The 57671-nt window shown below is 71.0% G+C and carries 44 protein-coding genes and 1 pseudogene (1 of these 45 running past the window's edge); 32 read left to right on the plus strand and 13 right to left on the minus strand.

The window, feature by feature from the left end; genetic code table 11:
• Nucleotides 1-869: 869 nt before the first annotated feature.
• The 3 genes from panD to ACZ69M_RS46840 are packed head-to-tail and all read left to right on the plus strand — an operon-like array spanning nucleotide 870 to nucleotide 2356.
• A complete protein-coding gene (panD, locus tag ACZ69M_RS46830; protein ID WP_470059825.1) occupies nucleotides 870-1289 on the plus strand; it encodes an aspartate 1-decarboxylase in 420 nt (139 codons plus the stop codon).
• 60 nt (nucleotides 1290-1349) lie between these two features.
• The gene (locus tag ACZ69M_RS46835; RefSeq protein WP_470059826.1) at nucleotides 1350-1694 is read left to right on the plus strand and encodes a GNAT family N-acetyltransferase; all 345 of its coding nucleotides are present in this window, start codon (nucleotides 1350-1352) and stop codon (nucleotides 1692-1694) included.
• Nucleotides 1694-2356 (plus strand): aspartate/glutamate racemase family protein, encoded by a 663-nt coding sequence (locus ACZ69M_RS46840; RefSeq protein ID WP_470059827.1) that lies wholly within the window; start codon nucleotides 1694-1696, stop codon nucleotides 2354-2356. The genes ACZ69M_RS46835 and ACZ69M_RS46840 overlap by 1 nt, the downstream gene beginning before the upstream one ends.
• Before the next feature lie 567 nt (nucleotides 2357-2923).
• On the opposite strand, the gene gndA is transcribed toward ACZ69M_RS46840, so the two are convergent.
• Nucleotides 2924-4363, minus strand: coding sequence for an NADP-dependent phosphogluconate dehydrogenase (gndA, locus tag ACZ69M_RS46845; protein ID WP_470059828.1), 1440 nt, complete (start codon nucleotides 4361-4363; stop codon nucleotides 2924-2926).
• Nucleotides 4364-4645: 282 nt separating this feature from the next.
• Here gndA and ACZ69M_RS46850 point away from each other — a divergent pair, with 282 nt between their 5' ends.
• Entirely contained in the window at nucleotides 4646-5860 is a 1215-nt protein-coding gene (locus ACZ69M_RS46850) for a transglycosylase family protein (protein ID WP_470059829.1), read from the plus strand.
• A gap of 663 nt (nucleotides 5861-6523) precedes the next feature.
• Here the strand turns inward: ACZ69M_RS46850 and ACZ69M_RS46855 are convergent.
• A pseudogene (locus ACZ69M_RS46855) lies at nucleotides 6524-7379 on the minus strand (DMT family transporter); the annotation flags it as partial.
• Nucleotides 7380-7607: 228 nt separating this feature from the next.
• Between ACZ69M_RS46855 and ACZ69M_RS46860 the strand changes: the two are divergent.
• The 6 genes from ACZ69M_RS46860 to ACZ69M_RS46885 all read left to right on the plus strand — a co-directional run bounded on the left by ACZ69M_RS46860 (nucleotide 7608) and on the right by ACZ69M_RS46885 (nucleotide 16960).
• The gene (locus ACZ69M_RS46860; protein WP_470059830.1) at nucleotides 7608-8351 is read left to right on the plus strand and encodes a (2Fe-2S)-binding protein; all 744 of its coding nucleotides are present in this window, start codon (nucleotides 7608-7610) and stop codon (nucleotides 8349-8351) included.
• Between the two features lie 81 nt (nucleotides 8352-8432).
• Nucleotides 8433-9584: a glycogen synthase gene (gene glgA / locus ACZ69M_RS46865; protein ID WP_382139283.1), complete on the plus strand. Its 1152-nt coding sequence runs from the start codon at nucleotides 8433-8435 to the stop codon at nucleotides 9582-9584.
• Between the two features lie 81 nt (nucleotides 9585-9665).
• Nucleotides 9666-10886: a glucose-1-phosphate adenylyltransferase gene (glgC, locus tag ACZ69M_RS46870; protein WP_054234963.1), complete on the plus strand. Its 1221-nt coding sequence runs from the start codon at nucleotides 9666-9668 to the stop codon at nucleotides 10884-10886.
• Between the two features lie 225 nt (nucleotides 10887-11111).
• Nucleotides 11112-13718 carry a PA14 domain-containing protein gene (locus ACZ69M_RS46875; protein WP_470059831.1) on the plus strand — a complete coding sequence of 869 codons (2607 nt, stop codon included), beginning with the start codon at nucleotides 11112-11114 and terminating at the stop codon, nucleotides 13716-13718.
• A 262-nt stretch (nucleotides 13719-13980) separates the two neighbouring features.
• Nucleotides 13981-15312: a wax ester/triacylglycerol synthase family O-acyltransferase gene (locus ACZ69M_RS46880; RefSeq protein WP_470059832.1), complete on the plus strand. Its 1332-nt coding sequence runs from the start codon at nucleotides 13981-13983 to the stop codon at nucleotides 15310-15312.
• A gap of 124 nt (nucleotides 15313-15436) precedes the next feature.
• Nucleotides 15437-16960: an SDR family NAD(P)-dependent oxidoreductase gene (locus ACZ69M_RS46885; RefSeq protein WP_470059833.1), complete on the plus strand. Its 1524-nt coding sequence runs from the start codon at nucleotides 15437-15439 to the stop codon at nucleotides 16958-16960.
• Nucleotides 16961-16992: 32 nt separating this feature from the next.
• Here the strand turns inward: ACZ69M_RS46885 and ACZ69M_RS46890 are convergent, their stop codons facing one another.
• From ACZ69M_RS46890 to ACZ69M_RS46905, 4 genes are all read right to left on the minus strand, one after another.
• The gene (locus ACZ69M_RS46890) at nucleotides 16993-18609 is read right to left on the minus strand and encodes a serine hydrolase (protein WP_470059834.1); all 1617 of its coding nucleotides are present in this window, start codon (nucleotides 18607-18609) and stop codon (nucleotides 16993-16995) included.
• Nucleotides 18610-18717: 108 nt separating this feature from the next.
• Complete coding sequence (locus tag ACZ69M_RS46895) at nucleotides 18718-19518, minus strand: SDR family oxidoreductase (RefSeq protein ID WP_470059835.1); 801 nt, start codon at nucleotides 19516-19518, stop codon at nucleotides 18718-18720.
• 25 nt (nucleotides 19519-19543) lie between these two features.
• Nucleotides 19544-19999 (minus strand): hypothetical protein, encoded by a 456-nt coding sequence (locus ACZ69M_RS46900; RefSeq protein ID WP_403698205.1) that lies wholly within the window; start codon nucleotides 19997-19999, stop codon nucleotides 19544-19546.
• 105 nt (nucleotides 20000-20104) lie between these two features.
• Nucleotides 20105-21349, minus strand: coding sequence for a permease (locus ACZ69M_RS46905; protein WP_470059836.1), 1245 nt, complete (start codon nucleotides 21347-21349; stop codon nucleotides 20105-20107).
• A 566-nt stretch (nucleotides 21350-21915) separates the two neighbouring features.
• Between ACZ69M_RS46905 and ACZ69M_RS46910 the strand changes: the two genes are divergently transcribed.
• On the plus strand, nucleotides 21916-22089 hold the full coding sequence (locus ACZ69M_RS46910; protein ID WP_470059837.1) for a hypothetical protein: 174 nt from the start codon (nucleotides 21916-21918) through the stop codon (nucleotides 22087-22089).
• Between the two features lie 59 nt (nucleotides 22090-22148).
• Complete coding sequence (locus ACZ69M_RS46915) at nucleotides 22149-22631, plus strand: GNAT family N-acetyltransferase (RefSeq protein WP_470059838.1); 483 nt, start codon at nucleotides 22149-22151, stop codon at nucleotides 22629-22631.
• 33 nt (nucleotides 22632-22664) lie between these two features.
• Here the strand turns inward: ACZ69M_RS46915 and ACZ69M_RS46920 are convergent, their stop codons facing one another.
• Nucleotides 22665-24008, minus strand: coding sequence for an amidase (locus ACZ69M_RS46920; RefSeq protein ID WP_470059839.1), 1344 nt, complete (start codon nucleotides 24006-24008; stop codon nucleotides 22665-22667).
• Nucleotides 24009-24260: 252 nt separating this feature from the next.
• Here ACZ69M_RS46920 and ACZ69M_RS46925 point away from each other — a divergent pair, with 252 nt between their 5' ends.
• The 3 genes from ACZ69M_RS46925 to ACZ69M_RS46935 all read left to right on the plus strand — a co-directional run bounded on the left by ACZ69M_RS46925 (nucleotide 24261) and on the right by ACZ69M_RS46935 (nucleotide 30041).
• The gene (locus ACZ69M_RS46925) at nucleotides 24261-26600 is read left to right on the plus strand and encodes an alpha-L-fucosidase (protein ID WP_470059840.1); all 2340 of its coding nucleotides are present in this window, start codon (nucleotides 24261-24263) and stop codon (nucleotides 26598-26600) included.
• A gap of 73 nt (nucleotides 26601-26673) precedes the next feature.
• Complete coding sequence (locus ACZ69M_RS46930) at nucleotides 26674-28488, plus strand: family 20 glycosylhydrolase (RefSeq protein WP_470059884.1); 1815 nt, start codon at nucleotides 26674-26676, stop codon at nucleotides 28486-28488.
• A gap of 20 nt (nucleotides 28489-28508) precedes the next feature.
• Complete coding sequence (locus tag ACZ69M_RS46935) at nucleotides 28509-30041, plus strand: alpha-L-fucosidase (protein WP_470059841.1); 1533 nt, start codon at nucleotides 28509-28511, stop codon at nucleotides 30039-30041.
• A 73-nt stretch (nucleotides 30042-30114) separates the two neighbouring features.
• Here ACZ69M_RS46935 and ACZ69M_RS46940 read toward each other — a convergent pair whose 3' ends face one another.
• Entirely contained in the window at nucleotides 30115-31158 is a 1044-nt protein-coding gene (locus tag ACZ69M_RS46940; RefSeq protein WP_470059842.1) for a LacI family DNA-binding transcriptional regulator, read from the minus strand.
• Nucleotides 31159-31378: 220 nt separating this feature from the next.
• Here ACZ69M_RS46940 and ACZ69M_RS46945 point away from each other — a divergent pair, with 220 nt between their 5' ends.
• Genes ACZ69M_RS46945 through ACZ69M_RS46970 form a run of 6 tightly spaced genes read left to right on the plus strand, consistent with a single transcriptional unit; the run spans nucleotide 31379 to nucleotide 40905 of the window.
• A complete protein-coding gene (locus tag ACZ69M_RS46945; protein WP_470059843.1) occupies nucleotides 31379-32671 on the plus strand; it encodes an ABC transporter substrate-binding protein in 1293 nt (430 codons plus the stop codon).
• Nucleotides 32672-32679: 8 nt separating this feature from the next.
• Nucleotides 32680-33576, plus strand: coding sequence for a carbohydrate ABC transporter permease (locus ACZ69M_RS46950; protein ID WP_470059844.1), 897 nt, complete (start codon nucleotides 32680-32682; stop codon nucleotides 33574-33576).
• A 44-nt stretch (nucleotides 33577-33620) separates the two neighbouring features.
• Nucleotides 33621-34538: a carbohydrate ABC transporter permease gene (locus ACZ69M_RS46955; protein ID WP_470059885.1), complete on the plus strand. Its 918-nt coding sequence runs from the start codon at nucleotides 33621-33623 to the stop codon at nucleotides 34536-34538.
• Between the two features lie 37 nt (nucleotides 34539-34575).
• Nucleotides 34576-35835, plus strand: a complete 1260-nt coding sequence (locus ACZ69M_RS46960) for a glycoside hydrolase 5 family protein (protein ID WP_470059845.1) — start codon at nucleotides 34576-34578, stop codon at nucleotides 35833-35835.
• Entirely contained in the window at nucleotides 35832-37844 is a 2013-nt protein-coding gene (locus tag ACZ69M_RS46965; RefSeq protein ID WP_470059846.1) for an endo-beta-N-acetylglucosaminidase, read from the plus strand. Before ACZ69M_RS46960 ends, ACZ69M_RS46965 begins: the two co-directional genes overlap by 4 nt.
• Nucleotides 37845-37887: 43 nt before the next feature.
• The gene (locus ACZ69M_RS46970) at nucleotides 37888-40905 is read left to right on the plus strand and encodes an alpha-mannosidase (RefSeq protein ID WP_470059847.1); all 3018 of its coding nucleotides are present in this window, start codon (nucleotides 37888-37890) and stop codon (nucleotides 40903-40905) included.
• A gap of 40 nt (nucleotides 40906-40945) precedes the next feature.
• Here ACZ69M_RS46970 and ACZ69M_RS46975 read toward each other — a convergent pair whose 3' ends face one another.
• Nucleotides 40946-41647, minus strand: a complete 702-nt coding sequence (locus tag ACZ69M_RS46975; RefSeq protein ID WP_054234945.1) for a FadR/GntR family transcriptional regulator — start codon at nucleotides 41645-41647, stop codon at nucleotides 40946-40948.
• A 200-nt stretch (nucleotides 41648-41847) separates the two neighbouring features.
• Here ACZ69M_RS46975 and ACZ69M_RS46980 point away from each other — a divergent pair, with 200 nt between their 5' ends.
• From ACZ69M_RS46980 to ACZ69M_RS47015, 8 genes are all read left to right on the plus strand, one after another.
• Nucleotides 41848-42915, plus strand: coding sequence for a sugar ABC transporter substrate-binding protein (locus ACZ69M_RS46980; RefSeq protein ID WP_101402330.1), 1068 nt, complete (start codon nucleotides 41848-41850; stop codon nucleotides 42913-42915).
• A complete protein-coding gene (locus ACZ69M_RS46985; RefSeq protein WP_470059848.1) occupies nucleotides 42912-44405 on the plus strand; it encodes a sugar ABC transporter ATP-binding protein in 1494 nt (497 codons plus the stop codon). The genes ACZ69M_RS46980 and ACZ69M_RS46985 overlap by 4 nt, the downstream gene beginning before the upstream one ends.
• A complete protein-coding gene (locus ACZ69M_RS46990) occupies nucleotides 44398-45432 on the plus strand; it encodes an ABC transporter permease (protein WP_470059849.1) in 1035 nt (344 codons plus the stop codon). The genes ACZ69M_RS46985 and ACZ69M_RS46990 overlap by 8 nt, the downstream gene beginning before the upstream one ends.
• An 86-nt stretch (nucleotides 45433-45518) precedes the next feature.
• Nucleotides 45519-46889 carry an L-fuconate dehydratase gene (locus ACZ69M_RS46995; RefSeq protein ID WP_470059850.1) on the plus strand — a complete coding sequence of 457 codons (1371 nt, stop codon included), beginning with the start codon at nucleotides 45519-45521 and terminating at the stop codon, nucleotides 46887-46889.
• Nucleotides 46886-47644, plus strand: a complete 759-nt coding sequence (locus ACZ69M_RS47000) for an SDR family NAD(P)-dependent oxidoreductase (protein ID WP_470059851.1) — start codon at nucleotides 46886-46888, stop codon at nucleotides 47642-47644. Before ACZ69M_RS46995 ends, ACZ69M_RS47000 begins: the two co-directional genes overlap by 4 nt.
• Nucleotides 47641-48654, plus strand: coding sequence for an aldo/keto reductase (locus ACZ69M_RS47005; protein WP_470059852.1), 1014 nt, complete (start codon nucleotides 47641-47643; stop codon nucleotides 48652-48654). The genes ACZ69M_RS47000 and ACZ69M_RS47005 overlap by 4 nt, the downstream gene beginning before the upstream one ends.
• Nucleotides 48651-48965: an L-rhamnose mutarotase gene (locus ACZ69M_RS47010; protein ID WP_470059853.1), complete on the plus strand. Its 315-nt coding sequence runs from the start codon at nucleotides 48651-48653 to the stop codon at nucleotides 48963-48965. Before ACZ69M_RS47005 ends, ACZ69M_RS47010 begins: the two co-directional genes overlap by 4 nt.
• On the plus strand, nucleotides 48962-49801 hold the full coding sequence (locus tag ACZ69M_RS47015; protein ID WP_470059854.1) for an amidohydrolase family protein: 840 nt from the start codon (nucleotides 48962-48964) through the stop codon (nucleotides 49799-49801). The genes ACZ69M_RS47010 and ACZ69M_RS47015 overlap by 4 nt, the downstream gene beginning before the upstream one ends.
• Here the strand turns inward: ACZ69M_RS47015 and ACZ69M_RS47020 are convergent.
• Nucleotides 49789-51210, minus strand: a complete 1422-nt coding sequence (locus ACZ69M_RS47020; RefSeq protein ID WP_470059855.1) for a lipase maturation factor family protein — start codon at nucleotides 51208-51210, stop codon at nucleotides 49789-49791. The two genes, ACZ69M_RS47015 and ACZ69M_RS47020, sit on opposite strands and share 13 nt — an antisense overlap.
• Before the next feature lie 176 nt (nucleotides 51211-51386).
• Here ACZ69M_RS47020 and ACZ69M_RS47025 point away from each other — a divergent pair, with 176 nt between their 5' ends.
• From ACZ69M_RS47025 to ACZ69M_RS47035, 3 genes are all read left to right on the plus strand, one after another.
• Nucleotides 51387-52634 (plus strand): DUF6777 domain-containing protein, encoded by a 1248-nt coding sequence (locus tag ACZ69M_RS47025; protein WP_470059856.1) that lies wholly within the window; start codon nucleotides 51387-51389, stop codon nucleotides 52632-52634.
• 101 nt (nucleotides 52635-52735) lie between these two features.
• Nucleotides 52736-54811: a SpoIIE family protein phosphatase gene (locus tag ACZ69M_RS47030; RefSeq protein WP_470059857.1), complete on the plus strand. Its 2076-nt coding sequence runs from the start codon at nucleotides 52736-52738 to the stop codon at nucleotides 54809-54811.
• A gap of 88 nt (nucleotides 54812-54899) precedes the next feature.
• The gene (locus ACZ69M_RS47035) at nucleotides 54900-55760 is read left to right on the plus strand and encodes an Fpg/Nei family DNA glycosylase (protein WP_470059858.1); all 861 of its coding nucleotides are present in this window, start codon (nucleotides 54900-54902) and stop codon (nucleotides 55758-55760) included.
• A 28-nt stretch (nucleotides 55761-55788) separates the two neighbouring features.
• Here ACZ69M_RS47035 and ACZ69M_RS47040 read toward each other — a convergent pair whose 3' ends face one another.
• The 3 genes from ACZ69M_RS47040 to ACZ69M_RS47050 all read right to left on the minus strand — a co-directional run.
• Nucleotides 55789-56445, minus strand: a complete 657-nt coding sequence (locus ACZ69M_RS47040) for an anti-sigma factor family protein (RefSeq protein WP_470059859.1) — start codon at nucleotides 56443-56445, stop codon at nucleotides 55789-55791.
• A gap of 236 nt (nucleotides 56446-56681) precedes the next feature.
• A complete protein-coding gene (locus ACZ69M_RS47045) occupies nucleotides 56682-57197 on the minus strand; it encodes a hypothetical protein (protein ID WP_470059860.1) in 516 nt (171 codons plus the stop codon).
• Nucleotides 57198-57349: 152 nt separating this feature from the next.
• Nucleotides 57350-57671, minus strand: the 3' portion of a protein-coding gene (locus ACZ69M_RS47050; protein WP_060899753.1) for a sigma-70 family RNA polymerase sigma factor. The gene runs 218 nt beyond the window's last position; the window shows 322 of its 540 coding nt (coding positions 219-540); its start codon lies off the right edge, out of view — the gene reads right to left on this strand; the stop codon is at nucleotides 57350-57352.

The following is a 57671-nucleotide window of genomic DNA, read 5'->3' on the forward strand; positions in this document are numbered from 1 at the left end:
ACCTCGTCCTTGCCGGATAGGGAGGAGGGGCACATCGCCTTGGGCCGCAGCCGCAGCTGCATCGATCTCAAGATCAGTTACGGGACAGCCCTTAGCCGCGAACCCGATCAACTTGCGGTCGGTGATACGACTCCAGACCTGCTCGGCGCGTGGATGTCTCGTCGATTGCGAGCGGACCCATCGCACCGACACAGCGCCGTCGAGCGGGGCAAGGGTGGTTGGCCCTCTTCGCCCCAGACAGGTCGCTCTGCCCGGTACGGCACGCCGGACCCGCCCTGCCCAGCCCTAGGGCCTGTCGTTTGGATCAGGCCTGGGCCGCGGGGTCTGGCACGCCGGCACTGATCAAGCCCCGTCGCCCGAAACGACCTGATCCAAACGACAGGCCCTAGCCGTAGCGGACCGCCGTGGCCCCGAGCTTGCCGACCCGCAGATCGCGGCATCGGCTCGCGCTCTGCTCTGGTCGGATTTCAGACGTCGCCGGCACCCGCCCTGTGCCACCGCCAAGAGTCACCGGACGAGCTATCGCCATAGCCATGAGAATCGCCGGTTCTGCCCACTGGTGTTCCGGGGCTGTGCAGCCGACCGCCTTCGTCCCTGACTGCCACCCAGAGCGCCGGAGTGACGGTGATCACGGACGCCCTCCGGGCGGTGCTGCGTAGGCTGGTGCCGTTGTCGCGGTGGGACCCGGGAGAGCGGGCGAAGCCCTCCCGCAATCGCCTGACGACGTGTCAGGAAAGTCGGCAAGTGGTCAGCGTGAGTCCTGGAAAACCTTGGGAACGCTGCCCGGGCATGCGACTCGTTGTAGGGTTGGGAAACCGCCCTTGACCTGCAAAAACGCAGGCAGGGAGCCTAAGTCCAGGAGTACCTCGATGATGCGTACCATGTTCAAGTCCAAGATCCACCGTGCCACCGTCACCCAGGCCGACCTGCACTACGTCGGATCGGTCACGATCGACGCCGATCTGCTCGACGCCGCGGATCTGCTGCCGGGTGAGCTCGTGCACATCGTCGACATCACCAACGGCGCCCGCCTGGAGACGTACGTCATCGAGGGCGAGCGCGGTTCCGGGGTCGTCGGGATCAACGGGGCGGCGGCCCATCTCGTGCACCCCGGAGATCTGGTGATCATCATCAGTTACGCTCAGGTCTCCGACGCCGAGGCGCGGGCACTGCGGCCGAGGGTCGTGCACGTGGACCACGACAACCGGATCGTGGCCCTCGGCGCCGATCCGTCCGAGCCGGTGCCGGGCTCGGACCAGGAGCGCAGCCCGCAGGCGGTCACCGTCTGAACCCCGGGCCCGGGGCAGCGGCTGAGCAAGCAGATGACCTGAGGACGCGAGGAGTTGCCCATGAGCGACATAGAGATCCGCGACGACCGAGCGGGCGGCCGCCTCGAGGCGATCGCCGGGGACGAAGTGGTCGGTCACATCGAGTACTTCGTCCTTGAGGCCCCCGCACGCGCCCTCGTCCCCGTGCACACCATCGTGGAACCCGCGCACGAGGGGAAGGGCATCGCGGGCTCCCTCGCCCGTGAGCTGTACGGCATCGCCGCGCGCGAGGGCATCGTGGTCGCGCCCCTGTGCCCGTACGTCGTGAAGTGGGCGGCGCGCCACCCCGAGGAGGCCCCGGCGGCCGACCCGGAGCTGCTCGGAGCGGCGATGGAGTGGCTCGAGGCGCACCCCGGGCGCTTCTGATGAACCGATCGGGTCCGCTCGCCCTGCTGCACACCTCGCCCCTGCACATCCCCGTCTTCGACGCGCTGCGCGACGAGGACCACCAGGGGCTGGAACTGCGGCACATGGTGGACGAGGAACTGCTGGCCCGGGCCCGGCGCGAGGGTCCGGCCGCGGTGGCCGGCGAGGTGCGGGCTGCCCTCGACCGGGCCGTCGTCGACGGGGCGCGTGCCGTGCTGTGCACCTGCTCGACCATCGGCGCCGTCGCCGAGGAGGCGGGCGCCGCGGTACCCGTGCTCCGGGTGGACCGTCCGATGGCCGCCGCCGCGGTCGCCGCGGGCCCCCGCGTGATGGTCGTCGCGACGTCGGAGAGCACCTTGGAGCCGACGGTCGCCCTCGTCGAGGAGGAGGCCCGCACCGCCGGGCGCTCCGTACAGGTCCGTACGTTGCTGGTCGACGGGGCCTGGGCCCGTTTCGAGGCGGGCGACACCGACGGATACGTCCGCAGCGTGGCGGCGGCCGCCGACTCGGTCACCGACGCCGACGCGATCGTCCTCGCCCAGGCGTCCATGACCCCGGCCCAGCGTCTGACCACGACCGCGGTCCCGGTATTGTCCAGCCCCCGCCCCGGGCTCGCGGCCGGTGCGGACGCGGTGCGCCACGGATGGACGCTCCACCAGTAGATATGCCATGGGTGGGCGCGCCACCGGTGCAACGGCCGGGTCCCTCTGGTCCAACTGGTCCGCGCGCCCCGCGCGACGGGGTGACTGGGGGAGCGGTGGCCGGGTACGCGTGGGACAAGTCCAGGGCCGACGTATCGACTGGCTGGAGGACACCATGACGCATCCGAACCCCGATCCGGTGCAACCGGGTCCCACGCCGGGGCCGGGCCCCGACCGCCCGCAGCCCTTCCCGGACCCCCACCCCTTCCCGGACCCGACCCCGGATCCGGGCCCTCACCCCCCACCGAAGCCCACCCCTCCACCGACCCCGGTGCCGACCCCACCGGGCCCCGAGCCGACCCCACCGAGCCCCGGCCCGGTGCCGCCCAGCCCGGGCCCGGTGCCGCCGGGCCCCGAGCCGGTACCGAACCCCGATCCGGGACCCCCGCTCACGTGAACAGCCGAGCGGACTGGTGAACGGGTGAACGGCAGAGGCCGTCACGCCCCGGGTTCCAGGGAGGTGACGGCCTCGGTGGCGCGGAGTACCCGTACGCCCGGTACCCGTATGCCCGTTACCCCTACGTCTGCCTACGCCTCGACCTCCGACCTGTCGCCGCCCCACAGCGTGTGGAACGAGCCCTCCCGGTCGACGCGCCGGTAGGTGTGCGCCCCGAAGAAGTCCCGCTGCCCCTGCGTCAGGGCGGCGGGCAGCCGGTCGGCGCGCAGCGCGTCGTAGTACGCGAGGGCCGCGGAGAAGCCGGGTGCGGGCACGCCCTGGCGCGTGGCGGCCACCAGGACCTCACGCCAGTCGTCCTGCGCCGCCGCGATCTCCTGCGCGAACGTCTCGTCGGACAGCAGGCTCGGCAGATCGGGCCGGGCGTCGTACGCGGCGCGGATCCGGTCCAGGAACACCGCCCGGATGATGCAGCCGCCGCGCCAGATCGCGGAGACGGCACCGAGGTCGATGTCCCAGTCGTACTGGTCGCTGCCCGCGCTGATCTCGTGGAAGCCCTGCGTGTACGACACGATCTTCGAGGCGTACAGCGCCTGCTCCACCCGGTCCGCGAAGGCCGCCGCCTCGGACGCCCCGAGCGGCTTCGCCTTGGGGCCCGCGAGCTCGCGGGAGGCGGCGCGCAGGTCGGCGTGCCCGGACAGCGAGCGGGCGAAGACCGCCTCCGCGATGCCGGACACCGGAACGCCCAGGTCCAGCGCGATCTGCACGGTCCAGCGGCCCGTGCCCTTCTGCTCCGCGCGGTCCTGGACCACGTCCACGAACGGCTTGCCCGTCGCCGCGTCCACGTGCGACAGTACCTCCGCCGTGATCTCGATCAGGTAGGAGTCGAGCCGGCCGGTGTTCCAGGTGCGGAAGATGTCGGCGATCTGCGCGGGGGAGTACCCGGCGACATCGCGCAGCAGCTGGTAGGCCTCGCCGATCAGCTGCATGTCGGCGTACTCGATGCCGTTGTGCACCATCTTCACGAAGTGCCCGGCGCCGTCCGGACCGCAGTGGGTCACGCAGGGAGAGCCGTCCGGCGCCTTCGCGGAGATCTTCTCCAGCATCGGACCGAGCGACGCGTACGACTCCTTCGAGCCGCCCGGCATGATGCTCGGCCCGTTCAGCGCGCCCTCCTCGCCGCCGGACACGCCCGTGCCGACGAAGTGGATGCCCTGGGCCCGCAGGTCGTGCTCCCTGCGCCGGGTGTCCTCGAAGTGCGCGTTGCCACCGTCGATGATCATGTCGCCGGGCTCAAGGAGCGGGGCGAACTCCTGGATCACCGCGTCGGTCGGCTCACCGGCCTTCACCATGATCATCAGGCGTCGCGGCCGCTCCAGTGCCTCGACGAACTCCTTCGCGGTCTCCGTCGCCACGAAGTCGCCCTCGTGGCCGAATTCCTCCACCAGCGCGTGCGTCCGGGCCGCGGTCCTGTTGTGCAGGGCGACCGTGTAGCCGTTGCGGGCGAAGTTACGGGCGAGATTGCGCCCCATGACCGCGAGACCCGTGACGCCGATCTGGGCTGAGTTGCTCATACGGTTGGCTCCTAAGAGATCCGGTAAGAGGACTTGGTATTCATCGGTATCAGTCGGTATCAGTCGGTATCGGTACTGCCGGTGATCCTGCCGTTCCCGTTCGTCAGTACTCCTCCGGCCATCCTGACGTGTCGCAGACGTGTACGCAGAAGAACGACCCGCTGCCTCTCCGGGCGAGGGAGCGCCGCCCGGGGCGCACAGCACGGCCGATTGCGCTCTTGTCATGGCCTGTTCGCAGCGCTTACTTTTGCCGCTCCTGACGCATGTCGAGGGGGCTCCCACATGGCCGTACGCGGCCGGCACCGCCGGTATCAGCCGAACAGGATCAACCGCGCCTCACTCACCGTCACGGCGGGCGGCGCCGGAATGGCACTCCCGCTGATCGGCACCGGCGTCGCGCACGCGGCCGACGTGGACACCTGGAACAAGGTCGCCGCCTGCGAGTCCACCGACAACTGGAGCATCAACACCGGCAACGGCTACTACGGCGGACTCCAGTTCACGCAGTCCACCTGGGAGGCGTACGGGGGGCACGTCTACGCCCCGCGCGCGGATCAGGCCACCAAGGACCAGCAGATCGCCATCGCCGAGAGGGTGCTCAAGGGCCAGGGACCCGGTGCCTGGCCGGTCTGCTCGGTGCGCGCCGGTCTCACGCGGGGCGGGGACACCCCCGACATCACCCCGGCCGCCGAGCGGACCGGCACCAGGTCGGACACCTCGCCCCAGACCACCAAGCGCTCCGTGCGCGACGTCCAGCCGCAGACCACACCCCAGTCGCGGGCCGGCACCGCCGAGATGTACACCGTCGTCCACGGAGACACGCTCTCCGGCATCGCGGGATCCCGCCACGTCCAGGGCGGTTGGCAGCGGTTGTACGACGCGAACCGCAGCACCGTCGGCTCCGACCCGGACCTGATCCTGCCGGGCCAGCGGCTGAACCTGCGGGGCAAGGGCCAGACCCCGGCGCACACGGGGAGCACCCCCTCGTCCGCGCCGAAGAAGCAGAAGACCCCCGACAAGACGTCCACGCACAAACCGTCCCCGCACCAGACCTCCTCGCACAAGACGTCCTCGGACACCGCCAAGAAGACCGACACGCTCGTCGCCCCCGTGCACGCCGCGACCGGCACGCCCTACCGCGCCGCCGGTGCGTCCTGGTCGAAGGGCTACCACACGGGCGTCGACTTCCCGGTGCCCACCGGCACCTCCGTGAAGGCGGTCGCCGCGGGCCAGGTCGTCAGCGCGGGCTGGGGCGGTTCGTTCGGCTACCAGGTGGTGATCCGGCACGCCGACGGCCGTTACACCCAGTACGCCCATCTGTCGGCGATCTCGGTGAAGGACGGGCAGAGCGTGGTGGGCGGCCAGCGCCTCGGCCGCTCCGGTTCCACGGGCAACAGCACGGGCCCGCATCTGCACTTCGAGGTGCGGACGGGGCCCGGTTTCGGCACGGACATCGACCCGGTCGCCTACCTGAGGGCGGGCGGCGTCAGGATTTGACGCGCGTGCGGTGATGGTGGTCCAGCAGGGGCGTCGCCACGACGTAGGGCCCGCACAGGGGGCCGAAATAGGCCAGTGCGGGCGGCGTGTCCTCCTCGGACGACTCGGGTGAGTCGGCCGGGTCGGGCGCGCTCTCCGCGGCCCCCACCATCGCCGCAGCCGGTAGGAAGACGTCCTCGCCGCCGCGGTCCACGCCAAGTCCGTTTACGAGCCCCGCGCCGATTCCGTCTCCGAGCCCGCTGTCGAACCCCTCTCCGAGCCCGGCCCCGAGTCCGCTTCCGAGCCCGCTGTCGAAGCCGTTTCCGAGCCCGGCTCCGAGCCCGGTGCCGATTCCGTTCCGGAGCCCGCTGTCGAACCCCTCTCCGAGCCCGGCCCCGAGTCCGCTGCCGAGGCCCGCGTCGAATCCGTTGCCGAGCCCGGTGTCGAACGCCTCCCCGAGCCCCGCGCCGAGTCCGCTTCCGAGCCCCGCGCCGAGTCCGTCTCCGAGCTCGGCGTCGAACGTCTCCTCGAATCCCGCGCCGAACGCCTTGGCGTGGCTCTTGGTCGGCTCGTCCTCGTGGCCCCGTCCTGTGGACTGCTCGGGCAGCGCCGCGAGCAGCAGTGCCTCCAACGCGGAGTCCGGCGTGGCGGCTTCCGGCGCGGGCTCGGTCTCCGCGGCGGTGAGTGGGGCGACCTCCGCGGTGTTCCGGGCGCTGCCGATCTGCTCGGTCGTGAGCAGGATCAGACCGCCCGCCGCGACGACTCCGCAGGCCAGCGCGAGCACGGTGCCCGTCTCGCCGTAGCGGAAGGTCTCGCCGAACATCGTGATGCCGACGGCGGCCGCCACGACGGGGTTGACGACCGTCAGCGTGGCCAGCGGCGCCGCGAGACCGCCGCCCCGGTAGGAGGCCTGCGACAGCAGCATCCCGGCCGTCGCGAAGACACCTATGAGGACGAGGCTCGGCAGGTCGGCGAGCGAGACCTGGTGCGACCAGTCCACCGCGACGGTCTTGGTGAACACCGAGGACATGCTGAAGGCAATGCCGGACCCCACCGCGAGCATCACGCTGCGCACGGCCGGGTGCCGGTGCGCGGCGCGGCCCGCCACCATGAAGGCCGCCACCGCACCGCCCGACACCACGGCGAGGACCGTGATCTGGGTGTCGCTCAGGGACTGCGAGTCGGCCGAGCCGACCAGGGCGAGCAGGACCGCGAGGCCCACCGTGGCCATGATCGCGCCACGCCAGGCGGTCGCCCCGGCCTTGCGGCCGACGAAGACGGCCGCCATGGGGAGCGCGAACACGATGGTCAGCGCGCCCAGCGGCTGCACCAGGCTCAGCGGGCCGTAGGCGAGCGCCACCACGTGCAGCACCCCGCCGACGCCGCTCAGGGCGACCGCCGCCCACCAGCCGGGGCGGCGCAACGGCGCGTACGTCTGGTCGGGAGAGGTCAGCGCGACCTGCTCCTGGACGATCGCGCCGCCCGCGTACGCAACGGCGGAGACGAACGAGAGCAGGACGGACAGCGCGAGCGCGCTCATGAGTCCCTCCTCTGCGTGCGGCGGGGGCGCTGTGCCCGGCGCGGCGAACGATCGGCCTTCATACCCACTACGATGCCTCGCGCATCCGTTCACGTCGTCGTACCTGAGCAGGCAATGAGTAGTACTGCCGATGGAGTACGACTCGCCCCATGTCCTCCCCTGGGTGGGCGACATGAGAGGGAGACCCTCCGGTGAGAACCCCTAGGGGGCTTGGTACTACTGCTGTTCGTGGACCTCGACCCGGAACTCGCGGCGCTCGGCTCGCTCGGCGGCTTCTTCGTACTACGCACCGGCGTACCGCCGGGCGCCCCGCTGCCGACGCTCGCACAGGCGTACGCGTCTCCCCGGGACGATGATCCCAGAGATGTCTGGTCGGATCCTCTGAATTTTCGTGTCCGGAAGGTCGCGGCGAGTCTGCGGGCGCCCGAGCCCCGCATCGCGGTCTCGGTGACGCAGCAGGGCCTCGCGGCCCGTCTGTGGTCGGTCTCGCTCGGTGCCGCCGCGCTGTACGGGCAGCTGCCGGACCTCGACCCGGGGCTGCTGCGGTGGGATCCGGACGGCAGCGCTCCGGACGACCTGTGGCTGTCCGAGGTGCGCGCCCTGCCGGTGGCGGCGATCGGAGAGGTCGTACGGGACGGCCACCTCGCCCCGCTGGCGGCGGCTCTGCGCACCCGACACCGCATGTCGGAGGGTCTGTTGTGGGGGAACGCGGGCTCGGCGCTCGCGGGTGCCTGGCGCCAGCTGCACCGCTGGGCCGAGGCCAACGGCCGTATCGACGTGGCCGATCGGGCCCGCGCCCTCACTGCCGACCTGTTCACGGATCCCGACCTGGCCGAGACCGTCGACCTCCGTACCCTGCGCCGCCGCAGCTGCTGCCTCTACTACCGGCTCCCCGGCGGCGGCCTGTGCGGCGACTGCTGCTTCGACAGCCCGCCGGGCCGGACGCGGGGCGGGGCTCCGGGCCGTCGCTGAGCACCGCGGTCTTCCCCAAGCGTCCCTTCTGGGTGACCATGAAAGGCACCAGCCGGTATCCGGTACGACGGGGGGCTCTGCGTGCGAGTGGGACTGCTGACCCGGGAGTACCCGCCGGACGTGTACGGCGGCGCGGGCGTCCATGTCGAGTTCCTCGCCCGGGAGTTGCGGACCCTCACGGACCTGGACGTGCACTGCTGGGGCGAGGGCGCCGCGGGCGGCGTCGTGCGCCACCGGTCCTGGTCCTCGCTCGACGGCGCCAACGACGCGCTGCGCACCTTCTCCGTGGACCTCGCCATGGCCGCCGCCCTCGAAGGCCGCGAACTCGTCCACTCGCACACCTGGTACGCCAACCTCGCCGGCCACTTCGGCAAGCTCCTGTACGGCATCCCGCACGTCATGACCGCCCACTCCCTGGAGCCGCTGCGCCCCTGGAAGGCCGAGCAGCTCGGCGGCGGCTACGCCTTGTCCAGCTGGGCCGAGCGCACCGCCGTCGAGGCCGCTGACGCCGTCATCGCCGTGTCCGGCGCCATGCGCGAGGACATCCTCACCTGCTACCCCGCCCTGGACCCGGCCAAGGTGCGTGTCGTGCACAACGGCATCGACACCGCCCTCTACCGCCCGGATCACGGCACGGACGTCCTGGAGCGCATCGGCATCGACACCGCCCGCCCCTATGTACTGTTCGTCGGCCGCATCACCCGCCAGAAGGGCGTGCCCCACCTGCTGCGCGCGGTACGGGACCTGGACCCGGCCGTGCAGGTGGTGCTGTGCGCGGGCGCCCCCGACACCCCCGAGATCGACCGGGAGTTCCGTGATCTCTTCCAGGAACTGAGTGCCGTACGCCGGGGCCTGCACTGGATCCCGCAGATGCTGCCCCGCCCGGACGTCGTCCAACTCCTCACGCACGCCGCCGTCTTCGTGTGCCCCTCGGTGTACGAGCCGCTCGGCATCGTCAACCTGGAGGCGATGGCGTGTGGAACGGCCGTGGTGGCGTCGCGGGTCGGGGGGATACCCGAGGTGGTCGAGGACGGCGTGACGGGTGTCCTGGTGCCGGTCGAGGAGAACTTCGAGGCGGGTCTGGCGCTCGCCCTCGACTCCGTGCTCGCCGATCCCCGGGCCGCCCGGCGGATGGGTGAGGCCGGACGGGAGCGCGCGGTGCGGGAGTTCGGATGGGACGCGGTGGCCCGGCGGACCGTCCAGCTTTACGAGGAAGTCCTCAAACCGGGGTAACCATCTGACAGGCGTAGTTCAAGCAGCGGGGCCGGCCCGGCACAGCGGGCGCGGCTCGACCGGGCTCAGAGGGGCGGCGGCATGCGGCGCGGTGGACCTTCGGTACTGGGAATCGTCCTTGCGGGTGGAGAGGGCAAACGGCTCATGCCTCTCACCGCGGACCGCGCGAAACCCGCGGTCACCTTCGGCGGGACGTACCGCCTGGTGGACTTCGTACTCTCCAATCTCGTCAACGCCGACATCCTGCGCATCTGCGTCCTGACGCAGTACAAGTCGCACTCCCTGGACCGCCATGTCACGACGACCTGGCGGATGTCGAGCCTGCTCGGCAACTACGTCACACCGGTCCCGGCCCAGCAGCGGCTCGGCCCGCGCTGGTACCTGGGCAGCGCGGACGCGATCCTGCAGTCCCTCAACCTCGTGCACGACGAACGGCCCGACTACATCGCGGTGTTCGGCGCCGACCACGTCTACCGCATGGACCCCCGGCAGATGCTCGCCCAGCACATCGAGGGCGGCGCGGGTGTGACCGTCGCCGGGATACGGGTGCCGCGCGCCGAGTCGTCCTCCTTCGGGGTCATCAGCCCCGGCTCCGACGGACAGACCGTGGAGGGCTTCCTGGAGAAGCCCGCCGACCCGCCGGGCCTGCCCGACGACCCCGAGTGCGTCTTCGCCTCGATGGGCAACTACATCTTCACCACCAAGGCTCTGGTGGAGGCGCTCCAGCGGGACGCCGAGGACGTGCACTCGGTGCACGACATGGGGGGATCGATTCTGCCCATGCTCACCGACCGCGGCGAGGCACAGCTCTACGACTTCAGCGACAACCACGTGCCCGGCGAGACCACCCGCGACCAGGGCTACTGGCGTGACGTGGGCACCCTCGACGCCTACTACGACGCCCACATGGACCTGATCGCCGAACGCCCCGCCTTCAACCTCTACAACCGCAGCTGGCCCATCTACACCAGTTCCGGACAGCTCTCCCCGGCGAGATTCAACGCCGGAGGCATCGCGAGCGAGTCGATCGTCAGCGCGGGCAGTCTGATCCGGGGCCAGGTCACGCGGTCCGTGCTCTCGCCGGGTGTCGTGGTCGACCCGGGAGCCGTCGTCCAGGGCTCGATCCTGCACGACAACGTCCACATAGGGAGGGGCGCGGTGGTGCGCGGCGCGGTTCTCGACAAGAACGTCGAGGTGCCGCCGGGCGCGACGATCGGAGTCAACCCCGAGCGCGACGCGGATCTCTACACGGTCTCCAAGGGCGGGGTGATCGCGCTGGGCAAGGGTCGGATCGTGCCGTAGCGGCCGACGGTGACCGACAACGGCCCCGGTGCGTCCGTGCCCATCGGGGTCGTTGTCATGTCCCTGGACAGAGAGCGGAACCCCGTGTTGTCATGCCAACTGCCGTTGGTGACAACGTTGTTCCGTCTGAGCAAGAGCCGCGCCACCCGCCCCACGCCCATCCCGGGCCCGCCCGGCAACCGTCCTCACCACCGTCCCCCCACCCGTCCTCAACGAGGAGGATCCGTGCGTTTCGGACGACTCAGAAACCGACTCGCGTTACTGCTCGCCGCGGCCCTCGGCGCCGCGGGACTCGCCTCCGTGCCCGCCGCGGCCGACGATCCCGTCGCGGTCCACGGACTGAAGGGCGACTACTACACCCAGTCCGCCCCCGGAGCCTTCGACTTCCACGAACTCAAGGCCACCGGCTTCGACCCGCGGCTCGACTTCGACGACCTGGAACCCCGACTGCGCTTCGCGACGGGCCAGGACAACGATGTCAGTGTCCGCTGGACCGGCAAACTCGTACCGGAGAAGAGCGGAGCCACCACCTTCTCGATCATCGGCGACAACGGTTTCCGCCTCTGGATCGACGGCAGACCCGTCATCGACCACTGGGTGGACGACTGGGATCGCGAACAGACCTCCGAGCCCATCGATCTGACGGCAGGTCACGCCTACGACTTCAAGCTCGAGTACTTCGAGCACTACGGCGGCTCCAACCTCCATCTGCGCTGGACCGAACCCGGCGGCGCCAAGGTGACGATCCCGCAGTCGGCGTTCCTGCTGCCCGACGGCTACGACTACGACGGCGCCCTCGCGACCACCGTCCAGCCGGACGGCCGCACCCTCAGGCTCGACTTCGCACGGGAACTGTCCGCGCCCCCGGCCGCCGTCGTCGACCACCTCCAGGCCGTGATCGGCGGCGCCAAGTGGCCGCTGGGAGCCGCCGAGTTGGACCCCGCCGACCCCAGATCCCTCCTCGTCACGCTCAAGGAGCCCGTCGTCGGCAACAGGACCGGCACCGCACGCGGCAACGCCGACCTGCGCTATGACGGCACGGGCGGCCTCGCCGCCGCCGGGGACGGCAAGGCGATCGGCGCCTTCTGGAGCAGCGGCCACAACGGCTCCACGTACGAGCTGCGCACGAAGTGGGCCGACCAGGTCGGACCGGACAACGCCCTGCCGGAATACCCCCGCCCCCAGCTCACGCGTGACGCCTGGCGCAACCTCAACGGGCGCTGGCAGTTCGCCGCCGCCACCGCGGGGGAGCAGCCCCCGGTCGGGAAGACGCTCGGCGAGCACATCCTCGTCCCGTACCCCGTGGAGTCCCAGCTGTCCGGCGTCGAACGCCACGAGGACCGCATGTGGTACCGCCGCACCTTCACCGTCCCGGCCGACTGGCACATCGGCTCGGGCCAACGGCTCCTGCTGAACTTCGGTGGCGTCGACTGGCAGTCCGAGGTGTACGTCAACGGGGTCAGGGTCGCCGAACACCGGGGCGGCTACGACAAGTTCGGCGCCGACGTCACCGACGCGCTGAAGCCCGGCCGCACCCAGGAGCTGATCGTCGGCGTGTACGACCCGACCGACGCCGCGTCCGGCGAGAACCCGCCGCTCGGCAAGCAGCGCCTCGACCCCAGCGGAATCTGGTACACCCCGACCTCCGGCATCTGGCAGACGGTGTGGATGGAGCCGGTCGCCCCGGACCACGTCGACTCGCTCAAGCTCACTCCGGACGTCGACGGCGGCCGGCTCACCGTGGAACCGAAGGGCGTGCGCGAGGGGCTGCCGGTCACGGCGACGGCGTACGAGGGAGGGCGGAAGGTCGCCACCGTCACCGGCCGCACCGGACAGCCGCTGACCTTGAAGATCGCCCACCCGCGCCTCTGGTCGCCGGAGGACCCCTTCCTCTACGACCTCAGGGTGAGCGTCGGGCGCGACCGCGTCGGCAGCTACTTCGGGATGCGCTCGATCTCCGTCGAGAAGGTCGACGGCACCCCGCGCACCGTCCTCAACGGCAAGCCCGTCTTCATGATGGCCACGCTCGACCAGGGGTTCTGGCCCGACGGCCTGTACACGGCACCGACGGACGAGGCCCTCGCGTACGACCTGCGCATGCACAAGGAGATGGGCTTCAACGCGGTGCGCAAGCACATCAAGGTGGAGCCCGACCGCTGGTTCTACTGGGCGGACCGGCTCGGCCTGCTGGTCTGGCAGGACATGCCCGCCATGACCGCCGGGGTGAACCCGAGCGCGGCGGCCCGCGCCGAGTACGAGCGCGAGATGAAACTGATGATCGACCAGCACATCAGCAGTCCGTCGGTCGTGATGTGGGTGACCTTCAACGAGGGCTGGGGCCAGTACGACGAGGGGCGCATCGCCGACCAGGCCAAGGCCTGGGATCCGACCCGGCTCGTCAACGGCATGTCGGGGCTGAACCTGGGCGCCGACGGCGGCGCCGGCGACATCATGGACGAACACGGCTATCCGAGCCCCGCGCTCCCACCGGCTCCCGACGGCAGACGCGCGCTCGTCAGCGGCGAGTACGGGGGCCTGGGGCTCGCCGTGCCCGGGCACGCCTGGTCGGTCCAGCAGTCGTACGTGGACGTGGACCCGTCGACGTACACCGACGACTACCTCGCCCGCCTCGCCGAGGTACGAGCACTCGCGTGCCGGGGCGGCAACGGCGCCGTCTACACCCAGATCTCGGACGTGGAAGGGGAGCTGAACGGGCTCCTCACCTACGACCGCAAGGTCGTGAAGCCGGACGTGGGGAGGTTGAGGGCGGCGCACGAGGCGCTGATCGCCGACGCGTCCCGGGCGACCCCCACGGGCTGCCCGGCACCCTGACGCCTCGGGTCCTTCGAGGGACTGCGCGGCCCTTCGGGCGACCCGGCGCTTCCGGTCCTTCGCGTGGCCGCGCGTCGGCGCGCGTGCCGCGGTCCGGATGCTTATCCTGATCCGACCTCACATGCCCCTTGTGTCCCGCCCCTTTCGCGGGGGGCGGGACTTAATCTGCTGTTAACTGAGCGTAGCTTGATCGTACTTGACCGTAATCGCCTGCCGGGGTTTGACTGCTTGCTCACCCTGTCGTCGAAGCGAGAGCAAGCCGTTGACTCCTGATCTCCTCGCACCACTCGACCTGGCGTTCTGGAACATCGAGTCCGCCCAGCACCCGATGCACCTCGGCGCCCTCGGTGTCTTCTCCGCGCACTCGCCGACCGCGGGCGCGCACGCCGCCGAACTGCTCGCGGTCCGCGCGGCCGGGGTGCCCGGGCTGCGCATGCGGATCCGCGATGTCTGGCAGCCCCTCGCCTTCCCGCCCCACTTCGGGAGCGCGGCCCGGGAACCCGCGCCCGACTTCGAACCTCTCGACCACGTCCGGCTGCACGCACCGACCGCGGACTTCCCCGCCGCCGCGGGCCGGCTCATGGAACGCCCGCTCCAGCGCGGCCGGCCCCCGTGGGAGGCACATGTCCTGCCCGGCGAGGACGGCACCTCGTTCGCGGTGTTCTTCAAGTTCCACCACGCGCTGGCCGACGGCCTGCGGGCACTGATGCTCGCCGCCGCCCTCATGGACCCGCTGGACCTGCCCGAGCCCCGCCCGCGCCCCGCCGAGCCGCCCCGCGGACTCCTCCCGGACGTCCGCAAACTGCCCGACCTGGTGCGCGGAACCCTTTCCGACCTGGGCCGCGCCCTCGACATCGGCAGCTCCGTCGCCCGCGCCACCCTCGGCGCCCGCTCCTCGCCCGCCCTCACCTCGCAGCCCACCGGCACCCGCCGGATCGCGGGCGTCGCCCTCGACCTGGACGATGTGCACCGCGTCCGCAAGAGCGTCGGCGGCACCGTCAACGACGTCCTGATCGCCGTCGTCGCGGGCGCCCTGCGCAACTGGCTCGACGAACGCGGCGACAGCAGCGAGGGAGTCGCGCCCCGCGCCCTGATCCCCGTCTCCAGGCGCCGCCCGCGCACCGCGCACCCGCAGGGCAACCGGCTCTCCGGTTACCTGATACGGCTTCCCGTCGACGACCCGGACCCGCTCGGCCGACTCCGTTCGGTGCGTACGGCGATGGACGCCAACAAGGACGCGGGACCCAATCGGGGAGCGGGCGCCGTCGCGCTGCTCGCCGACCATGTGCCGCCGCTCGGTCACCGCCTCGGTGGTCCCGTCGTCGGCCAGGCGGCCCGGCTGCTCTTCGACATCCTGGTCACCAGCGTGCCGCTGCCCAGCCTCGGTCTGATGCTCGGCGGCTGCCCGCTCACCGAGGTCTATCCGCTCGCCCCGCTGGCCCGCGGCCAGGCGCTGGCGGTGGCCGTGTCGACGTACCGCGGACGGGTCCACTACGGGCTCGTCGCCGACGCACAGGCCGTACCGGACCTGAACCGGCTGGCCCGCGCGCTGACCGAGGAGGTGGAGACGCTGATCATCGCCTGCGGCCCCTGAAACGGCCCGTGGGGACCGGTGATCATCTCGGGTTTGGCGCCTTGCCCCCTTGCTCCGTAAAATTCCGCCTTCGAAAGCGAGCGCGGTTCGAGCGCGGCGCGAGACCCGAGGAACGGCACACGCGATGACGGTGACAGAGGACGGCCAGGCGACTCTCGCCGTCGACACGGCTGAGAACGACCGGGCGGCTTCCGCCGTGGACGGGGAGGCGGTCTCCTACGGGCCGGGCATCGACCCGGAGCGGCTGGCCGTCTGCCTCAGCGTGCTCGACGAGCTCGACAAGATCGAGGTCGACCACCCGGACGCCATCGCCGTGCGCCGCGCCACCGCGGGCGTCTACCGCACGGTCAAGCAGCGCCGCCGCCAGGAGCGCAGGGCCGCCAAGACCGCCCACGACAAGGCCGTCACCGAGTCCACCGCGACCGGTTCCGCCCAGCGCATCGACGACGAGACCGAGGGCATCCTGCCCTCGTCCGTCACCGACGCCGGCGAGATCGCGGGGATACTCCAGCGCCCGCGCTCCTGCTACATCTGCAAGAAGCGGTACGTCGAGGTCGACTACTTCTACCACCAGCTCTGCCAGGACTGCGCCGCCGAGAACCGCGCCCGCCGCGACGCCCGCGCCGACCTCACCGGCAAGCGCGCGCTGCTCACCGGCGGCCGGGCCAAGATCGGCATGTACATCGCGCTGCGGCTGCTGCGCGACGGAGCGCACACCACCATCACCACGCGCTTCCCGAACGACGCGATCCGCCGCTTCAAGGCCATGCCCGACAGCGACGAGTGGATCGGCCGCCTGAAGATCGTCGGCATCGACCTGCGCGACCCGGCGCAGGTCGTGGCCCTGGCCGACTCGGTCGCCGCCGAGGGCCCGCTGGACATCCTGATCAACAACGCGGCCCAGACCGTTCGCCGTTCCCCGGGCGCCTACAGCGAGTTGCTCGCCGCCGAGTCCGGCCCGCTGCCCGCCGGTGAGCTGCCGCCCGCCGAGGTCATCGGCACCTTCGGCTCCGGCGCGGTGGCCGCGCTCCCGGTCGCCGGGGGCGGCGCGCTGACCGCGCAGGACGTCACCGACCTGGCCCTGGTGTCCGGCTCGGCCTCGCTGGAGCGGATCGCGGCCGGTACGGCCATCGACGCGGGTGGCCTCGTGCCCGACCTGCACGACACCAACAGCTGGATCCAGTCGGTCGAGGAGGTCACGCCGGTCGAGCTCCTCGAGGTGCAGCTCTGCAACTCGACGGCCCCCTTCATCCTGATCAGCCGGCTGCGCGCGGCGATGGCGGCCTCCGGGGCCGACCGCACGTACATCGTGAACGTGTCCGCCATGGAGGGCGTCTTCAACCGCGGCTACAAGGGTGCGGGCCACCCGCACACCAACATGGCCAAGGCCGCCCTGAACATGCTCACGCGCACCAGCGCGCAGGAGATGTTCGAGAAGGACCGCATCCTGATGACCGCCGTCGACACCGGCTGGATCACCGACGAGCGCCCGCACCCCGACAAGATGCGTCTCGCCGACGCGGGCTTCCACGCCCCGCTCGACCTGATCGACGGTGCGGCCCGGGTGTACGACCCGATCGTGCGCGGCGAGCAGGGCGAGGACCTGTACGGCGTCTTCATGAAGGACTACGCGCCCGGCAAGTGGTGACCGCGCGCCCGGCCACGGGTGAAACCGCGCCCTCAGCTGCGGGTGAAGGTGCCCAGGCCGTCGTGGTCCCAGGCCTCGACGGTCACCCGCGACGCCTTGGAGCCGCCGGACCCCGGTGAACCCGTACCGACCTTGAAGGTCACCCCCGAGAGCCCGGTCGCGTTCTCGCCGACGGTCCGGAAAGCGAAGGTGTCGCCGTCGTAGTGGGTGAGCCGGAAGGTCGTGTGCTTCGGGCCCAGGCTCATGCTGAGCCCGCCGCCTGCTGCCGTGACGGTCAGCGGCCCGTAGTACGCGTTGTCGTACGTGCCCGTGTACCTGTCGGCGGCGCGGGCCACGGCCCCGTTGCGCGGAGGTCTGGAGTAGTCGGTGGGGGAGCGGTCCTGCTGCTCCTGCTGCCGGTACACCCGGTCGACCAGGGGCAGCCAGTCCGTCGTGGGCTTCCCGTACTGGGCGGTGTCGAAGAAGTTCAGCGCGACCGAGTCGGCGAGGCCCACCGGCGCCCCGTTGGTCAGGACGGCGATGCCGAGCTGCTCGCCGGGCAGCATCGTCACATTGGTGTTGGCGCCGAGTTCGAAGGCGCCGGAGTGGCTGAGGCGCAGCCGGCCCTGGTCGTCGTAGCCGACGTTCCAGCCGAGGCCGTAGAAGCCCGCGCGGCCCGCCGGGGCCTGCGGGGGCTGGGCGACGATCTCGGGCAGGTGGGTGCGCTCCAGCGGTGCGGCCGGGATGATCTGCCTGCCGTCCAGCTTCCCGTTCGCCAGTTGCAGTCGCATCCAGGTGGCCATGTCACGGGCCGTGGAGCTCGCGCCGCCCGCGGGCGACTGGGCGTCGGCGTCCCGGACGTACTTCGGCTGCCAGGTGCCGTCCGCGCTCTTCACATGGGTGACGGCCTTGTCCTTGGCCCGGTCGTAGTCGGAGAAGCGGGAGCTGGTGTTCTTCATGCCGGCGGGGCCGTACAGCGTGTCCTGGGAGAGCTTGTCCCAGGTCGTGTCCTTCGCGTTCGCGACCGCCTGGGCCGCGGCGGTGACCCCGTAGTTGGTGTAGGCGTAGCTGGCGCGGAACGGGCCGAGCGGCTCGTATTTCAGGTGGCCCAGGATGTACGTCCGGTCGTAGCCGAGGTCTTCGAGGAGGTCACCGGAGTGGTCGGGCAGTCCGCTGCGGTGCGAGAAGAGGTCGGCGTAGGTGACGTGCGCCGTGACCCAGGGGTCCTTGAGCGCGAAGCCGGGCAGCTGCGCCGCGACGGGGTCGTCCCAGCCGAGCGACTTGGCGCCGACGGCCCCCGCGACGACGGTCGAGGCCAGCGGCTTGGACGAGGACGCGAGCTGGAAGACGGTGTCCGGGTCGACGGCACCGGACCGTCCCGCCTGACGCTCTCCGAAGCCCTTGAGACAGACCACGCGGTCCTTGTGGACGACGGCCACGGCGACGCCGGGGACGCCGGTCTTCTTCATGGCGTCCCGCACGATCCCGTCGAGTCTGCCGACGGCATCGTCCACCCTGGCCCGGGTGAGCTGCGGGGGCGGCTGGGGAGGCGGGGCCGCCGCGACGGCGGCGGGGGTGTGGCCCGCGCCGAGCAGGGAGGTCGCGGCGGCCGCGATCAGCGCCGCGCATCGGTGGTGTCCCGCCCGTCGCCGCACACCCATGGTCACCATTGAACGCGCGCTGTCAGGCTTTGTCCTGCGGAGACGTACGGCGTCCTGCGGGGCTCGGGCGGCAGCCGGGCCCGAACGGGTGGGAGCCGGTGGGAGCCGGCATGGCCGCTACGCGTCGGGCGCACGCGTCCGCAGGCGTTCGTGGACGGTGTCGGCGGGAGAGTGCGCGGACCGGACCCGGGTCCCGCCGTCGACCAGCAGATCGGCGCCCGTGATCCACCCGGCCGCGTCCGAGGCCAGCCAGACCACCGCCCGCGCGATGTCCTCGGGCCGGCCGATCCGGCCCAGCGGGAGCCCCGCGCCGAGCTCGTCCTCGGCGTTCTCCCAGACGAACCGGGCCATCTCGGTGCGGACGAGCCCCGGGGAGACGGAGTTCACCCGCACCTTCGGGGCGAGTTCGCCGGCGAGCTGCTGGGTGAGATGGAGGAGGGCCGCCTTGCTGGTGCCGTACGCCCCCACGTTCGGCCCCACATGCCCGGCGCCCTCCGTGCACACGTTCACGACCGCGCCGCCGTGCTCGCCCATCCAGGCCCGCCAGACACACTGCACCAACCGCAGTGGGGCCTCCACGTTGAGCGTGAACGCCTCGCGCCAGCGGTCCGGATCGGCGTCCATGAGCGGGCCGTACGGCTGGTTGGTCGCGGCGTTGTTCACCACGACGTCGATGCGCCCGAACTCCCGCAGCGCCAGCTCGGTCAGCTCCCGCAGATGCGCCGGATCGGCCACCGAGCCCGCGAGTCCGACGCCGCCGAGCCGTGCGGCGGCCCGGCCCACCGCGTCCGGGTCCCGGGCCGTCACGCACACCCGCGCCCCCGCCCGGGAGAGCTCCTCGGCGACGGCGAGACCGATCCCGCGCGAGGCCCCGGTGACGATGGCGCTCCTGCCCTCAAGCCCGTACGGCGGCGTCATCCGCGTACCGTCTCATGACGGACCGTCAGTCAACAGCCCCGAGTCGCGAGTGCTGCGCCGCCACCAGCTCCAGCACCGTGCGCCAGTCCTCCAGGACCCCGGCGTCGAGACCGGGGACCCTGCCCGACTCGTCCGCGTGGCGCAGGCTCAGCACGTCGTCGGCGTCCGCGTCGTCGGCCCATCCGCCGGCGTGCAGGCCGACGAGCCGGGAGACCCGCTCGCCGAGCAGCGGCCGGACCAGGTCCGCCGCCAGGTCGGCGTGACCGGTCGTGTCGCCGGGCCGCAGGAGGTGCCCTACGGCGTGGACCAGGCCCGCCACCTGGAGTTCCTTGTCCGCGGGACGACTTCGGCGCAGGAGCGCGGCGGTCTGTAGGGCGTGGTCGTGCAGATCCACTCGGCCGCCACAGCGGCCCGGGGTGTCCCGGGCGCCCCGGCAGGCGTGCAGCAGATCCATCAGCTCCTCGACGCTGCGCAGCTCCATGCGTCAGTCCTCCCGAGTCCTCCCGCGGGAAAAGCCGTTTCCGGGCGCCAGCAGATCATGGCTGCCTTGCGAATCGGCCAACGGGATCTGAACTGCGCGCCGTGTTCAGTGGTGCCCGTGGCCTTCGGCCCCCGGAGTCCCGTGCCCGTGGGCTCCCGGCGCAGGTGCGCGGTGGTGGTGGCCCTCCGCGCCCACAGTCCCGTGCCCGTGGCCTTCCGGCTCCGGTGCCCCGCCCATCATCCGCAGCATCGCCGGGCCGCCCGTGCGCAGGAACCGCCACACCAGGGCCGCCGCCAGCAGCAGGAAGACGATGTTGAGCCAGGTCGTGTAGTTCCAGGAGACACCTTCCATGGGGATCGTCGCGTCGGCCTGGTCGGGGATGAGCCCGAGGCCGCCGAAGAGGAACTCCACGACGTATCCGGCGAACACCATGGCGACGTAGAAGGTGACAAGGAGGAAGCCGGTCATCCGGAGTCCGTAGTACTTCCGGTAGATGTTCAGGATCGGCAGGATCAGCAGGTCCGCGAAGATGAACGCGACCACACCGCCGAAGCTGATCCCGCCCTTCCACAGCACGACGGCCAGCGGCACGTTCCCGATGGAGCAGACGAACGAGGCGATCGCCACGAGCGGGCCGATCAGGGGGCCGATCAGCCTCGCGGCGAGCGGATGGCCGTCCAGGAAGAGGGACTGCCAGAACGCGTCGGGCACCCAGGCCGCGATCGCGCCCGCGATCAGCAGACCGATCATCAGGTCGCGCAGGATCGCCGCCCACTCCATGACGAACACGTGTGCGACAGAGGTGTAGCCGGCGCGCGAGAGCAGCCGGCGCGCGAACGAGCCCTCCGTCTGGATCGACATGTCCATGGCGGCATGCCCTTCCATCGATCCGGCGAGCCCGCGCTCCGCCTGCTCCCGGGCCTCACGCAGCAGCCGTTCGCGCAGAAAGATCCGGAAGAGCACGGCCAGCACGACGATCATGATCGGGCCGCCGACGAACTCGGCGACCGTGAACTGCCAGCCCATCAACAGGGCGAGGATCACGCCGAGTTCGACGACCAGATTGGTGGAGGCGATCTCGAACGCCATCGCCGCGGTGAAGTTCGCGCCCTTGCGGAACAGCGAGCGTGCCAGCGCGACGGCCGCGTACGAACAGGACGAGGACGCCGCGCCGAGCCCCGCGGCCAGCGTGAGCGTCCGCGGCCGGTCGTCACCGAGCAGCCGCACGATCGTCGCGCGGCGCACCACGGCCTGGACGACGGCGGAGAGGCCGAATCCCAGGATCAGCGCCCAGGTGATCTCCCAGGTCATCGACCCGGTGATGGACAGTGCGTGCAGGATCGCGTGCATCGGCCTCACTCATTCCCGTCCGGCTTCCCCGATTTACGCGGGACTATACCCCCTAGGGGTATCAGCCGCCGTGTGGTGGGCAGGCGGGTCGTGCCGGTTCAAGGTTCCGCAAAGACTTCGCAGGGCCGCTCCAAAGGGAGGCCGGGGCTCCGCGGGTCGGCCCATCACCCCTGCCTGGACGCCGGGTTGAGTCTTCCCGCCCTGGTCGCGGGAGGTGTGGCGCTGCGCTGAACGGGTGGCGCGCGAGGGGGGATACATCATCAAATAGACCCAGATCGAGGATCGGTGGATGCTGATTGACGCAAGACGGTTACCTCGTGTTATCAGCCCCATCGAGCGGACACCCGCTCATTTGGTTACCCTGTACCGGACGGACAGCCTGCAGGGGTTCCACCCACACCCAAGGTCCGTCCCGGGACAGCCGGTCACCACGGACTGCTCTCACGAGTTACCGGCGCCACCGCGTCCTTAACTGCCTTCGACTCAGACCCGAGGGGATGTCAGGCGACCGGAAGCAGACTGGCCCTGTACGTCCCGAGGGTGACCCGACACATAAGGAGTGCGCGGTGACACCGGAGAAGACGAATCTCGATCAGCGCCCCAAGGACCGCACGGAGCGCGGAGGCCGGCCCGAGAAGAAGCTCGGCAGCCTCGACGTGTGGGCCAGGTCCGCCCCGATCCGCCTGGCGGGGTACGAGGACGACCTCGCCGAGCCCCACATCCTGCCCAGCGTGGACTGACCGCTCGCGGCGGGACTCATCGCGATCGCTGACGGCATGGGCGTGCCAGACTCACGTCCATGCTGATCAGAGAAGCCGCGGCCGACGACTGGCCGCGGATCTGGCCTTTCTGGCACCGGATCGTCGCCGCGGGTGAGACCTACACCTGGGACCCGGGCACCTCCGAGGAGGCGGCCCGGGCCCTGTGGATGGCACCGGGCAAGCATGTGTACGTCGCCGAGGACGCCACCGGAGCGGTCGTCGGCTCGGCCTACGTCACCCCCAACTACGGCGGCCCCGCCGCGCGCGTCGCCAACGCCGGATTCATGGTCGACCCCGACCACGCCGGGCTCGGCATCGGGCGCGCGCTCGCCGAGCACGTCCTCGCCGCGGCGAAGGCCGACGGCTACCGGGGCATGGTCTTCAACGCTGTCGTGGAGACCAATCCCGCCGTCACGCTGTGGACCGCGCTCGGCTTCACGATCCTCGGCACCGTGCCGGACGCCTACGAGCACCCCCGGCACGGGCGGGTGGGACTGCACATCATGTACAAGGCCCTGTGAATCTCCCGCGCACTCCGGGGGGCACCGCGCTCCTCAGTCCAGTGGCGCCGTCCGCCGCCACGGCCGCAGTTCCTCCAACTGACCCGCCAGCTCCAGGAGTTCCAGCTCGGATCCGGGGCGTCCGACCAGCTGTACGGCCGCCGGTGCCCCGCTCGGCAGGGTCCCGAACGGCACCGCCATCGCGGGCCACCCGGTGAGGTTCCACGGCGGCGTCAGCGGCGAGTAGTTGGTGTTGACCAGCACATTGCGCAGCCAGCCCCGCTCGTGCCACGGTGCGGTGGCCGGCCCCCGCCGGGCCAGTGCCGGGGTGAGCAGCACGTCGTGCTCCGCGAAGAACGGCTCCAGACGCCCGCGCAGCTGCTCGCGGCGCTCGCCCGTGCGTACCCCGGCCACGAAGCGGCGCCCCACGGCGGCGTGCACCCGAGTCCGCCGGGTGAGCCGGCGCGGGTCGAGGTCCTCGGCGTCCACCGCGGTGCCCGCCGTCCAGTGCATCAGCGCGGCGGTGCCCAGCCAGTAGGGGTACGGCGGGTCGGCGGGCCGCACCTCGTGGCCCGCCCGGGCCAGCAACTCCCCGGCCTCCCGGGCGGCGTTCGCGTACGGGCGGCCGACACCCACGCCGACCAGCGGACTGCGGACGGAGACGGCCACCTTGCGGACGAGGTTCCCCGAGGGGCGTATCGCCTCGGTGTCCGACAGGACCGCGAACATCAGGCGGGCGTCCTCGACCGTCGTCGCGAGCGGCCCGTTCTCCGACATGCCGAACCAGTCGCCGTGACCGATACCCGCCGGGATCGTGTCAGGGCCCGGCTTGAGGCCGACGATGCCGCAGTTGGCCGCCGGGATGCGCAGCGAACCCATCCCGTCGTTGCCCAGCGCGATCGGCACCATCCCGGCGGCGACCGCGGCCGCGCTGCCTCCCGAGGAGCCGCCCGCCGTCCGCGAGGTGTCCCAGGGGTTGCGGGCCGTGCCGTGGACACCCTCGGAGGTGCCGAAGACACAGAGCTCGGGCACGTTGGTGAGACCCACGACCACGGCGCCCGCCGCGCGCAGCCGCGCCACCGTCGGATGGTCGTGATCGGCGGGGGTGTCCGCGGTCGCGGCGGAGCCGTTGCGGTTCGACTCGCCGCGCACCGCGAGGTTGTCCTTGACGGCCACGGGCACCCCCGCGAGGGGGAGTTCGGCCAGGTCCGCGCGGCCGGCCAGCTCGTCGGCCGCCGCGAGGGCCGCCTCGGCCCGTACGACACGGAAGGCACCCACGCGCGCGTCGAGCCGCTCGATCCGCGCGAGGTGGTCGGCCACCACCTCGCGGGGCGTGGCCCGCTTCTCGCGTACGGCTGCGGCGATCTCGGTGGCGGTCCGGCCGACCCAGCTGGTCACGGGTGCTCCTCGGGGACAGGGGATTACTGGTGAGTACGAGGAGCACTGTGCCCGGCGGCGGGGTGCCGCGTCGAGAGCCGTCGCCCTTGGACATTCGGATCGGTCTTCTTGGACTTTCGCGCTCAGGCTTGTCCGGTATCTCCGCAGAGTCGCCGATCATCCGATCACTTGCTCAACTTTCGCACCTGCCCGCCCCATTGACAGGATCTGGTGGCGCCTCAATCATCAAACATCCGATGAATTGGAGCCGCTATGAGCACGTATCCAAGACGTCAGGTTCTGGGCGCCGCGGCTGGAGTGGCCGTCGCCGCCACTCTTCCCCTCGCGGCCACGGCCGAAGCGCGACCGGCGGTCGAGCAGCACGGCCCGTGGGTTCCCGTCCCCGACCCGATCCCCGTGCCGCTCGACGCGTACACCGACAACGACGGCATCGACACGGCGGCCGCCCCCGGCGGCAGCTTCGACGGCTCGGGGTACACGTTCCCCGGCGAGGAGCTCCCGGCGGGCCCCGTCGAGGTGGACGGCATCGCGTTCGTCTTCCCCTCCGCCGCCGCGGGTGCCCGGAACAACGTGGTGGCCCTCGGCCAGCGCATCGACCTTCCGAGCGGGCGCTATCTCTCGGCCCACTTCCTCACCGCGGGCAGCTACGGCGACGCCGCGGGCCGTGCCACCGTGCACTACGCCGACGGCTCGACGACCACCGCCGGGCTCGGCGGCGCGGACTGGTACGCGACCGGCGGGTCGCTGTCGGCCCCGTATCGCTACCGGCCGGACGGCACGAAGGACGAGCACGGCGTGGGGATCGGCACGGCCGAGGTCTGGATCGACCCGCAGCGCGACGCGGTCGCCCTCACCCTGCCGACCACCAACCCCGCCGAGGCCGGCAAGGCTTCCCTCCACGTGTTCGCCCTCTCCCTCCAACCGGCCGCGCAGGGAAGGGCGTTGGCCCTGCGGGACGCGCACTCCACCTTCTCCCTGCTGGAGTCGAGCGGCGCGCAGAGCGTGGAGGCCACGGTCGTCAACGCGGGCACGGTCGCCGTCCTCGCCGGTGACCGCGTGTCGGTCGGCGTCGACGTGCCGGGCGCCCGCACCGTCGAGCCCGCGCACGTCATCCGCCTCGACCCCGGCGAGCAGGCGCGCGTCCGGGTCGGCATCCGCAACCGCGTGGGCACGGCACCGGGCACCGCGCGGCCCGGAAAGGTGACCGTCACCGGACGCGGTCAGCACGTCACCTCCGCCGGGCGCGAGCTGACCCTCGGCGTGCCCGACTACCAGCCCACCGAGAGCTCTCTCGCCGGGCACCAGGCCCCGTACTGGTTCCACCGCGCCAAGTTCGGCATCTTCATCCACTGGGGTGTCTACTCGGTGCCCGCCTGGTCTCCGGTCGGCAAACAGTACGCCGAGTGGTACTGGAACCACCTGCAGAGCCCGGACAACGCGGTGTACGCCTACCACCGGGACACATACGGCGAGAGCTTCGCCTACGACGACTTCATCCCGATGTTCACGGCGGAGAGGTTCGACCCCCGGGCCTGGGTGGAACTCTTCCGTGACGCGGGAGCCCAGTACCACGTGCTCACCTCCAAGCACCACGAGGGCTTCGCCCTGTGGGACACCAAGGTCTCCGACCGCAACGCCGTGAAGATGGGCCCGAAGCGCGATCTGATCCGCGAACTCTTCGACGCCTCAAAGAAGTTCACGCCCGAGCTGCACCGCGGCCTGTACTTCTCCATGCCCGAGTGGTTCAACCCCGACAACCCGTGGATGGGCCACGCCCCGCGCAACCCGTACACCCTGGAGCCGCTCCCGTACACCGGATACACGGCGGGCAAGGACTATGTGAAGGACTATCAGGCCCCGCAGATGCTGGAACTGATCCACGGCTACGACCCGTCCCTCATCTGGTGCGACATCGGCGGCGCGAACGACAGCCTCCATGTCCTCGCCGAGTACTTCAACCACGGCAAGAACAGAGCCAAGCCGTACGAGGTGACCGTCAACAACCGCTCGGGCATCGGCTTCCACGACTTCACCACCCCCGAGTACACGACGTACGAGAACACCGTCGTCGCGAAGTGGGAGTCGAGCCGGGGACTCGACCCCTTCAGCTACGGCTACAACAAGGCGACGCCCGACGCCGCCTACATGACCGCCGAGGAGGTCGTCCACAGCCTGGTCGACATCGTGTCGAAGAACGGCAACTTCCTGCTGGACATCGGTCCCCGCGCGGACGGCACCATCCCGGAGATCATGCAGACCCGGCTGCGCGAGACCGGCCGCTGGCTCAGGACCAACGGCGAGGCGATCTACGACACCACGTACTGGTCGCGGATGGCGCAGCTCGGCGAGGACCTGCGGTTCACGGTCCGGCAGAACGAGGCGTTCTACATCCACTCGCTGACCGAGCCCGGCGCCACGCTGACCGTCGAGGCGCCGGTGCCGATCCGTGGCGGGGACAAGGTGACGATGCTCGGTCACGACCGGCCGCTGACCTGGAAGGTGAGCGGCGGGTCGCTGGTCGTCGACGTGCCGGAAGCGGCCCGCAGGGCGGGGCAGTACGTGTGGGTGTTCAAGGTGGAATGGCATGACTGACCGACGCGCCGCACGGCCCGCTCGGAGCAGGTGGACCCGGAGGGTCGTCGGCTGCGTGGTGGCGCTGCTGCTGATGCTCGCCACGCCGGTCCCGGCGCTGGCGCGCACAGCGGAGGCACGGACGGCCGCGGTGCCTCCCGTCACGGTCCCCGCCCTCACCAACTGGACACCGGCGCAAGGTAGTTACTCCTTCGGTTCCGGCTCGCGCATCGTCGCACGCGACCCTGCGGCACGCCGGGTCGCGGACACGCTCGCCGACGATCTGCGCGCGGCGGGCCACGGCACCGTTCCCGTCGTACGGCAAGGCGCGCACGCGGGTGACATCGTGATCGGCGTCGACCCCTCCTCGTCGCGGTTCGGCGCGGAGGGCTACGAACTGCGCGCGGGCAAGAGCCTGCTGGTGACCGCCGCCGCCGAGACCGGTGCCTTCTACGGCACCCGCACCCTCCTCCAGCTCCTCGCCCAGAGCGACCGCGTGCCCGCCGGGAGCACGGTCGACGTGCCCCAGTACAAGGAACGCGGTGTCGGCGTCTGCGCCTGCTACGTCCACATCTCCACGGCCTGGCTGGAGAACCTGGTGCGCGACATGGCGTACCACAAGCTCAACCAGCTGCTGCTCGAACTGAAGGTGAAGAGCGACGCCCATCCCGAGGCCAACGCCTGGGGCTACTACACGAAGGACGAGATACGCCGGCTCGTGGCCCTCGGCGAGAAGTACCACGTCGAGATCATCCCGGAGATCAACTCGCCCGGGCACATGGACCCCTGGATCCAGAACCGCCCGGACCTCCAGCTCACCGACACCGACGGCGTGAAGCAGCCCGCCCGGCTCGACATCACACAGGACGGGGCCTTCACGTACTACACGAGCCTGATCGACGAGTACGCGCAGGTGTTCACGTCCGGGTCCTGGCACATGGGCGCCGACGAGTACATGCTCGGCTCCGACTTCGCCAAGTACCCGCAGATCCTCGCCTACGCACGGGCCAGGTACGGCGCGAGCGCCACTCCGCAGGACGCGTTCATCGACTTCGTCAACCGCGTCCAGGCCTACGCGGCGGCCAAGGGCAAGAAGCTGCGCATCTGGAACGACGGTCTCACCGGCGCCAACACCGTGCCCGTCACGGCCGGTACGACGGTCGAGCACTGGCTGAACGTGGCGACGAAACCGAGCCGGCTCATCGCCCAGGGCTATCCGTTGATGAACGCCGCCTACTCCCTCTACCTCGTCCGCGGCGGCTTCCACACCGACACGAAGGCGCTGTACGACCAGAGCTGGGACCCGCGCAGTTTCGAGGGCGAGAAGCTCGCCTCGCGCGAGGGAGTCACCGGGGCGAAGATCAGCCTCTGGCCGGACAACGGGCGCGGGGAGACCGAGAACGAGGTCGCTACGGCCATGGACCCGGCCCTGCGGCACATCGCCCAGGTCACCTGGGGCTCGGCGCACCCCGACCCGACGTACGCCGAGTTCACCGCGCGCGGTGCGGTCGTGGGGCACGCGCCCGGGTGGCGGGACCTGACCCGCGTGCCGGTGGCCGAGGGGACGTACACCTTCCGCGGTGGGGCCGCGACCGCAGATCTCCAGGTCCTGCGGACCGCGGACGGCTATGTGACCCTGCGGTCCACGACGAGCGGCGGCTGTCTGGAGGTGAGCGGCGGAAAGCTCACGCTGAACGTGCCCCTGGACCCCGGTGTCGAGGTGACCGAGTCGCCCTGCGCCGCCGCGGACACCTTGCAGCGCTGGGAGCTGGATCCGGTGCCCGGCGGCGGATACCGGCTCGTCAACGCGATCACACGGATGGCGGTGCACGTGACGGACGCGGGGCGGCTCCTCCAGTACCCGCCGGACCAAGAGCCGCCGTCCGTCTGGCAGTTGACCATCCACTGATGTGAGGAGACCCCACCCCCATGGCCATCTCCAGACGCCTCTTCGTCCTGGCATCCACCGCCCTCGTCGCGTCCACCGGCACATCCGTCGCTCTCGCGGCCCCCGGCGAAGCTGCCTCCCGTATCCCCGTCAGCCCCTCCGACACCGAGGACGACCTGGTCCGCAAGGCCTCCCAAGTCCGGCCCACCGCACGGCAGATCGCCTGGCAGAACCTCGGACGCACCGCCTTCCTGCACTTCGGCGTGAACACCTTCACCGGCCTGGAGTGGGGCACCGGCGACGAGGACCCGGACGTCTTCCAGCCCGTCGGCCTCGACACCGACCAGTGGGCCCGCGCCCTGCGCGACGGCGGCTTCGAGCTCGCCATCCTCACCGTCAAGCACCACGACGGGTTCGTCCTCCACCCGTCGCGCTACACCGACCACTCGGTGGCGTCGAGCAGTTGGCGCGACGGGCGGGGCGACGTGCTGCGCTCCTTCGCCGACTCGATGCGCCGCCACGGGATCAAGGTCGGCGTCTACATCTCACCGGCCGACGAGAACCAGTACCTGCACGGCGTGTACGCCAACGGCAGCGCGCGCATGGAGCGCACCATCCCGACGCTCGTCGACGGCGACGACCGTACGAACCCCAGGACGTTCACGCTGGATGCCACCGACTACGGCGCCCATATGCTCAACCAGCTCTACGAAGTGCTCACCGAGTACGGACCCGTCGACGAGGTGTGGTTCGACGGAGCACAGGGCCGCATTCCGCCCGACAAGGTCGAGAAGTACGACTGGGACAGCTGGTACGCGCTGGTCCGGGCGCTCGCCCCAGACGCCTCGATCGCCGTGTCCGGGCCCGATGTGCGCTGGGTCGGCAACGAGGGCGGGCTCGCCCGCGAGGACGAGTGGAGCGTCGTACCGGTCACGGAGAAGGACAACGGCCGCACGGACTACGCGCTGGCCTACGACGCACCCGACGAGGGCAGCAGGGCCGCGCTGGTGGCGGCCCGGCCGGTGGCCGACTACCTGCAGTGGTGGCCGGCCGAGTGCGATGTCTCCATCCGTGACGGCTGGTTCTACCACCCCGGCCAACAGCCCAAGAGCGTGGACGAGTTGACCGACATCTACTTCCGCTCGGTCGGCCGCAACTCGGTGCTGCTGCTCAACATCCCACCCGACACGCAGGGCTTGCTGCCGGCCGCCGACGTGGTGCGGCTGCGCGAGTTCCGCGAACGCGTGGACCGGGAGCTGCCGGAGAACCTGGGGCGCGGGGCCGTGGTCCGCTCCTCCCCGGGGGTCTTCACCCTCGACCTCGGTACGGAACACGAGGTGGACCGGATCCGGCTCGCCGAGGACATCCGGCACGGCCAGCAGGTGGAGAGCTTCGTGGTCGAGGCGTACGGAGCGGGCGCCTGGAGCCGGGTCGCCGGGGCGGGCACGATCGGAGCGAGCCGGATCCTGCTGCTCCCGGCGCCCGTTCGGGCCCGGCACTGGCGCCTTCGGGTGACGCGGTCACGGCAGACCGCGCGGATCGCGGAGTTCGCGCTGTATCGCTCACGGATCTGACGCGTACGGGAGGTGGATGCCCGCACGGCGTCCACCTCCCCCGTCTCCGGCTCCGCGTCCGTCCTTCACCCTCTCAAGCCCCGCAGGGCCCCGTACTCTCCCGTTCGATCAGCCGCGGCACCGGTACCTGCACCGTCCGGGCCGGACCGCCGTCCAGTAGCGCGGTGAGTTCCTGGGCGGCCGTGCGGCCGAACTGGACGGTGTCGCGGGAGAGGGCGGACAGCCAGGGTTTGACCATGCGGCACAGGGGCGAGTCCTCCCAGGCGACGACCGAGACGTCGCGCGCCACCAGGAAGCCGAGTTCCGTGGCGGCGGCGACGCCGGCGACGGCCATCACGTCGTTGTCGTAGACCAGCGCGGTCGGCGGGGTGCCGCTCTCCAGGACGCGGCGGGTGACGGCGGCGCCCTCCGCGTCCGAGTAGTCCGTGGGGACCGAGCGCACCTCCGTCAGACCCCGCCGCTCGGCCTCCGCGCGCAGGGTGCGGATCCGGCGCTCGGTGTGGGCGAGCCCCGGCAGGCCCGCGATGTGCACGATCCGGCGGTGGCCGAGCGCGTACAGCTCGTCCACCACCGCGGCCATCGCACCCGCGTCGTCCGCCCAGACGGTGGAGATCCCCGGGTGCCCCGCGTCCGGTACACCGCCGATCACCACGGCGGGCAGACCCAGCTCCTCGAGGAGGTCCGGACGCGGATCGTCGGTCCGCGGGTCGACGACCATGACTCCGTCCACGCGGTGCTCGGCCCACCAGCGCCGATAGACCCCGCACTCGTCGGCCACGTCCTCCACCACCTGGAACAGCAGGCCGAGATGACGCTCGGCCAGCACCTCCTGGATGCCGGAGATCAGCTGCAGGAAGAACGAGTCCACGCCCAGGGCGTCGGCGGGACGGGCCACCACGAGACCGACCGTCGCCGCGCCCTCGCCGGACAGCTGGCGCGCCGCCGTACTCGGCCGCCAGCCCAGCTGTTCGGCCACGCGACGGACCCGGTCGCGGGTGATCTCGGAGACCCCGGGCCGGTCGTTGAGCGCGAAGGAGACCGCGCTCTCGGAGACCCCGGCGCGCTGTGCGATGTCCTTCATCGTCGGTCGGCGCGCGGGTGACCGCTTGGCTGGCAACCCTGTTCCCCGTTCTGCTGAGCTGGTGTACTAATGCGCTTGAGCTGAGGCAATCTAAAGCGCATTAGTGATCGATTGCAAGAGGCTGCAGGAACGTCTGTGACCAGCCATGTTGTGGCACTAATGAATTTAGCTGGGCCAAATCCATTGACTTGCCCGGCGAGTTGGCTGCAAGGTCTGCCCCGGCACCGTTACCCCTGCTGCAAGAGGAGCCCCATCCGTGCGCATCTCCCGCAGAGCTCTCGCCGCCGCTGCCACCGTCGCCGTTCTCCTGCCGCTGAGCGCCTGCGGCTCCGGCAGTGACGGTAGTGGCCGGGCGGACGCCTCCGGCAAGGTCGAGGGCGACATCACCTTCCAGACCTGGAACCTGAGGGCCAACTTCAAGTCGTACTTCGAGGGCGTGATCGCCGACTTCGAGAAGAAGTACCCCGGCACCCATGTGAAGTGGGTCGACCAGCCCGCCGAGGGCTACGCCGACAAGATCAGCGCGGACGCGGCCGGCGGCACCCTGCCCGACGTCGTCAACGTCTCGCCGGACCTCGTCGCCCCGCTCGCCAAGGCGGGCCTCGCCCTCGACCTCGAGAAGTCCGCCGCGCAGTACAAGAAGGAGTACCTGGACGGCGCCTGGGCCGGCCACCAGATACCGGGCATGACCGGCACGTACGCCTTCCCCTGGTACCTCAACACCGGCCCGCTCTTCTACAACAAGTCCCTGTTCAAGGCGGCCGGCCTCGACGCCTCCAAGCCGCCGACGACGTACGACGAACTCTTCGCCGACGCCCTGCAGCTGGCGAAGAAGAGCGACGGCAAGGTCGCCACGCTCGCCAACGTGCCCACCATCGAGGACTTCGGCCGCTACGGCGTCGAGCTGATGAACAAGGAAGGCACCGCCTTCGCCTTCAACGACGCCAAGGGAGTCGAACTCCTCACCAACTACAAGGAGTTGTACGACGCGAAGGCGCTCGACCCGCAGGCGCTGACCGCGACCCCGGAGTCCTCGGGCAAGAAGTTCCTCACCGGGGCCGTCGCCATGAACCCGGGCAGCGCCCTGGACCTCGGCAACTTCAAGAAGCAGGCCCCGAACCTCTACAAGAACATCGGCATCACGGACCAGATCACCAGCACCGGCAAGGTGAACATGTACGTGATGGGCGTCATGGTCAACTCGCGCACCAAGCACACTCCCGCCTCGGTCGCCTTCGCGCACTTCGTCACCGACGCGCAGAACCAGATGTCCTTCGCGAAGAAGGTCGCGATCTTCCCGAGCACCGCGGGCTCGCTCGACGACCCGTACTTCACCAAGGAGGACGGCACCGACGAGACCCGCGTGCGGACAGCCGCCGCCAAGTCCCTGAAGAACGCGGTCAACTACACGCCGGTCCTCTTCAGTGAGCAGATGAAGACCGCGCTGCGCAACGAGGTCGCCAAGGCCCTGCAGGGCAAGGAGAGCCCCAAGGCGGCTCTTGACAACGCTGTCAAGGCCTGTGACACGCTGCTCAAGCAGCAGGGCTGAGCGCAGCCATGGCGAGTTCCTCCAGCACCGCCCGGGTGCGGCGCCAACTGCCGACCAGCCCCTGGCTGTTCGCCGCTCCCGGCCTCCTGGTCGTGAGCGTGTTCATCCTCTATCCGTTCGTCTCGACCGTCGTCAACGCCTTCACCGACCGCCGCACCCTGATCCCGGGCACGTTCGTGGGCCTCGCCAACTTCCGTGAACTGCTGCACGACGACATGTTCTGGATCGGGCTGCGCAACAGCACGCTGTACGTCCTCGGGGTCGTCCCCGCGCTCGTCCTGCTGCCGTTGCTGCTCGCGCTGCTGGTCCAGAAGAACATCCCCGGCATCACCTTCTTCCGGTCGGCCTTCTACACCCCGGTGGTCGCGTCCATCGTCGTGGTCGGTCTGATCTGGGTGTGGCTTCTGGACGAACGCGGCCTGGTGAACTCGCTGCTGGAGTCGATCGGCGTCGGCAGGGTCGGCTTCCTCAGCGACCAGTGGCTGCTCCTGCTGAGCGCCATGGCCGTCACGGTCTGGAAGGGCCTCGGCTACTACATGATCATCTATCTCGCAGCGCTCGCCAATGTGCCGCGCGAGCTGCACGAGGCCGCTTCGGTCGACGGCGCGGGCGCGGTCCGCCGCTTCTTCACGGTCACCGTGCCCGCCGTCCGCTCCACCATGGTGCTGGTCGCCGCGCTCTCCTCGGTCGCCGCCTTCAAGGTGTTCTCCGAGGTGTACCTGATGGCGGGCCCCGACGGCGGCCCGGCGGGCGAGGACACCACCCTCGTCATGCTCGTCCAGCGCACCGGCACCGGACTGACCGGCCGGGTCGGCTACGCCTCCGCCATCTCGGTCGTCGTCTTCGTCGTCACCGTCGCGCTGATGCTGCTCGTGCTGCGCGCCGACCGGAAGGAGGACGTGTGAGCACGCCGGAAGGAGGACGCGTGAGCGTGCGGGACGGCGGACGTGTGAGCGTGCTGGAGAAGGAGCGCGACGTCGAGCGGCGTCCGCCGGCCGAGCGAGGGTCCCGTCGCCGTCGTGTCACCGACGAGCACGGCCGCCGCGTCCGCGGCTGGGAACTCGCCCTGCGCTACCTGCTGTTGCTCGCCGTCCTCGCCCTGACCGTCGGCCCGTTCCTGTGGCAGCTGTCCACCTCGCTCAAGGGCCCGACCGAGGACATCTTCAGCTCACCGCCGAAGTTCCTGCCGGGCGATCCCACGCTGCACAACTACAAGCGGGTGGCCGACACCATCCCCGTCTGGGACTACGCCTTCAACTCCCTGAAGGTCGCGGGTGCCAACGTCGTCACCAACTGCGTGGGTTCGGCGCTCGCGGGCTACGCCCTGGCCCGCCTGCGCTACCGGGGCAGGCGCGTGGCGACCCTCGTGTTCATCCTCGCCATGCTGGTCCCCGTCGAGGGCATCATCATCGCCCAGTTCACCACCATGCGAGAGCTCGGCCTGAACAACACGCTCATCGGGGTCGTCCTGCCCGGCAGCATCGGCGCGATGAACGTCCTGCTGATGCGCAACGCCTTCCTCAATCTGCCGTACGAGATCGAGGAGGCGGCCTTCGTGGACGGCGCCAACACCTGGCAGCGATTCCTGCGGATCGCGCTGCCCTCGGTGAAGGGCACGCTCGCCGTCGTCGCGATCTTCGCCTTCATGGGCGCCTGGGACGACTTCCTGTGGCCGCTCATCGTGCTCAGCGATCCCTCGAAGTTCACCCTCACCATCGGCCTCAACTATCTGCACGGCACCTTCGCAGGCGACGAACGGCTCGTCGCCGCGGGCACGATCATCGCCATGGCACCGCTCATCGCCCTCTTCGCCTGCCTGCAGCGGTACTTCTTCCGCGGGGTGGGGGAGGGCGCCGTCAAGGGCTGACCTTCCGCTGTCCCGATTCGCTTCGCAAGGATCCCGCATGCCTTCTGCCGTGCGCTTCGGCGTCAACTACACGCCCAGCGAAGGGTGGTTCCACCACTGGCTCGACTTCGACCTCGACTCCGTACGCGCCGACCTCGACTCCATCGCCGCGCTGGGCCTCGACCACATCCGGGTCTTCCCGCTGTGGCCCTACTTCCAGCCCAACCGCGCGCTGATCCGCCCGCGCGCCGTCGAGCAGCTGCGCCGGCTCGTCGACGCGGCCGGAGAACGGGGGCTCGACGTCAACGTGGACGGCCTGCAGGGGCACCTGTCGAGCTTCGACTTCCTGCCCGCGTGGACGCGGACCTGGCACCGGCGCAACCTGTTCACCGACCCGGAGGTCCTCGACGGCCAGGCGGCCTATCTGCGCACGCTCGCCGCGGCCCTCGCCGACCACCCGCACTTCATCGGCATGACGCTCGGCAACGAGGTCAACCAGTTCTCGGCGGGCCCGCCCCATCCGGACCCCGACCGGGCGAGCAGCGCCCAGATCGACGACTGGCTGGAGCGGATGCTCGCCGCCTGCGAGGAGGGTGCCCCCGGCAGGCTGCATCTGCACGCCGAGTACGACGCCACCTGGTACCAGGACGACATGCCGTTCACCCCGGGCCAGGCGGCCCGCCGCGGCGCCGTCACGGCCGTACATTCCTGGGTCTTCAACGGCACCGCCCAACGGCACGGCCGCACCTCCGTGGCCACCGAACACCACGCCGCGTATCTGATCGAGCTGAGCAAGGCCTGGGCCGACGACCCGCACCGGCCCGTCTGGCTCCAGGAGGTCGGCGCACCCGCCCCGCTGATCCCGCCCGAGCACGCCGCTGCCTTCACCGAGGCCACCGTCGCGGCGGCGCTGGACTGTCCCGACCTGTGGGGCATCACCTGGTGGTGCTCCCACGACGTCTCCCGCGACCTCGCGGATTTCCCCGAACTCGAATACGGGCTCGGCCTGTTGACCAACGACCGGCGCCCCAAGGACAGCGCGCGGACGCTGGCCCGCGCCGCCCGCGAGCACCACCACACGCCCGCCCCCCGCACCACGGCGCTGATCGTCCCCGCCGACCCCGCCGTCCGCTCGCTCTGTGCCCCGGGCGGCCCCGTCTTCGAGGCGTTCTTCCGGCTCACCGCCGACGGCGCCCGCCCCACCACCGTCCTCGACGCGCGCGCGGACGACAAGGAACACCTCGCCGCGCGCGGCATCACCGAAGTCGTCAGTCCCGATCAGGTACTCCCCATCCCACAAGGAGAAACCCGCTCGTGAACCCCACCAGACGCACCGTCCTGCTCGCCGGCGCGGCCGCCGCGCTGCTGCCCGCCCTGCCCGGTCTGCCCGCGGTCGCGGCGACCGGGGCCGCCGCGACCGCGGCACCGCCGTACGCCTCCTACTGGTACCCCGACTCGCTGCCCTCGGGCACCCCCGGCACCGGCATCACCTGGCGCAGTCTCAAGGCATGGAGCGCCGCAACCGACGCCGACCTGGCGTTCAACGCCTCGACCGTGCCGCTCGCCGCGCGCTTCACACCGACGCCGGCCAACACCACAGCCCGCAGCGGCCAGGCCCGTATCCAGTCCCTCGTCTCCTTCGGCCCCACGTCGAACAACCCCTCACAGGGTGCCGCCACCGCCGACTACTACGCTCTCACCCACTGGGCCTACCTGGACGAACTCGTCTTCTGGGGCGGCTCGGCGGGCGAGGGTCTGATCCTCGCGCCGAACGCCCCGATCGTCGACGCGGCCCACCGGCACGGCGTGCCCGTCCTCGGCAACGTCTTCCTGCCGCCCGTCGCCTACGGCGGACAGCTCCAGTGGACCCGCGACCTGGTGCAGAAGGACTCCACCGGGCACTACCCCCTCGCCGCGCGGCTCGTCGCGGTGGCGGCGGCGTACGGCTTCGACGGCTGGTTCATCAACGCGGAGACCAGCGGCGGGAACACCGCGCTCGCCACCGACATGCTCGGCTTCATGAACGAACTGAAGACGCTCGGAGCGGCTCAGGGGCAGCGCGTCACCTGGTACGACGCGATGACCGTCAGCGGCTCGGTGAGCTGGCAGGGCGCCCTGAACAACCAGAACAAGACGTTCTTCCAGGCCGCCGACTCCATGTTCGTCGACTTCCGCTGGTCGCAGAGCAGCCTGGCCTCCTCCGCGACGACGGCCCGGCAACTCGGGCGCAGTCCCTACGAGTTGTGGGCGGGCGTCGACGTCGAGGCCAACGGCACCGGCGCGTCCGTCAATTGGGACGCCATCGTGCCGAGCGGCAAGGCCCACGTCACCTCCGTCGGCTTCTACCGGCCCGAGTGGACCCGCAACCACCTGCCCGCGAGCCGGACCCCCGGCGACTTCCACGCCGCAGACGACCTGTTCTGGACCGGCTCCTCCCTCGACCCCTCCAAGCCCGGCACGAACGCGAGCTGGCGTGCCCCGGCCGTTTCCGTCGCCGACCGCTCGACGGTCGCCTCGCTTCCGTTCGCGACCGTCTTCAACACCGGTCACGGGCTGAAGTGGCACGAGGACGGCGAGGTCACCTCGGACAAGGCCTGGAACCATCTCGGCCTCCAGGACCGGCTGCCCTCCCGCCGCTGGGTCGTGCGGACGAGCGGACAGCGCCCCGCCGTCACCTTCGACTTCGCGGACGCCTGGCGGGGCGGGAGCAGCCTGCTCGTCGACGGCGCCCTCGACGCACCCACCACGCTGGACCTGTACGCGACGAGGCTGCCGCTCACCGCGGACACGGTGGTCGAGCTCACCTACCGCACGGACGCGGGCGCCGCCGCCGTGGAGCTGGCCGTCGCCACCGCCGAGCCGAACGCGGCGGGCGGGGCGCCCCCATACACGTACGTCGCGCTCACGTCCTCGGGCGACGGCTGGCAGACCGCCACAGTGCCGCTGACCGGACTGACCGGGACCGTGCACGCGCTGGGCGTGCGGCTGACGGCGAGCAGTGGTCCGGTGCGCTGGCGTCTCGGCGGGCTCGCGGTCCGCGCTGCCGTGCTCACCCCCGCCGCACCCACCGACCTGCGCGTCACCGGCGCCGACGGAGGCAACCTGCGCTTCGCCTGGCAGGGCGCCCCCGGCGAAGTACGCCATTACGAGCTGTACCGGACGCTCCCCGACGGCACGCGCCGCTTCCTCGGCGGCACCTGCCAGAGCGCGTTCTACGTCGACGGTCTCACCGCCGAGCAGGGCGAGTCGTCCGGGGGGTTCGAAGTGCACGCGGTGGGGGAGCTGTTCACCGTCTCGGCCGCCGCCACGACCACCCACACCTGGTAGCAGGACCACCTTCCCGCACCATCTTCACCCCACGGAGCACCCCATGCATGACGACCGCACCCTGGTCGAAGCCCGCCTCAAGCGCGTCCTCGACGAGCGCATCCGACCCGCCGTGTACCCCGAGTCCGTGCCGCTGGAAGTCGCGGTGTGGCACGCTCCCGGTGAGCCGGTGCCCGTCGCCGAGGGGCTCGCGGCCACACCCGAGCCGATCGAGGTGGGTGCGCGCTGGGGCGTTCCGTGGGGCACCAGCTGGTTCCGGGTCACCGGGACCGTCCCGGAGGCGTGGGCGGGGAAGACCGTCGAGGCACTGCTCGACCTCGGCTTCGACGAGAACATGCCCGGCTTCCAGTGCGAGGGGCTCGTCTACCGGCCCGACGGCACTCCCGTGAAGGGCCTCAACCCGCGCAACCAGTGGGTGCGCATCGGCGCCCCGGTCGAGGGCGGCGAGGAGGTCCGGCTGCATGTCGAGGCCGCCTCCAACCCGGTGATCCTCGATTACCACCCTTTCCTGCCCACCCAGTTGGGCGACAAGGAGACCGCGGGCAGCGAGCCGCAGTACACCCTCACCCGGATGGACCTCGCCGTCCTCGACGAGACCGTGTGGGAGCTGGTGCTCGACCTGGAGGTGCTCGGCGAGCTGATGGCCGAGCTGCCGGTGGAGTCGGCGCGGCGCTGGGACATCCTGCGCGCGGTGGAGAAGGCGCTCGACGCGGTCGACCTGCAGGACGTGGGCGCGAGCGCCGCCGCGGCCCGCGAGCGGCTGGCGGGGGTGCTGGCCGAGCCCGCCGTCCCGTCCGCGCACCGCATCAGCGCCGTCGGGCACGCGCACATCGACTCGGCGTGGCTGTGGCCGCTGCGCGAGACCGTCCGCAAGGTGGCGCGGACCACCTCCAACATGACCGCGCTCATCGAGGACGAGCCCGAGTTCGTCTTCGCGATGTCCCAGGCCCAGCAGTGGGCCTGGGTGAAGGAGCACCGGCCCGAGGTGTGGGCGCGGGTGAAGAAGGCGGTCGCGGAGGGCCGGTTCGTGCCCGCGGGCGGTATGTGGGTCGAGTCGGACACCAACATGCCCGGCTCGGAGGCGATGGCCCGTCAGTTCGTGCACGGCAAGCGGTTCTTCCTCGACGAGTTCGGCATCGAGAACGACGAGGCCTGGCTGCCGGACACCTTCGGCTTCGCCGCAGGACTCCCGCAGATCATCAAGGCGGCGGGTTCCAAGTGGCTGCTCACCCAGAAGATCTCGTGGTCGCAGACCAACAAGTTCCCGCACCACACCTTCCAGTGGGAGGGCATCGACGGCACCCGCATCTTCACCCACTTCCCGCCCGTCGACACCTACAACTGCTCCATGCGGGGCAGCGAACTCGCCCACGCGGCCAAGAACTTCAAGGACAAGGGCGTCGCCCGGCACTCCCTCGCCCCCACCGGCTGGGGTGACGGAGGCGGCGGCACCACCCGCGAGATGGTGGCCAAGGCGGCCAGGGTCCGTGACCTCGAAGGCTCCGCCACCGTGGTGTGGGAGACCCCGACGGAGTTCTTCAAGAAGGCCGAGGCCGAGTACCCGAACGCCCCTGTCTGGGTCGGCGAGTTGTACCTCGAACTGCACCGCGCCACGCTCACCAGCCAGGCCAGGACCAAGCAGGGCAACCGCCGCAGTGAACACCTCCTGCGCGAGGCCGAACTCTGGGCGGCGACCGCGGCCGTGCGGACCGGATTCCCCTACCCGTACGAGGAGTTGGACCGCATCTGGAAGACGGTCCTGCTCCACCAGTTCCACGACATCCTGCCCGGCTCGTCCATCGCCTGGGTGCACCGGGAGGCGCGCAGGACGTATGAGCGGGTCGCCGAGGAGCTGACCGGCATCATCGACGCGGCGCAGCGGGCGCTGGCGGGTGAAGGCGGCACGGAGCTCGTGTTCAACTCCGCCCCGCACAGCAGGGACGGGGTCCCGGCGGGCGGGGCCCTGCCCGCCGCCGCGGCGAGCGAGGTGGCGCTCGCGCCGCGCGTAGGCGGCGGCCACGTCCTCGACAACGGCCTGCTGAGGGTCGAGATCGACGCCCGGGGCCTGGTCGTCTCCGCGTACGACATCGACGCCGACCGCGAGACGATCGCCCCGGGACGCGCCGCGAACCTGCTCCAGATCCACCCCGACTTCCCGAACATGTGGGACGCCTGGGACGTCGACGAGTTCTACCGCAACACGGTCACCGACCTGGTCGACGCCGACGAGGTCGCGCCCGGTGAGGACGGCGTGTCGGTGCGGATCGTACGGTCCTTCGGCGCGTCGCGGGTCACCCAGGTGCTGTCGCTCGCGCCGGGGGAGCGGCGGCTCGGCATCGACACCGAGGTGGACTGGCACGAGACGGAGAAGTTCCTGAAACTCGCCTTCCCGCTCGACGTGCACGCGGAGCGCTACGCCTCCGAGACGCAGTTCGGGCACTTCTACCGGCCGACGCACACCAACACGTCCTGGGAGGCAGCCAAGTTCGAGGCGTGCAACCACCGGTTCGTGCACATGGAGGAGCCCGGCTGGGGAGTCGCGCTCGTCAACGACTCGACGTACGGCCATGACGTGACCCGTACCGTCCGCGACAGCGACTCCGGTACGACCACCACCGTGCGTGTCTCGCTGCTGCGCGCCCCGCGCTTCCCCGACCCCGAGACCGACCAGGGTGTGCACCGCTTCCGGCACGCGCTGGTGCCGGGGGCCGGCATCGGGGACGCGGTGCGCGAGGGATGGCGGATCAATCTGCCCGAGCGGCGGGTCAGCGGCGAGCGTGAGGTCGCGCCCCTGGTGGAGGTGGCGCAGGACGCGGTCGTGGTGACCGCGGTCAAGCTCGCCGACGACGGCAGCGGGGATGTGGTCGTACGCTTCCACGAGTCCCGGGGCGGGCGCACCAGGGCCACGCTGACGGCCGGGTTCGAGGTCGGGGACGTCACCGTGACCGACCTGCTGGAGCGGCCCCTCGCGGACGCCGCGGAGCCGCGGCGCGACGACGACCGGGTCACCCTGTCGCTGCGCCCCTTCGAGCTGGTCACCCTGCGGCTGACACGCGCCTGAGTGGTTGCGTGTTCGACCCCTTCCCGGGCTGCGGATCCGGCTACTGCGTGAGCTGGGTCCGCAGCCACTGCTCCACTTCGCCCACGTGCGCGGCGGCGGCGGCCCTGGCCGCCTCCGGGTCGTGGGCCACCAGCGCGCGGTGGATCGCCGCGTGCTCGCGCCGCGTCCGCTCGAAGGCGCCCTCCTCCTCATAGCCCCGCCAGACCCGGGCACGGAACGTGCGCGAGGACAGGCCCTCCAGGATGGCCGCCATGGTCTCGTTGCCCGCGGCGGCCGCGATCTCGCGGTGGAAGGCCAGATCGTGGGCGAGGATCTCCTCCGGGTCGTCCGTCGCGTTCATCGCCAGCAGGTGTTTCTCGACCTCGGCCAGCTGGTCCGCCGTGATCCGTGCGGCGGCCAGCGCGGTCGCGGTCGACTCCAGGATCCGCCGCACCTCCAGCAGCTCGACCAGCCGCGGCCCGCGCGAGAGGTCGGCCACCACGCCGAAGGTCTCCAGCAGGTCCCCGGCCTCCAGCTGGGTGACGTAGATGCCCGAGCCGTGCCGGGCCTCCAGCACACCGAGGACCGTGAGCGCGCGGATCGCCTCGCGCATCGAGCTGCGGGACATGCCCAGCTGGGCGGCGAGATCACGCTCGGTCGGCAGCCGCTGCCCGGGCTCCAGCCGGCCCTCGCCGATCATCGCCTTGATCCGCTCGATGGCGCGCTGCGTCACGGTGCCCTTCTGCGGGGCCGACTCGTCCACGCCGTCTCCTCCTGTTGCCGGGGTGCGCCGCAGTCTAACCACCAGAGTGGTCGGACCACTACGGCTGATAACGCGGAAATTTTGGCGCATGGGGGTGTTGCGGAGGCGAAGTGGTCTGATAAATATTCGTCCCGGTTGAGCGGGACGCTCGGCCACGCACCGTCACCCCCGATCGATCTCGCTCAACGAGGAGCCGTCAGATGGCCGGCAGAAACGTGCGGAACACGCGAATTGCGTCGCGGGCAGTGCGTGCGGCGGCTGCGGCCGCCTGCGCGACCCTCGTGCTCGCGGCATGCGGCAGCACCAAGGACTCCGTGTCGTCGGGCGGCGGAGGCACCGGCAAGGTCGGGGTGATCCTGCCCCTGCTGACCTCGCCGTTCTGGCAGTCCTACAACGACTACGTGCCGAAGATGGCGAAGTCCGAAGGGGTCGACGCCCTCAAGACCGTCAACTCCAACAGCGACCCGTCCCAGCAGATCACCGACATCAACAACCAGCTCAACCAGGGCGTGAAGGGCCTCGTCGTGGCCCCCCTGGACAGCGCCGCGATCGCCGCCGGGCTCGACCAGGCCGAGCGCAAGGGCGTTCCCGTGGTCGCCGTCGACGTGGCGCCCGAGAAGGGCAAGGTCGCCATGGTCGTACGCGCCAACAACGTCGCGTACGGCGAGAAGGCCTGTGAGTACCTCGGCAAGCAGATCCCCTCCGGCAAGGTCGTGCAGATCATGGGCGACCTGGCCTCGGTCAACGGCCGGGAGCGCTCCGAGGCCTTCCGCACCTGCGTGCAGAAGAACTACCCGAAGCTGAAGGTCCTGGAGATCCCCGCCAAGTGGGAGTCCGACACCGCGGCCTCCAAGCTCGACACCCTGCTGAACGCCAACCCCGACATCAAGGGCATCTACATGCAGGCGGGCGGCGTCTACCTCGCGCCGACCCTCCAGACCCTCAAGTCCAAGGGCATGCTGAAGAAGACCGGCCAGGCGGGCCACATCACGATCGTCTCGAACGACGGCATCCCGCAGGAGTTCGACGCCATCCGCAAGGGGGAGATCGACGCCACCGTCTCCCAGCCGGCCGACGCGTACGCCAAGTACGGCATGTACTACATCAAGGCCGCGATGCAGGGGAAGACGTTCAAGACCGGACCGACCGACCACGACTCCGAGATCGTCAAGCTGCCCAGCGGCATCCTGGAGGACCAGCTGCCCGCGCCGCTGGTGACCAAGGACAACGTCGACGACCCCAAGCTCTGGGGCAACACGGTCAAATGAGTACCCCACTGGTGGAGGCGCGGGGGGTGGCCAAGCGGTACGGCCCCACCGTCGCCCTCCAAGACGGCCGGCTCACCGTTCTCCCCGGTGAGTCCCACGCCCTCGTCGGGCGCAACGGCGCGGGCAAGTCCACCCTCGTCACCATCCTCACCGGCCTCCAGGCCCCCGACGAGGGCGAGGTCCGCTTCGACGGTGAGCCCGCGCCCGCGCTCACCGACCGCGACGCCTGGCGCCGCAAGGTGGCCTGCGTCTACCAGAAGCCCACCGTCGTACCGGAGCTGACGGTCGCCGAGAACCTCTTCATCAACCGGCAGCCGGTCGGGCGCGGCGGCTTCATCAGCTGGCGCAGGCTGCGGGCCGAGGCGGCGCAGGTCCTGGACACCTGGGACGTGCACGTCGACCCGGAGGCCCGCACCGCCGACCTCAAGGTCGAGGACCGCCAGATGGTCGAGATCGCCCGGGCGCTCAGCTTCGGCGCCCGGTTCATCGTCCTCGACGAGCCGACCGCGCAGCTCGACAACCGGGAGATCGAACGGCTCTTCACCCGGATGCGCGCGCTCCAGGAGTCCGGTGTCACCTTCCTGTTCATCTCGCACCACCTCCAGGAGGTGTACGAGGTGTGCCAGACGGTCACCGTGCTGCGCGACGCCCGCTGGATCACCACCGCGCCGGTCGCCGAACTCCCCCGCACGGCCCTGGTGGAGGCCATGGCGGGGGAGTCGATCGCCGAGCGGACCGTCACACACCAGACGGTCGCCGCGGACGCCCCGGTGCTGCTCGACGCCCAGGGGCTCAGCTCGGACGCGTACGAGGCCATCGACCTCACCGTCCGCCGCGGCGAGGTCCTCGGCCTCGCCGGCTCCAGCGGCAGCGGCAAGATCGAGCTCGCCGAGTCCTTCGCCGGACTGCACACGCCGACCGGCGGAACGGCTCGACTCGACGGTGAGCGGCTGCCGTTCGGTGACGTACAGGCCGCGCTCAAGGCGGGCGTCGCCTGTGTCCCGCGCGACCGGCACGAGCAGGGTCTCGTCTCCGGCATGACCATCGGCGACAACACCACGATGAGCGTCCTGAACCGGCTCGGCCGCTACGGATTCATCTCCGCCGCCCGCAAGCGGGGCTTCGCCACCGAGCTGATCGAACGCCTCGACATCCACGCCGAGGGCCCCGAACAGCCCGTCTCCGACCTCTCCGGCGGCAACGCGCAGAAGGTCGTCATGGCCCGCGCCCTCGCCTCCGACCCCCGCCTCCTCGTCCTCATCAACCCCACCGCCGGCGTCGACGTGAAGTCCAAGGAGTCACTGCTGTCCCGGATGGACAGCGCCAGCGAGGACGGCACCGCCGTGCTCGTCGTCTCCGACGAACTCGACGACCTGCGCCGCTGCGACCGCGTCCTCGTCCTCTTCCACGGCCGTGTCGTCGCCGAGCACCCGGCGGGCTGGCACGACCACGAGCTGATCGCCTCCATCGAAGGAGTGGACCATGGCTGACACGAAGGCCCCGTCGGCCTCGTCGCCCACCTCCGCGCGCGTCCCCGACGCACGGGCCGCCAAGACCGTACTGCTCCGCAGGGCCCGCGAACTCGCCCTCGTGCCAGCCCTGTTGGTACTCCTGGTGCTCGGCGCGATCGTCAACGACTCGTTCCTCACCGAACGGAACCTGATCTCCATCCTGGGCGCCTCGGCGGCACTCGCGATGGTGGTCCTCGCCGAGTCGCTGGTGCTGATCACCGGCAAGATCGATCTGTCACTGGAGTCGGTGGTCGGCATCGCGCCCGCCGTCGGCGCCCTGCTGGTGCTGCCGTCCGCGCAGTCCGGCTGGGGCACGGAATGGCCGGCCGCGCTCGCCCTCGTCGCGATCCTCGTCGTGGGCGGAGTCATCGGCGCCTTCAACGGCATCCTCGTGGTGAAGTTCAAACTCAACGCCTTCATCGTCACCCTCGCGATGCTGATCGTCCTGCGTGGCCTGTTGGTCGGCGCCACCAAGGGCAAGACACTGTTCGGCATGCCCGACGCGTTCTTCCAGCTGGCCACCTCCACCTTCCTGCGGGTCCCGCTGTCGGTGTGGCTGGCCGCGGTCGCCTTCGGGGCCGCCGGACTGATCCTCAAATACCACCGCGTCGGGCGCGCCCTGTACGCCATCGGCGGCAACGCGGAGGCGGCCCGCGCCGCCGGTATCCGCGTCGACCGGATGCTGCTCGGCGTCTCCGTCGTCGCCGGCGTCCTCGCCTCGGTCGGCGGGATCATGCAGACCGGGTACGTCGGCGCGATCAGCGCCAACCAGGGCAACAACATGATCTTCACGGTGATGGCGGCGGCGGTCATCGGCGGCATCAGCCTGGACGGCGGCAAGGGCACCATGTTCGGCGCCCTCACCGGCGTACTCCTCCTCGGCGTGGTGCAGAACCTGCTCACGCTCGCCCAGGTGCCGTCCTTCTGGATCCAGGCCATCTACGGCGGAATCATCCTGGTCGCCCTGATGATCGCCCGCGTGACCACCGGCCGCGCCCAGGACTGACCTCCCTTCGTCTTCGTACGGATCCAAGGACCCACGGATCCACGGAACCCCTCCGTACGCCCCTGTCCCGGACCGAAAGGCCTCCCGTGTCCCCAACTGCCGCCCGTATCACCGCGGTCGACACCTACGACATCCGCTTCCCCACCTCGCGCGAGCTCGACGGCTCCGACGCGATGAACCCGGACCCCGACTACTCGGCGGCGTACGTCGTGCTGCGCGGCGACGCGGCCGACTGCCCGGAGGGGCACGGCTTCACCTTCACCATCGGGCGGGGCAACGACGTCCAGGTCGCCGCGATCGAGGCGCTGCGCGGGCATGTGGTCGGACGCTCGGTCGACGAGCTGTGCGCGGACCCGGGCTCCCTCGCCCGGGACCTGATCGGGGACAGCCAGCTGCGCTGGCTCGGGCCCGAGAAGGGCGTGATGCACATGGCGATCGGCGCCGTCGTCAACGCCGTGTGGGACCTGGCCGCCAAGCGTGCCGACAAGCCCCTGTGGCAGCTGCTCGCCGACGCCGAACCGGAGTGGCTGGTCCGCCAGGTCGACTTCCGCTACCTCACGGACGCCCTCACCCCCGAGGAGGCGCTCGAACTGCTCCGTCGCGGCCGGGAGGGCGCCGCCGAGCGCGCCACGATCCTCCGGGAGAGAGGCTTCCCCGCCTACACCACCTCGCCCGGCTGGCTCGGCTACAGCGACGAGAAGCTCACCCGCCTCGCCGCCGAGGCCGTCGCCGACGGGTTCCGGCAGATCAAGCTGAAGGTGGGCGCCGATCTCGCGGACGACGTACGCCGCTGCCGGGTCGCCCGCTCGGTGGTCGGCCCCGACATCCGGATCGCCATCGACGCCAACCAGCGCTGGAACGTGGACGAGGCGATCACCTGGACCAAGGCCCTCGCCGAGTTCGAGCCCTACTGGATCGAGGAGCCCACCAGCCCCGACGACGTCCTCGGCCACGCCGCCGTCCGCGAGGCCGTCGCCCCCGTCAAGGTCGCCACCGGCGAACACGTCCAGAACCGTGTCGTCTTCAAACAGCTCCTCCAGGCCGGCGCCATCGACGTCCTGCAGATCGACGCCGCCCGCGTCGCCGGCGTCAACGAGAACCTCGCCATCCTGCTCCTCGCGGCCAAGTTCGGCGTGCCCGTCTGCCCGCACGCCGGCGGGGTCGGCCTGTGCGAACTCGTCCAGCACCTGTCGATGTTCGACTTCGTGGCGCTCTCCGGCACCACCGACGACCGGGTCATCGAATACGTCGACCATCTGCACGACCACTTCCTCGACCCGGTGGTGATCAGGCAGGGTCACTACGCGGCACCCACCGCGCCGGGCTTCTCCGCGACCATGCGGCCGCAGTCCATCGCGGAGTTCACCTACCCCGGCGGGACCTTCTGGGCCGCCGACCTCGCACACCAGAAATCCGACAGCCGGCCGAGCGACAAGCGGAAGGGGGAAGCGGCGTGAGTGCCGACTTCGAAGGACTCAAGGCGCTGGTGACCGGTGGCGCCTCCGGCATCGGCCGCGCCACCGCCGAGCTGCTCGCCGCCCGTGGGGCGCGGGTCGCCGTCCTCGACCTGGACACCTCGACGGTCGAGAAGCCCCTGCTGGGCTTCCGGGCCGACGTCACCGACGACGCCTCCGTACGCGAGGCCGTGGCCGCGGCCGTCGCGGACCTCGGTGGACTCGACGTGCTGGTCAACAACGCCGGGATCGGCGCCCAGGGCACCGTCGAGGACAACGCCGACGACGAGTGGCACCGGGTCCTGGACGTCAATGTCGTCGGCATGGTCCGTACCGCCCGCGCCGCCCTGCCCCACCTGCGGGAATCCGCGCACGCGGCGATCGTGAACACCTGCTCCATCGCCGCCACCGCCGGGCTCCCGCAGCGCGCCCTGTACTCCGCCACCAAGGGCGCCGTCCTCTCCCTCACCCTGGCGATGGCCGCCGACCACCTCCGCGAGGGCGTCCGCGTCAACTGTGTGAACCCCGGCACCGCCGACACCCCCTGGGTCGGCCGCCTCCTCGACGCCGCCGCCGACCCGGCCGCCGAACGGGCCGCGCTGGAGGCCCGCCAGCCCTCCGGCCGGCTCGTCTCGGCGGACGAGGTCGCGGGCGCCATCGCCTACCTGGCGAGCCCGCTGTCCGGCGCCACCACCGGCATCGCCCTCGCCGTGGACGGCGGCATGCAGGGACTGCGACTGCGGCCGGTGGGCCAGTGAGCACGCTCGGAACGGGCAGGCTCGGGAACAGCGGTGTCGAGGTCAGTGCCCTGTCCTTCGGCGCCGCGGGCATCGGCAACCTGTTCACCGCCGTCAGCGACGAACAGGCGCACGAGACCGTGGACGCCGCCTGGTCCGGGGGCATCCGCTACTTCGACACCGCCCCGCACTACGGCATCGGCCTCTCCGAACGCCGTCTCGGCGCGGCCCTGCGCGATCGCCCCCGCGCCGAGTACACCCTCTCCACCAAGGTGGGCCGCCTCCTGGAACCCGCGGGCGCGGACGCGGGCGGCGACGACCTGGCCGACGGCTTCGCGGTGCCCGCCACGCACCGCCGCGTCTGGGACTTCAGCGCCGAGGGCGTACGACGCGGCATCGAGGCCAGCCTCGAACGCCTGGGTCTCGACCGCGTGGACATCGTCTACCTCCACGACCCGGACGACCACGCCGAGCAGGCCTTCCACGAGGGCTATCCGGCCCTGGAGCGGATGCGCGCGCAAGGCCTGGTCGGCGCGATCGGCGCGGGCATGAACCAGGCCGAGATTCTCACCCGCTTCGTCCGCGACACGGACGTGGACGTGGTGCTGTGCGCGGGCCGCTACACCCTGCTCGACCACGCCGCGCTGACCGAACTGCTGCCCGCCGCCCAGGAGCGCGGAACCTCGGTGGTCATCGGCGGCGCCTTCAACTCCGGCCTGCTGGCGGACCCGAGGCCCGGAGCGACGTACAACTACGCGACCGCACCGGCGGAGTTGCTGGACCGCGCCCTGCGACTGAAGGAGATCGCGGAGCGGCACGGCACCACCCTGCGCGCCGCCGCGCTGGCCTTTCCCGCCGCCCACCCGGCCGTCGCGAGTGTCCTGGCCGGCGCCCGCTCGGCGCACGAAGTCCGCGACTGCGTCGAGCAGTTCACGACCCCGGTGCCGGAGGACTTCTGGCGGGAACTGCGCGAGGCGAAGCTGCTGCCCGAGGACGCCCCCGTACCCGTACCCCCACAGGACCCGTCATGAGAGTCGCCCTGCACACCAAGGTCCGCGCGGACGGCGTCGCCGCGTACGAGGCCGCCCACCGGGAGGTCCCCGAAGAGCTCACCACGGCCATCCGCGCCGCCGGAGCCACCTCCTGGACGATCTGGCGCAGCGGCACCGACCTCTTCCACGTCCTGGAGTGCGAGGACTACGGGCACCTGCTCGCCGAACTGGAGAAACTGCCGGTCAACATCGCCTGGCAGGCGCGCATGGCCGAACTCCTCGATGTCGTCCACGACTACTCGAGCGAGGGCGCTCAGGCGGGGCTGCCCGTCGTGTGGGAGCTGCCGTGAGGGTGGACGCGCACCACCATGTGTGGGACCTCTCGGTCCGCGACCAGGGCTGGATCACCGGGCCCGAACTCCAGCCACTGCGACGTGATTTCGGCGTGGCGGACCTCGCACCGCAGGCACGCGCCGCCGGCGTCGACCGCACGGTCCTCGTACAGACGATCACCGTGCCCGAGGAGACCCCGGAGTTCCTCGCCCTCGCGGCGCGGGGCGAGCTGATCGCGGGTGTGGTCGGCTGGACCGACCTGACCCGGCCGGACGTCGCCGACGAGCTGGCCCGGCTGCGGGAGCTGCCGGGCGGCCGCCACCTCAAGGGCATCCGCCACCAGGTACAGGGCGAGCCCGACCCGGAGTGGCTGCTGCGTCCGGACGTACGGGACGGGCTCGCCGCGGTCGCCGAGGCGGGCCTCGTCTACGACCTGGTCGTGCTGCCGCACCAACTGCCGGCCTGCGTCCGGGCCGCCGCCGGCCACCCCGGACTCACCTTCGTCCTCGACCACTTGGGCAAGCCCCCGATCGCCACGGGCGCGCTGCGACCGTGGGCGACGGCCGTCCGGGCGCTGGCCGCGCTCCCCAACACCGTGTGCAAACTCTCCGGCATGGTCACCGAGGCGGACCACGCGAAGTGGACGGTCGACGGGCTGCGCCCCTACGCGGACACGGTCCTGGGCGCCTTCGGACCCGGCCGGCTGATGTTCGGCTCCGACTGGCCGGTGTGCACGCTGGCGGCGTCGTACGGCCAAGTGGTCGACGTGGCCGAGGAGTTGACCGGGGGGCTGGGCACGGAGGAACGCGCCGAGGTCTTCGGTGGCACCGCCACCCGGGTCTACCGGCTCTGATCCACCCATTCCAGGCGCATCGGCGGCAGGAACTCCCGCACATACGTCCGGTGCCAGCACGCGCCCGTCTCCCGCAGCTCATGCCACGTCGTGTAGCGGTAGCGGTAGAGGCGGGCGCGGACGTACCGGGGCGGTGCGTCCGCAGGGAACGGGCAGCGGCGCAACAGCCGCAGCGTGTCGCGGTCGTTCTCCAGGAGCCGTTCGACCAGGCCCGTGAACCAGGAGGCCGCGTACGCGGGGGAGAGCGCCGCGAACCACATCAGCCAGTCGAGCCGCAGATGGTATGGCGCGTACTGGCGCGGCCAGTGGCGAAGATCGCCCGGTTTGCCCTTGAACTCGTACTCCTTCCACTCCGAGTCCTCCCGCGGCACGGGGTCCGCCGTGCCCTCGACGACCACCTCGTGGCGTACCCGGCTGACGCTGCCGAACGCGCCGTAGGTGTTGACCAGGTGCAGCGGGTCGAAGGAGCGGTTCATGACCTGGCGCCGGGAGATCATGTTGCGGGCGGGACGGTAGCTGAGGGCCACCAGGCCCGCGGCGACCGCGAGGACCACGATCTCGTACCAGAGGGGCGGGCCGGCCACGTGCGGGGGAGTGGCGGGGAACTCGATCGCGGAGAGGGCCAGCACGATGGTGGTCCAGTTCAGCCAGGAGAAGTTGCCGGACAGGACCAGCCAGAGCTGGGTGAGGACCATCAGCGACGCTGCCGCCGTCGCGATCGGCTGCGGGGTGAACAGGAGGACGGGCACGACGAGCTGGGTGAAGTGGTTCGCCGCCACCTCGACCCGGTGGAAGGGCTTGGGGAGATGGTGGAAGAACCAGCTCAGCGGTCCCGGCATCGGCTGGGTCTCGTGGTGGTAGTCGAGGCAGGTCAGCTCCCGCCAGCAGGCGTCCCCGCGCATCTTGATCAGCCCGGCGCCGAACTCCACGCGGAACAGCACCCAGCGCAGCAGGAAGAGGACGACGACCGGCGGGGCCACCTCGTCGTTGCCGAGGAACACGGCGAGGAAACCGACCTCCAGGAGCAGGGACTCCCAGCCGAACGCGTACCAGGTCTGGCCCACATTGACGATCGACAGGTACATCGCCCAGGGCGCCAGCCACAGCGCCATGGCCCCCCAGAGCGGGAGCCACTGGTCCAGGCCGGCGACCAGCGCCACCGACACCGCGCAGCCCGCCCAGGCCCAGGCCGCGAAGAAGCGGTCCGAGTAGCGCAGGTGGAACACGCTCGGCGCGTCGCGGAACGCGACCCGCGCCAGGAACCGCGGCACCGGAAGCATCCCCCGCTCCCCGATCAGCGCACGGAACTGGAGCGCCGCGCCCAGAAAGGCGACGACGTACACCACGGCCAGGGCCCGCTGGAAGACCAGCCGGCTCAGCCAGTAGTCGGGGGCGACGAACCACTCCACGCGAGCCACTCCTCTTCCCTTGTCTTCCATTGTGACGCTGGGTGACCGTCTCCGCTTGCGTGAGCCAACTGAGCGACGCAGACAATAGTGGACGAAATCCACTGAACGGCCCGGAGGTCGTGGTGCAACGGGAGGAAGCAGTGCAACGGGAGAACGTGGTGCGACAGGAGAACAGCGTGGTGCACATACCCACCCGGGCCTTCGTCATGGCCTGCGCGCTCTCGGCGGCGCTCCTCGTCGCCGGGTGTGGCGGCCGAGGCGGCGAGAGCGCGGCGTCCGGGGCCGACGGGGGTGAGGTCTTCCTGCAGCCGGTCGCCGGCGGCGGCCCCGACCCGTTCACCGCGTCCACCGCCGCCGACTCGCCGTTCATCACCCGAATGCCGTATCCGGCGACACCCGCGAACCGTGGCTCCGCCTCGCAGGGCGTGCGCTTCTTCCCCGGCTCCACACCCGGGCTCTACGGCGGCACCCGGGCCGTCGGCAGCTGTGACGTCGGGAAGCAGATCGGCCTCCTCTCCTCGGACCCCGGCAAGGCGCGCTCGTTCGCGCAGGCGGCGGGCGTCGCGCAGGCGGCCGTCCCGGACTTCCTGCGCGGTCTGACCTCGGTCGTGCTGCGCGCCGACACACAGGTCACCGACCACGGCTTCCGTGACGGCCGGGCGACCAGCTTCCAGTCGGTGCTCCAGCGGGGCACCGCGGTCCTCGTCGACGACCGGGGCGTGCCGCGTGTGCGCTGCGCCGGCGGCAACCCGCTGAACCCGCCCGTCGTGTCCAGGACGACCCCGGGGACCCAGGGGCAGCCCTGGTCCGGTTTCCGTCCTGGCAACGTTGTCGTCGTGACCCCGGCGTCCGCCGCGATCAGGAACATCACGATCATCGACATCGCCGACAACAGGTGGATCGAACGGCGGACCGGGGACGACGGTCACCGGGACGTCGTCCTGCGGCCACCGGTCTCGGCCGCGAGCCCCGGCCGTCGCCCCGACACAGGCCCTGGCGCAAGCCCCACTACGAGCCCCGGTACGAGCCCCGGTACGAGTTCAGGTACAAGCCCGAGCGCGGTCCCGGATCAGAGCCCGCGGACGGGCCCCTTCGCGGACGCGCCGTCGGCCGACTGTGTGGCGCCCACCCTGACCGTCACCCCGGAGGGAACCCCGGGCATGCCGGACGGCGGCGTGCCGACGGAGGCTCCCGTGGCCGCGGTGTCGAACTGTCTCCCGCCCACCACGACCGCCCCGCAGGGCCCCCGAGCCCCGCAGGACCCCCTCGCCCCGCTGAATCCCTCGGACCCCTCGGAGGACGAGATCGGCCCCGACACCGTTCCTGAGATCCCCGACCTGCCCGACGGCGGCGGTCTGATCCCCGACGAGTCGCCCGATGCGGACACCGTCTTCGACACCCCGACGGACGTCTTCGCCGGCTGAGCGCCGAGCGGTCGGGGGAGCCCGAATCCGGACTCCCCCGAAGCGGCACACCGGACTCCCCTGAAGTCGAATAATCGGCCGAATGCTGGCAAGGTGGGCGCATGGTTGATCGGGGAGCGAGCGCCCTGTCACTCCCGGACGACTGGCCCGCCCACCCGGATCCGATCCTGGCGCTCAACCGCATGGGCAGTTTCGACTGGGACCTGGACTCCGGTCTGATGCAGATGGACGCCCAGGCCCACGAAGTCTTCGACGTGCGTCCCGAGGAGTACGACGGCCGCCCCGAGAGCCTGTCCCTGCGGGTGCCCGCGACCGAGGGCATCCGTCTCGACACGCTGGTCTCGCACGCCCTCAAGGACGGCAGCGAGAACTACGGCGCCTACTTCCGCATCCGCTGCCGCGACGGCTCACTGCGCTGGACCCACACCCAGGGCTACATCCGCCGCGACGGGACGGGCCGGCCGCGCCGGATCATCGGCATCGTCCGCGACGCCACGCAGGAACTCGGCGAGAGCGCGGCGCGCCGCGAACAGGCGGCCCAGGACGAGGCGCGGCGCCAGCAGACGAACGTCGTGCAGATCACCACGGCCGCCCTCGCCCACGCCCGCACCGTCCAGGACGTCATCGACGTCCTCAAGGACTCCCACGGCCTCACCCATCTCGGCGCGACGAGCCTGGTCATGGGCCTGGTCGAGGCCGGACGCATACGGCTGGTCGCCGAGGGCCCCGAGGGCAGCTTCGTCCCCGGCACCATGGTCACCCGCATCGACGAGCAGTACCCGATGAGCGAGGTCGTACGCACCCTCGCCCCGCGCTTCATCGACTCGCCCGAGGACTTCGCCGACTCGTATCCGCTGCTGTGGCCGCACATCACCGACCTCAAGATCACCTCGGCCGCCTACCTGCCGCTCATCGCGCAGGCCCGCCCCATCGGCGCGATGGGACTGCTCTACAACGACCGGCGCGGCTTCTCCTCGGAGGAGCGCAACGTCCTCGTCGCGCTCGGCAGCAGCATCGCCCAGAGCCTTCAGCGGGCCATGTTCTACGAGCAGGAGAAGGACCTCGCGCAGGGCCTTCAGCAGGCCATGCTGCCGCGCTCCATACCGAGCGTGCCCGGCGCCGACATCGCCGTCCGCTACCGATCCGCCTCCCTCGGCCGGGACATCGGCGGCGACTGGTACGACGTGATCCCGCTGCCCGGCGGTCGCGTCGGCGCCGTCATCGGGGACGTCCAGGGCCACGACACCCACGCCGCCGCCGTCATGGGCCAGTTGCGGATCGTGCTGCGGGCCTACGCCGCCGAGGGGCACACCCCCGCCACCGTGATGGCCCGCGCCTCGGTCTTCCTGCACGAACTCGACACCGACCGCTTCGCGACCTGCCTGTACGCGGAGGCCGACCTGTCCACCGGAGTCGTCCAGCTGGTGCGGGCCGGCCACATCGACCCGGTGATCCGGCAGAACGACGGCACCTGCCGCCGACCGTCCGTCACAGGGGGCCTGCCGCTCGGCCTGTCCGCCCTGTTCGGGCGCCTCGAATACCCCGTCGACACGGTCGAACTGGACCCCGGGCAGACCCTGGTGCTGTGCACCGACGGCCTGGTCGAGCAGCCCGGCGTCGACCTCGACGAGGGCATGCACACCCTCATGGAGCTGATCCGCTCGGGCCCGGACGACGTACGCGACCTCGCCGACCGGCTCATCGACGTGGCCGAGGAACGCGGCGGCGACGACGACGTGGCCCTGCTGGCGCTACGCCGCCGGGGCCCCGGGCCCCAGCAGTCCGGCGGACGGCTCCAGCAGCATGTCGCGCCCGGCGACCCCGAGGCGCTCACCGAGGCCCGGCACATGATCCGGGCCGCGGTCCGCGCCTGGGGCGGGGAAGAGCGCGCCGACGATGTCGAACTGGTCGCCGACGAGCTGATCACCAACGCCCTCATGCACACCGAAGGCGCCGCGATCGTCAACCTGCGGGTCCTCAGCGGCCCGGACCGCCGGCTGCGCGCGGAGGTCGAGGACTCCTCCAGCGCCCTGCCGCGCCGCCGCGAGGCTGGCGTGTCCGGTGTCTCCGGCCGCGGACTCCTCCTGGTCGACCGCCTCGCCGACGTCTGGGGCGTGGAGGCGCGCGGCGGCGGCAAGTGCGTGTGGTGCGAGTTCCTGGTACCGGAACGGGACTGACCGGGTGCCGCGGGGGACCCGGCCGCCGTCGCCTCAGGAGGTGGGCGGTTCGGCTGGTGCTGTCGGTGGGGGGTGGCACTCTGGAGCCATGCCGGAACTGCCAGAGGTCGAAGCGCTCAAGGACTTCCTGGCCGACCATCTCGTCGGCCGCGAGGTCGTGCGCGTGCTGCCCGTCGCCATCAGCGTCCTGAAGACCTACGACCCGCCCGTGACCGCCTTCGAGGGCCGCGAGGTGACCGCCGTGCGCCGACACGGCAAGTTCCTCGACATCGAGGCCGACGGACTCCACTTCGTGACGCACCTGGCCCGCGCGGGCTGGCTGCACTGGAGGGACACGCTGCCCGACGGCCCGCCCCGCCCCGGGAAGGGCCCGCTCGCGCTGCGTGTCGCCCTGGAGACCGGTGAGGGCTTCGACCTCACCGAGGCCGGCACACAGAAGAGACTCGCGGTGTACGTCGTCCGGGACCCGGCGGAGATCCCCGGCGTGGCCCGCCTCGGCCCGGACCCGCTCGCCGCCGACTTCGACGAGGCACGGTTCGCCCGGCTGCTCGCGGATGAGCGCCGCCAGCTCAAGGGCGCACTCCGGGACCAGAGCCTGATCGCCGGCGTGGGGAACGCGTACAGCGACGAGATCCTGCACGCCGCCGGGATGTCCCCCTTCAAGCTGGCCGCCTCACTGACCCCCGAGGAGACGACCCGTCTCTACGAGGCGCTGCGCTCCACGCTGAGCGACGCGGTGGAGCGCTCCCACGGGCTGGCCGCGGGGCGCCTCAAGGCGGAGAAGAAGAGCGGGCTGCGGGTGCACGGCAGAACGGGTGAGCCCTGCCCGGTGTGCGGCGACACCATCCGCGAGGTCTCCTTCAGCGACTCCTCGCTGCAGTACTGCCCGACCTGCCAGACGGGAGGCAAGCCACTCGCGGACCGCCGGTTGTCCCGGCTGCTCAAATAGTCCGGGAGCAGCGGGGAACAGCCCGGGATCAGTGGGGCGTGACGGTCACCAGGTGCTTGCCGTCGGTCGTACGCACCTCGAACCGGCTGATCTCGTCGGACTTGAGCGCGGCGCCGCCCTGCAGGGTGGTCGACTCGCCGTTGTGCGCGGGCACCATCCAACTCGTCACCGTCTGCTGAGAACCGTCCTTGCCGATGGCGACGAGCTGACAGGGGCGCGGGCCCCCGGCGTCCTTGACCTCGACCTGGACCTGGCTGCCCCAGATACGGTCCGCGGTGGTGACCTTGGCCCATACGCCGGTCTGCGCGTCCGTCGACGCGACCGCCGCCGTCTCGGACCCGGAACCGTGCGACGTGACCATCGCGATCGACGGACCGCCCACCGCGAGCACCACGGCGGCGGCCACCGCGTACAACCAGCGCCTGCGCCCGGCCCGGTGCCGGGTCGCCACCTCACTGAGGAGTTTGTCCATCAGGCGCGGCCCGGGGGCGGCGAAGGGGTGCACGGAGCGCGGGGTGGCGTGCCGGTACAGCATCAGCTGCCGCGTGGCGGGCCTGAACTCACTCACGTGCGCCGCGCACTGGGGGCACTCCATGAGGTGATCCTCGAAGCGGAACGCCTCCGCCTCGTCCAGCACGCCGAGCGCATAGGCGCCGACGTCGCGATGCCGTTCCAGGGACCTCATACCGAATACCGAATCCTCGTGGCGATGGTGCGGGGGTGGGAGTGGTGTTGCTGTTGCCCACGGGTACGCACCAGACCGTCGAATCACTCAAGACTCGTTCGGAATCGCGGCCAAGACATTCGGAGCGGGCGGGCTCGCGGATTGGTGCGAGCCCGAAAAAAGTTGTGCGGAAAACTTGTTTGGCGGAGTGCGGAGCCCTGAACAGGGGTTACCGGCGGTCCACCCGGTCGTGACGATCAGAAGAGATGGATCGCCAGATGTCCCAGGGGCAGACCCAGCCGCCAGGCCGGTGTCCACACCTTCGGACCGTCGTCCTCGCCCGGGATCGGGCCGCCGCCGGGCACGGCGTCCAGGTCCGGGGCGAGCAGTTCGGTCTCCTCCAGCCAGCGCCAGGCCGCCGTCGCCAGCTCCAGGTCCGGGGCGGGGCCGCCGGACTCGACGGCCTCGGCCGAGCGCCGCGCCATGTGCTCGCGCACCCAGTCCTGCCACGGCTGGTCGTACGCCGTCAGCGAGAGCCAGGTCTCCAACTGCGAGACGACCCGGATGCCCGAGAGCTCGCCTTCGGTGTCGGAGAGGAAGATGGTCAGTGCCAGGGCGTCACGCCCGGCGCGGAACTCGAAGGACGTGGGCGGCATCAGGTCGCCGGTCCGCAGCAGCTCGTCGGCGATGTACTCGGCGTACAACCACGCCATGGGGACGGTGAGTTCCCCACCGCCGGTGCCGTCCGTGCTCTCTTGGCCTCTGTGCAGCATCCCTTCCTGCCTTCCTCCGGTTTGCGTGCGCGTCGCCCGATCCCGAGCCCTTGGGGGTTTCCCCCCAATCCGGAACACGGATGAGGACAGCTGATTGCTCAACCATGGTCCTCAGCAAGGCGCTTTACGGAGGTTTGACTCGGCCTTCGGTTTCACCGCAGGTCGGCCGCGTATCCCGGAAGAACCCGGCGCAGGGCGCGCAGCGCGTAGTACGCACGAGACTTCACGGTACCGGGCGGAATCCCGAGCGCCGCGGCGGCCTCCGCCACACTCGCCCCCTGGAAGTACACGAGCACCAGGACTTCACGATGCTCGGGAGTGAGTGTCTTCACAGCCTCCCGCACATCGAGCGTCGCCGCCGACCTTTCGGCGTGATCCGCGCAGACCCGCGCGCTTTCCAGCACCGCGTCCCCGACCTCCGGCGGACGCGCCTGGCGGGCCCGCCGCGCATCGATCGCGAGCCGGCGTCCCACG

The sequence above is a fragment of the Streptomyces sp. NPDC107454 genome (assembly GCF_055582885.1).

Excerpts from the sequence above, each read along its gene's own strand:
- ACZ69M_RS46990 (WP_470059849.1), top strand. The coding sequence starts at position 44,398 with ATGGCTGACACGAAGGCCCCGTCGGCCTCGTCGCCCACCTCCGCGCGC.
- ACZ69M_RS46960 (WP_470059845.1), top strand. The coding sequence starts at position 34,576 with ATGCCTTCTGCCGTGCGCTTCGGCGTCAACTACACGCCCAGCGAAGGG.
- ACZ69M_RS46885 (WP_470059833.1), top strand. The coding sequence starts at position 15,437 with ATGACGGTGACAGAGGACGGCCAGGCGACTCTCGCCGTCGACACGGCT.
- ACZ69M_RS46895 (WP_470059835.1), bottom strand. The coding sequence starts at position 19,518 with ATGACGCCGCCGTACGGGCTTGAGGGCAGGAGCGCCATCGTCACCGGG.
- ACZ69M_RS47030 (WP_470059857.1), top strand. The coding sequence starts at position 52,736 with ATGGTTGATCGGGGAGCGAGCGCCCTGTCACTCCCGGACGACTGGCCC.
- ACZ69M_RS46930 (WP_470059884.1), top strand. The coding sequence starts at position 26,674 with ATGCTCGCCACGCCGGTCCCGGCGCTGGCGCGCACAGCGGAGGCACGG.
- ACZ69M_RS47010 (WP_470059853.1), top strand. The coding sequence starts at position 48,651 with ATGAGAGTCGCCCTGCACACCAAGGTCCGCGCGGACGGCGTCGCCGCG.
- ACZ69M_RS47045 (WP_470059860.1), bottom strand. The coding sequence starts at position 57,197 with ATGCTGCACAGAGGCCAAGAGAGCACGGACGGCACCGGCGGTGGGGAA.
- ACZ69M_RS46850 (WP_470059829.1), top strand. The coding sequence starts at position 4,646 with ATGGCCGTACGCGGCCGGCACCGCCGGTATCAGCCGAACAGGATCAAC.
- ACZ69M_RS46905 (WP_470059836.1), bottom strand. The coding sequence starts at position 21,349 with ATGCACGCGATCCTGCACGCACTGTCCATCACCGGGTCGATGACCTGG.
- ACZ69M_RS46835 (WP_470059826.1), top strand. The coding sequence starts at position 1,350 with ATGAGCGACATAGAGATCCGCGACGACCGAGCGGGCGGCCGCCTCGAG.
- ACZ69M_RS47035 (WP_470059858.1), top strand. The coding sequence starts at position 54,900 with ATGCCGGAACTGCCAGAGGTCGAAGCGCTCAAGGACTTCCTGGCCGAC.
- ACZ69M_RS46900 (WP_403698205.1), bottom strand. The coding sequence starts at position 19,999 with ATGGAGCTGCGCAGCGTCGAGGAGCTGATGGATCTGCTGCACGCCTGC.
- ACZ69M_RS47040 (WP_470059859.1), bottom strand. The coding sequence starts at position 56,445 with ATGAGGTCCCTGGAACGGCATCGCGACGTCGGCGCCTATGCGCTCGGC.
- ACZ69M_RS46840 (WP_470059827.1), top strand. The coding sequence starts at position 1,694 with ATGAACCGATCGGGTCCGCTCGCCCTGCTGCACACCTCGCCCCTGCAC.
- ACZ69M_RS46890 (WP_470059834.1), bottom strand. The coding sequence starts at position 18,609 with ATGGTGACCATGGGTGTGCGGCGACGGGCGGGACACCACCGATGCGCG.
- ACZ69M_RS46980 (WP_101402330.1), top strand. The coding sequence starts at position 41,848 with ATGGCCGGCAGAAACGTGCGGAACACGCGAATTGCGTCGCGGGCAGTG.
- ACZ69M_RS46950 (WP_470059844.1), top strand. The coding sequence starts at position 32,680 with ATGGCGAGTTCCTCCAGCACCGCCCGGGTGCGGCGCCAACTGCCGACC.
- glgC (WP_054234963.1), top strand. The coding sequence starts at position 9,666 with ATGCGGCGCGGTGGACCTTCGGTACTGGGAATCGTCCTTGCGGGTGGA.
- ACZ69M_RS46925 (WP_470059840.1), top strand. The coding sequence starts at position 24,261 with ATGAGCACGTATCCAAGACGTCAGGTTCTGGGCGCCGCGGCTGGAGTG.
- gndA (WP_470059828.1), bottom strand. The coding sequence starts at position 4,363 with ATGAGCAACTCAGCCCAGATCGGCGTCACGGGTCTCGCGGTCATGGGG.
- ACZ69M_RS46935 (WP_470059841.1), top strand. The coding sequence starts at position 28,509 with ATGGCCATCTCCAGACGCCTCTTCGTCCTGGCATCCACCGCCCTCGTC.
- ACZ69M_RS46915 (WP_470059838.1), top strand. The coding sequence starts at position 22,149 with ATGCTGATCAGAGAAGCCGCGGCCGACGACTGGCCGCGGATCTGGCCT.
- ACZ69M_RS46970 (WP_470059847.1), top strand. The coding sequence starts at position 37,888 with ATGCATGACGACCGCACCCTGGTCGAAGCCCGCCTCAAGCGCGTCCTC.
- ACZ69M_RS46985 (WP_470059848.1), top strand. The coding sequence starts at position 42,912 with ATGAGTACCCCACTGGTGGAGGCGCGGGGGGTGGCCAAGCGGTACGGC.
- panD (WP_470059825.1), top strand. The coding sequence starts at position 870 with ATGATGCGTACCATGTTCAAGTCCAAGATCCACCGTGCCACCGTCACC.